This is a genomic window from Kitasatospora sp. NPDC057904 (assembly GCF_042887925.1).
Lineage (GTDB): Bacteria > Actinomycetota > Actinomycetes > Streptomycetales > Streptomycetaceae > Kitasatospora.
Map to the genome: position 1 here is coordinate 263,407 of NZ_JBHVOL010000011.1, position 56,179 is coordinate 319,585.

Annotated in this window: 48 protein-coding genes, 2 pseudogenes and 1 riboswitch (1 of these 51 cut by a window edge); of the genes and pseudogenes, 22 read left to right on the plus strand and 28 right to left on the minus strand. The window is 74.3% G+C overall.

Annotated features, from left to right (window positions below; genetic code table 11):
• Positions 1-37 precede the first annotated feature (37 nt).
• Complete coding sequence (locus tag ACFVSN_RS27300) at positions 38-604, minus strand: universal stress protein (protein WP_387956734.1); 567 nt, start codon at positions 602-604, stop codon at positions 38-40.
• A gap of 283 nt (positions 605-887) precedes the next feature.
• On the opposite strand from ACFVSN_RS27300, the gene ACFVSN_RS27305 reads away from it, so the two are divergent.
• A complete protein-coding gene (locus ACFVSN_RS27305; protein WP_387956735.1) occupies positions 888-1,706 on the plus strand; it encodes an MOSC domain-containing protein in 819 nt (272 codons plus the stop codon).
• Positions 1,707-1,839: 133 nt separating this feature from the next.
• Here ACFVSN_RS27305 and ACFVSN_RS27310 read toward each other — a convergent pair whose 3' ends face one another.
• Complete coding sequence (locus tag ACFVSN_RS27310; RefSeq protein WP_380445497.1) at positions 1,840-2,232, minus strand: ribonuclease; 393 nt, start codon at positions 2,230-2,232, stop codon at positions 1,840-1,842.
• Between the two features lie 334 nt (positions 2,233-2,566).
• Here ACFVSN_RS27310 and ACFVSN_RS27315 point away from each other — a divergent pair, with 334 nt between their 5' ends.
• The gene (locus tag ACFVSN_RS27315; protein WP_387956737.1) at positions 2,567-4,147 is read left to right on the plus strand and encodes a carboxyl transferase domain-containing protein; all 1,581 of its coding nucleotides are present in this window, start codon (positions 2,567-2,569) and stop codon (positions 4,145-4,147) included.
• A gap of 488 nt (positions 4,148-4,635) precedes the next feature.
• Positions 4,636-5,010 (plus strand): transglycosylase SLT domain-containing protein, encoded by a 375-nt coding sequence (locus ACFVSN_RS27320; protein ID WP_380505229.1) that lies wholly within the window; start codon positions 4,636-4,638, stop codon positions 5,008-5,010.
• A gap of 221 nt (positions 5,011-5,231) precedes the next feature.
• Here the strand turns inward: ACFVSN_RS27320 and ACFVSN_RS27325 are convergent, their stop codons facing one another.
• Positions 5,232-5,684, minus strand: a complete 453-nt coding sequence (locus tag ACFVSN_RS27325; protein WP_380444931.1) for an HD domain-containing protein — start codon at positions 5,682-5,684, stop codon at positions 5,232-5,234.
• Between the two features lie 287 nt (positions 5,685-5,971).
• On the opposite strand from ACFVSN_RS27325, the gene ACFVSN_RS27330 reads away from it, so the two are divergent.
• On the plus strand, positions 5,972-6,898 hold the full coding sequence (locus ACFVSN_RS27330) for an AEC family transporter (protein ID WP_380498633.1): 927 nt from the start codon (positions 5,972-5,974) through the stop codon (positions 6,896-6,898).
• Between the two features lie 166 nt (positions 6,899-7,064).
• Complete coding sequence (locus ACFVSN_RS27335) at positions 7,065-7,448, plus strand: hypothetical protein (RefSeq protein WP_387956738.1); 384 nt, start codon at positions 7,065-7,067, stop codon at positions 7,446-7,448.
• Positions 7,449-7,564: 116 nt separating this feature from the next.
• Here the strand turns inward: ACFVSN_RS27335 and ACFVSN_RS27340 are convergent, their stop codons facing one another.
• Positions 7,565-7,999: a MarR family winged helix-turn-helix transcriptional regulator gene (locus ACFVSN_RS27340; RefSeq protein ID WP_380444932.1), complete on the minus strand. Its 435-nt coding sequence runs from the start codon at positions 7,997-7,999 to the stop codon at positions 7,565-7,567.
• A 119-nt stretch (positions 8,000-8,118) separates the two neighbouring features.
• On the opposite strand from ACFVSN_RS27340, the gene ACFVSN_RS27345 reads away from it, so the two are divergent.
• Entirely contained in the window at positions 8,119-9,018 is a 900-nt protein-coding gene (locus ACFVSN_RS27345; RefSeq protein ID WP_387956739.1) for an alpha/beta fold hydrolase, read from the plus strand.
• A 76-nt stretch (positions 9,019-9,094) separates the two neighbouring features.
• Here ACFVSN_RS27345 and ACFVSN_RS27350 read toward each other — a convergent pair whose 3' ends face one another.
• Together ACFVSN_RS27350 and ACFVSN_RS27355 are read right to left on the minus strand one after the other, a co-directional pair.
• Positions 9,095-10,558 (minus strand): PE-PGRS family protein, encoded by a 1,464-nt coding sequence (locus ACFVSN_RS27350; RefSeq protein ID WP_387956741.1) that lies wholly within the window; start codon positions 10,556-10,558, stop codon positions 9,095-9,097.
• Positions 10,555-11,178: a TetR/AcrR family transcriptional regulator gene (locus tag ACFVSN_RS27355; protein ID WP_387956743.1), complete on the minus strand. Its 624-nt coding sequence runs from the start codon at positions 11,176-11,178 to the stop codon at positions 10,555-10,557. The genes ACFVSN_RS27350 and ACFVSN_RS27355 overlap by 4 nt, the downstream gene beginning before the upstream one ends.
• Before the next feature lie 290 nt (positions 11,179-11,468).
• On the opposite strand from ACFVSN_RS27355, the gene ACFVSN_RS27360 reads away from it, so the two are divergent.
• The gene (locus ACFVSN_RS27360; protein WP_387956744.1) at positions 11,469-12,938 is read left to right on the plus strand and encodes an MFS transporter; all 1,470 of its coding nucleotides are present in this window, start codon (positions 11,469-11,471) and stop codon (positions 12,936-12,938) included.
• Between the two features lie 93 nt (positions 12,939-13,031).
• On the opposite strand, the gene ACFVSN_RS27365 is transcribed toward ACFVSN_RS27360, so the two are convergent.
• Positions 13,032-13,295, minus strand: coding sequence for a dsRBD fold-containing protein (locus tag ACFVSN_RS27365; protein WP_380444924.1), 264 nt, complete (start codon positions 13,293-13,295; stop codon positions 13,032-13,034).
• Between the two features lie 392 nt (positions 13,296-13,687).
• Between ACFVSN_RS27365 and ACFVSN_RS27370 the strand changes: the two are divergent.
• Together ACFVSN_RS27370 and ACFVSN_RS27375 are read left to right on the plus strand one after the other, a co-directional pair.
• A pseudogene (locus ACFVSN_RS27370) lies at positions 13,688-14,530 on the plus strand (DMT family transporter); the annotation flags it as partial.
• A gap of 317 nt (positions 14,531-14,847) precedes the next feature.
• Positions 14,848-15,606 (plus strand): DUF6629 family protein, encoded by a 759-nt coding sequence (locus tag ACFVSN_RS27375; protein ID WP_387956745.1) that lies wholly within the window; start codon positions 14,848-14,850, stop codon positions 15,604-15,606.
• Between the two features lie 46 nt (positions 15,607-15,652).
• On the opposite strand, the pseudogene ACFVSN_RS27380 reads toward ACFVSN_RS27375, so the two are convergent.
• The 4 genes and pseudogenes from ACFVSN_RS27380 to ACFVSN_RS27395 form a co-directional block, all read right to left on the minus strand.
• Positions 15,653-16,030 (minus strand): annotated as a pseudogene (locus tag ACFVSN_RS27380) (hypothetical protein); the annotation flags it as partial.
• Between the two features lie 99 nt (positions 16,031-16,129).
• Complete coding sequence (locus ACFVSN_RS27385; RefSeq protein WP_387956746.1) at positions 16,130-17,479, minus strand: MFS transporter; 1,350 nt, start codon at positions 17,477-17,479, stop codon at positions 16,130-16,132.
• A complete protein-coding gene (locus tag ACFVSN_RS27390; protein ID WP_380505208.1) occupies positions 17,476-18,126 on the minus strand; it encodes an ArsR/SmtB family transcription factor in 651 nt (216 codons plus the stop codon). Before ACFVSN_RS27390 ends, ACFVSN_RS27385 begins: the two co-directional genes overlap by 4 nt.
• Before the next feature lie 124 nt (positions 18,127-18,250).
• Positions 18,251-19,051 carry a hypothetical protein gene (locus ACFVSN_RS27395; protein WP_387956747.1) on the minus strand — a complete coding sequence of 267 codons (801 nt, stop codon included), beginning with the start codon at positions 19,049-19,051 and terminating at the stop codon, positions 18,251-18,253.
• Positions 19,052-19,403: 352 nt separating this feature from the next.
• Between ACFVSN_RS27395 and polX the strand changes: the two genes are divergently transcribed.
• A complete protein-coding gene (polX, locus tag ACFVSN_RS27400) occupies positions 19,404-21,179 on the plus strand; it encodes a DNA polymerase/3'-5' exonuclease PolX (protein WP_387956748.1) in 1,776 nt (591 codons plus the stop codon).
• Positions 21,180-21,222: 43 nt separating this feature from the next.
• On the opposite strand, the gene ACFVSN_RS27405 is transcribed toward polX, so the two are convergent.
• On the minus strand, positions 21,223-22,095 hold the full coding sequence (locus ACFVSN_RS27405) for a carbohydrate kinase family protein (protein WP_380498644.1): 873 nt from the start codon (positions 22,093-22,095) through the stop codon (positions 21,223-21,225).
• 3 nt (positions 22,096-22,098) lie between these two features.
• The gene (locus ACFVSN_RS27410; protein WP_380444917.1) at positions 22,099-23,058 is read right to left on the minus strand and encodes a pseudouridine-5'-phosphate glycosidase; all 960 of its coding nucleotides are present in this window, start codon (positions 23,056-23,058) and stop codon (positions 22,099-22,101) included.
• Positions 23,059-23,196: 138 nt separating this feature from the next.
• On the opposite strand from ACFVSN_RS27410, the gene ACFVSN_RS27415 reads away from it, so the two are divergent.
• Together ACFVSN_RS27415 and ACFVSN_RS27420 are read left to right on the plus strand one after the other, a co-directional pair.
• Positions 23,197-24,102 carry a LysR family transcriptional regulator gene (locus ACFVSN_RS27415; RefSeq protein ID WP_387956749.1) on the plus strand — a complete coding sequence of 302 codons (906 nt, stop codon included), beginning with the start codon at positions 23,197-23,199 and terminating at the stop codon, positions 24,100-24,102.
• A 163-nt stretch (positions 24,103-24,265) separates the two neighbouring features.
• The gene (locus ACFVSN_RS27420) at positions 24,266-25,930 is read left to right on the plus strand and encodes a peptide-N4-asparagine amidase (protein ID WP_387956750.1); all 1,665 of its coding nucleotides are present in this window, start codon (positions 24,266-24,268) and stop codon (positions 25,928-25,930) included.
• Between the two features lie 389 nt (positions 25,931-26,319).
• On the opposite strand, the gene ACFVSN_RS27425 is transcribed toward ACFVSN_RS27420, so the two are convergent.
• Complete coding sequence (locus tag ACFVSN_RS27425; protein WP_387956751.1) at positions 26,320-26,997, minus strand: response regulator; 678 nt, start codon at positions 26,995-26,997, stop codon at positions 26,320-26,322.
• Positions 26,998-27,096: 99 nt separating this feature from the next.
• Between ACFVSN_RS27425 and ACFVSN_RS27430 the strand changes: the two genes are divergently transcribed.
• Entirely contained in the window at positions 27,097-28,680 is a 1,584-nt protein-coding gene (locus ACFVSN_RS27430; protein ID WP_387956752.1) for a purple acid phosphatase family protein, read from the plus strand.
• A gap of 155 nt (positions 28,681-28,835) precedes the next feature.
• Here ACFVSN_RS27430 and ACFVSN_RS27435 read toward each other — a convergent pair whose 3' ends face one another.
• Complete coding sequence (locus tag ACFVSN_RS27435) at positions 28,836-30,029, minus strand: sensor histidine kinase (RefSeq protein WP_387956753.1); 1,194 nt, start codon at positions 30,027-30,029, stop codon at positions 28,836-28,838.
• Between the two features lie 195 nt (positions 30,030-30,224).
• Between ACFVSN_RS27435 and ACFVSN_RS27440 the strand changes: the two genes are divergently transcribed.
• Both ACFVSN_RS27440 and ACFVSN_RS27445 read left to right on the plus strand, forming a co-directional pair.
• On the plus strand, positions 30,225-30,782 hold the full coding sequence (locus tag ACFVSN_RS27440; protein WP_387956754.1) for a hypothetical protein: 558 nt from the start codon (positions 30,225-30,227) through the stop codon (positions 30,780-30,782).
• A 209-nt stretch (positions 30,783-30,991) separates the two neighbouring features.
• Positions 30,992-31,723, plus strand: a complete 732-nt coding sequence (locus ACFVSN_RS27445; RefSeq protein ID WP_387956755.1) for a (2Fe-2S)-binding protein — start codon at positions 30,992-30,994, stop codon at positions 31,721-31,723.
• Between the two features lie 128 nt (positions 31,724-31,851).
• Here the strand turns inward: ACFVSN_RS27445 and ACFVSN_RS27450 are convergent, their stop codons facing one another.
• From ACFVSN_RS27450 to ACFVSN_RS27470, 5 genes are all read right to left on the minus strand, one after another.
• Positions 31,852-32,925 carry a hypothetical protein gene (locus ACFVSN_RS27450; protein ID WP_387956756.1) on the minus strand — a complete coding sequence of 358 codons (1,074 nt, stop codon included), beginning with the start codon at positions 32,923-32,925 and terminating at the stop codon, positions 31,852-31,854.
• A gap of 155 nt (positions 32,926-33,080) precedes the next feature.
• A complete protein-coding gene (locus tag ACFVSN_RS27455; protein ID WP_387956757.1) occupies positions 33,081-34,658 on the minus strand; it encodes an alpha-amylase family glycosyl hydrolase in 1,578 nt (525 codons plus the stop codon).
• Positions 34,659-34,794: 136 nt separating this feature from the next.
• Complete coding sequence (locus tag ACFVSN_RS27460) at positions 34,795-35,427, minus strand: bifunctional 4-hydroxy-2-oxoglutarate aldolase/2-dehydro-3-deoxy-phosphogluconate aldolase (protein WP_380505175.1); 633 nt, start codon at positions 35,425-35,427, stop codon at positions 34,795-34,797.
• A complete protein-coding gene (locus ACFVSN_RS27465; RefSeq protein ID WP_387601350.1) occupies positions 35,424-37,055 on the minus strand; it encodes an amidohydrolase family protein in 1,632 nt (543 codons plus the stop codon). Before ACFVSN_RS27465 ends, ACFVSN_RS27460 begins: the two co-directional genes overlap by 4 nt.
• Positions 37,055-38,371, minus strand: coding sequence for an alanine racemase (locus ACFVSN_RS27470; protein WP_387601347.1), 1,317 nt, complete (start codon positions 38,369-38,371; stop codon positions 37,055-37,057). Before ACFVSN_RS27470 ends, ACFVSN_RS27465 begins: the two co-directional genes overlap by 1 nt.
• Positions 38,372-38,604: 233 nt before the next feature.
• Here ACFVSN_RS27470 and ACFVSN_RS27475 point away from each other — a divergent pair, with 233 nt between their 5' ends.
• From ACFVSN_RS27475 to ACFVSN_RS27490, 4 genes are all read left to right on the plus strand, one after another.
• Positions 38,605-39,852, plus strand: a complete 1,248-nt coding sequence (locus tag ACFVSN_RS27475; RefSeq protein ID WP_387956758.1) for a sugar kinase — start codon at positions 38,605-38,607, stop codon at positions 39,850-39,852.
• A complete protein-coding gene (locus tag ACFVSN_RS27480; protein WP_380444903.1) occupies positions 39,849-40,598 on the plus strand; it encodes an IclR family transcriptional regulator in 750 nt (249 codons plus the stop codon). Before ACFVSN_RS27475 ends, ACFVSN_RS27480 begins: the two co-directional genes overlap by 4 nt.
• A gap of 32 nt (positions 40,599-40,630) precedes the next feature.
• On the plus strand, positions 40,631-41,038 hold the full coding sequence (locus ACFVSN_RS27485) for a RidA family protein (RefSeq protein ID WP_387956759.1): 408 nt from the start codon (positions 40,631-40,633) through the stop codon (positions 41,036-41,038).
• Positions 41,039-41,159: 121 nt separating this feature from the next.
• Positions 41,160-41,885, plus strand: a complete 726-nt coding sequence (locus ACFVSN_RS27490) for a DUF2470 domain-containing protein (protein ID WP_387956760.1) — start codon at positions 41,160-41,162, stop codon at positions 41,883-41,885.
• A gap of 32 nt (positions 41,886-41,917) precedes the next feature.
• Here ACFVSN_RS27490 and ACFVSN_RS27495 read toward each other — a convergent pair whose 3' ends face one another.
• Positions 41,918-43,444: an APC family permease gene (locus ACFVSN_RS27495; protein ID WP_387956761.1), complete on the minus strand. Its 1,527-nt coding sequence runs from the start codon at positions 43,442-43,444 to the stop codon at positions 41,918-41,920.
• 283 nt (positions 43,445-43,727) lie between these two features.
• Here ACFVSN_RS27495 and ACFVSN_RS27500 point away from each other — a divergent pair, with 283 nt between their 5' ends.
• Complete coding sequence (locus tag ACFVSN_RS27500) at positions 43,728-45,179, plus strand: sensor histidine kinase (protein WP_380498662.1); 1,452 nt, start codon at positions 43,728-43,730, stop codon at positions 45,177-45,179.
• Positions 45,180-45,384: 205 nt separating this feature from the next.
• Here ACFVSN_RS27500 and ACFVSN_RS27505 read toward each other — a convergent pair whose 3' ends face one another.
• Complete coding sequence (locus ACFVSN_RS27505) at positions 45,385-46,314, minus strand: peptidoglycan DD-metalloendopeptidase family protein (RefSeq protein ID WP_387956762.1); 930 nt, start codon at positions 46,312-46,314, stop codon at positions 45,385-45,387.
• A 2-nt stretch (positions 46,315-46,316) separates the two neighbouring features.
• Positions 46,317-46,497: riboswitch (cyclic di-AMP (ydaO/yuaA leader) on the minus strand.
• Positions 46,498-46,808: 311 nt separating this feature from the next.
• Here ACFVSN_RS27505 and ACFVSN_RS27510 point away from each other — a divergent pair.
• Positions 46,809-48,341: a DHA2 family efflux MFS transporter permease subunit gene (locus ACFVSN_RS27510; protein ID WP_387956763.1), complete on the plus strand. Its 1,533-nt coding sequence runs from the start codon at positions 46,809-46,811 to the stop codon at positions 48,339-48,341.
• A 7-nt stretch (positions 48,342-48,348) separates the two neighbouring features.
• On the opposite strand, the gene purB is transcribed toward ACFVSN_RS27510, so the two are convergent.
• The 4 genes from purB to ACFVSN_RS27530 all read right to left on the minus strand — a co-directional run bounded on the left by purB (position 48,349) and on the right by ACFVSN_RS27530 (position 51,517).
• Positions 48,349-49,779 (minus strand): adenylosuccinate lyase, encoded by a 1,431-nt coding sequence (gene purB / locus ACFVSN_RS27515; RefSeq protein ID WP_380444896.1) that lies wholly within the window; start codon positions 49,777-49,779, stop codon positions 48,349-48,351.
• Positions 49,780-49,851: 72 nt separating this feature from the next.
• Positions 49,852-50,307, minus strand: a complete 456-nt coding sequence (locus tag ACFVSN_RS27520) for a MarR family winged helix-turn-helix transcriptional regulator (protein ID WP_380444895.1) — start codon at positions 50,305-50,307, stop codon at positions 49,852-49,854.
• A gap of 71 nt (positions 50,308-50,378) precedes the next feature.
• Positions 50,379-50,765: a DUF3037 domain-containing protein gene (locus ACFVSN_RS27525; protein WP_380444894.1), complete on the minus strand. Its 387-nt coding sequence runs from the start codon at positions 50,763-50,765 to the stop codon at positions 50,379-50,381.
• Entirely contained in the window at positions 50,762-51,517 is a 756-nt protein-coding gene (locus ACFVSN_RS27530) for a HipA family kinase (protein ID WP_380444893.1), read from the minus strand. The genes ACFVSN_RS27525 and ACFVSN_RS27530 overlap by 4 nt, the downstream gene beginning before the upstream one ends.
• Before the next feature lie 470 nt (positions 51,518-51,987).
• Between ACFVSN_RS27530 and ACFVSN_RS27535 the strand changes: the two genes are divergently transcribed.
• Entirely contained in the window at positions 51,988-53,346 is a 1,359-nt protein-coding gene (locus ACFVSN_RS27535; protein WP_380445890.1) for an NAD(P)/FAD-dependent oxidoreductase, read from the plus strand.
• A gap of 100 nt (positions 53,347-53,446) precedes the next feature.
• On the opposite strand, the gene ACFVSN_RS27540 is transcribed toward ACFVSN_RS27535, so the two are convergent.
• A complete protein-coding gene (locus tag ACFVSN_RS27540; protein ID WP_387956764.1) occupies positions 53,447-54,643 on the minus strand; it encodes a GDSL-type esterase/lipase family protein in 1,197 nt (398 codons plus the stop codon).
• Between the two features lie 243 nt (positions 54,644-54,886).
• Positions 54,887-56,179: the 3' portion of an aminotransferase class I/II-fold pyridoxal phosphate-dependent enzyme gene (locus tag ACFVSN_RS27545; RefSeq protein WP_387956765.1), read on the minus strand. 45 nt of this gene lie beyond the right edge of the window; 1,293 of the gene's 1,338 nt are visible here — the last part of the coding sequence; its start codon lies beyond the right edge, outside the window; it ends in the stop codon at positions 54,887-54,889.

Consider the following 56,179-nt stretch of genomic DNA (forward strand, 5'->3'; position numbering starts at 1 on the left):
CGCCGCCCGGATCGCCGCGCCCTGACCCGGTGCCGGCCTATTGCCCGGCCGGCGCGAGGCTCACGCCGTGGCTGCGCTCCAGCGCCTCCAGCTCCCGCTGGAGCGGCGGCTTGGGCACGGCCAGCACCGGACACGTCGCGTGCCGCACGCAGTAGGCGGTGACGGACGGGTGCAGCAGGCGGCCGAGCCGGCCGCGGCTGCCGGCGCCGAGGACGAGGAGGTCGCCAGGGCGGTCGGCGCAGCGCACCAGGGTGTGGCCGGTTTCGCCGCGGACGGCCAGGCAGCGCAGCCGCACTCCGGCGTAGCCGCCGCCGAAGGCCTCGTCGAGGGCCTGGCGGAGACGGGCGACGGCGGTGTCGCGGCCGGCGGTGAGCATGGGCGGGCAGGGGGTGCGGCGGTAGGCGGACTCGCCGCCGGCCGGGGTCCAGCAGTGGACGGCGAGGACCTCGGCGTCGGTGCGGCGGGCTTCGGCGACGGCGTGGTGGAGGGCGGCGAGGCTGCCGAGGGATCCGCTGAGGCCGACGACGATCCGGTCGCCGCTGCGGTCGCCGAAGTGATCGCCGTCGCCGAAGCCCGCCGCCCCGGGTTTGCCGCTGTCCGCCATGGCCCGTCCGCCTTCCGCTCGGGGGTGGCCCGTGCGCTTCGTACGCGCGCCGCCCGTGTCGTCACATGCAAAACGGCCGGAGGAGCCGAAGGGATCCCCGTTGACGGAGCCCTGACGCGCCGGCGGACGTTCCGTACGCGCCCCTGATGCCTGGGCCGCCGCCGGGACCGCCCCTGGGAAGACCGCCGCCGGGGCCACTCCCAACCTGCGCCGGGCCGTCCCGGGACGGCCACTGATGATCAACTACGCTGGCCGGAAACGAACGGGATGACGGGGGGAAGTCATGGCCACTGTGGCGGAGTTGAGGTACTACCCGATCAAGGGGTGCGCGGGGATCACGGTCGAGCAGGCCGAGCTGACCACCGCCGGGCTGACGCACGACCGGGCGTTCATGGTCGTGGACGAGGACGGGGTGTTCCGCTCCCAGTGGCGGGACCGGGCCCTTGCCACCGTCCGCCCGTCCGTCTCCGCGGACGGCGGCCGGCTGACGCTGGAGGCGCCGGGAGTCGAGGCGCTCACCGTGCCCGTGGACACCGAAGGGCCGCGGCGCCCGGTCGAACTGTTCGGCGCGCCGTTCCGCGGCATCGACCAGGGCGACGCCGCGGCCGCCTGGCTGTCCGAGGTACTCGGCACACACGGCCGGCTGGTGCGCGTGCCGCCGGAGCACGACCGCGTCACCGACGGGCTCGTCCCCGGCACCTCCGGGTACGCCGACAGCTGCGCCGTCCACCTGCTCTCCCGCGAGTCACTGGACGACTACAACGCGCGCACCGGCGAACCCCCGCTCGCGGCGGACCGGTTCCGTCCGAACATCGTCGTGACCGGCTGGACCGAGCCGCACACCGAGGACCTCGCCCGCCGGCTCACGATCGGCGGGGCCGAACTGGCCTACGCCAAGCTCGCCGTGCGGTGCGCCGTGACGCTCGTCGACCAGTCGACCGGCGCCAAGGCCGGCCCGGAGCCGCTGCGCACCCTGGCCCGCTACCGGCGAGCCGCGGACGGCGGGGTCGTGTTCGGCGCCAAGTTCGCCGTGCTGCGCCCGGGCACGCTGCGCGTCGGCGACGAGCTCGCGGTGACGGACTGGGGACCGTCCGAGCGCTGACCGGCCCGACGTCGAACTCCGTTACCCGGCAAGGCCGGTGGCCCCGGCGGCAGGCAAGCCGCCGGGGCCCTTGGTCACGCGGAGACCGGTCTCAGTTGAACGGTCTCAGGAGAACCGTCTCAGGAGAACGGTCTCAGCAGGTCTGGTCGATCAGCGAGAACGTGGCGTAGTGGTCGCCCGTGTAGTAGTCCTCCTGGGTCGCCTGGCCGGTGATGATCCGGCGGGCGCCGCGGGTCGGGGCGCCCGGCGTGATGACGGTGTACTCGTGGTAGTAGCCGTAGGACTGGCTCGGGAGCACCTGCTCTCTGTTCTGGAACACCACGCCGTCCTGGGAGTACGGGAACGGACCGTCGGTGGCGATCAGGTTGAGGGTGTCGGTGGCCTCCGGCGGCAGCGCGGAGAGGCAGACCGAGCCGCTCACGTCGGCGTGCGCCTCGGTGGCGACGGCGACGGGCGCGAGGGTCATCAGGGCGACGGCGGTGACGGCGGCAGCGCGGGTCTTCCACGCGCGTAGAGTGCGGGTCATGACAAACAGTCTGGCGAGCCACCGGCCCATCCGGAAGGCCTGAGCCAACTTTTTACCCATCGGTAACTTGCCTGCCCAGCAGGCGACTTGACGAAGTCTCCGACCGTTTCGGTAACACTCCGAGCACCCTCCGAGAGACCGTTCACGAACCGCCCCCGCCCCACCGGAACCGTGCGTTCCCCATGCATTCCCGGCAGGGCCCCGGCGTGCATCTCCGACGTCCATCCCCTGCGCGCATCCCCGACTTGCTCACACCTTCGCGACGCTTCCGCCCCGGCCCGCTCGGGCCGCATAGAGTGCGCAGAGCGCAGGACGATCACCAGTGGGGGCGGGCATGGGCACGGGAACAGCACTGACGGCGCACCAGCTGATCGGGCTGCTCGTCGACCCCGGGAGCTTCCGCAGCTGGGACGAGCCCGCCGACCCCCACCCCGCCGACCCCGGCTACCGCGCCTCGCTCGCCCGCGCCCGCGAGCGCACCGGCCTGGACGAGGCGGTCCTCACCGGCACCGGCCTGATCGACGGGCGGCCGGTGGCGCTCGTCGCCTCCGAGTTCGGCTTCCTCGGCGGCTCGATCGGCGTGGGCACCGCCGAGCGGATCACCCGGGCCGTCGAGCGGGCCACCGCCGAGCGGCTGCCACTGCTCGCCCTGCCGGTCTCCGGCGGCACCCGCATGCAGGAGGGATCCGCCGCCTTCCTCTGCATGCTGCGCATCACCGCCGCCATCCAGGCGCACCGGGCCGCCGGCCTCCCCTACCTCACCTACCTGCGGAACCCGACCATGGGCGGCGTCTTCGCCTCCTGGGGCACGCTCGGCCAGCTGGTGTTCGCCGAGCCCGGCGCCCGCCTCGGCTTCCTCGGCCCGCGCGTGTACGAGGAGCTGCGCGGCGTCGAGCTGCCGGCCGACGTCCAGCGCGCCGAGACACTGGCGGAGCGCGGGCTCGTGGACGCCGTCGTACCGCCGGAGGAACTGCGCGAGGTGGTGCGCCGCTCCCTCGCCGTCCTGACAGCCGGCCCCTCTCCTCTCTCCACGGATCCCGCGGCTTCCACCACTCCCCTATATAGGGAGAACCCAGGGGACGACACAGGGGAGAACCCGGGCGAGCGCGTATATAGGGAGAACGCCCCCGAACCGCAGCCCCCCGCCGACGCCTGGGACTCCGTCCGCCGCACCCGCCGCCCCGACCGCCCCGGCACGCGCGAACTGCTGCGCCGCACCGCCGCGGAACTCGTCCTGCTGGACGCCCCCGGAGGCCGGTCCGGAGCGCTGGTCCGCGCCCTCGCGATCCTCGGCGGGCAGCCCGTGCTCGTCGTCGGCCAGGAGCGCGGGACGCCCGACCACGAACGCCCCTTCACCGCGGCCGACCTCCGGGCCGTCCGCCGCAGTGCCCGCCTGGCCGAGCAACTCGGCCTGCCGCTGCTCACGGTGGTGGACACGGCCGGCGCCGAACTGTCCGCGCAGGCCGAACTGGACGGCGTCGCCGTCGAGATCGCGCACTGCCTGACCACCCTGCTCGCGCTGCGCACCCCCGTCCTCGCGGTCCTGCTCGGCCAGGGCTCGGGCGGCGGGGCGCTGGCCCTGCTCCCGGCGGACCGCGTGATCGCCGCCGAGCACGCCTGGCTCGCACCACTGCCGCCCGAGGGCGCCTCCGCGATCGTCCACCGCGACGGCGCGCACGCGGCCGAGCTGGCCCGGGCGCAGGGCATCGGCGCGGCCGACCTGGCGCGGGTGGGCCTGGTGGACGAGGTGGTACCGGAACGGCCCGACGCCGCCGAGGAGCCGGACACGTTCTGTGAGCGGCTCGGGGCTGCCGTCGGAACGGCCCTCGGCGCGCTCGCGGTGGTTCCGGAGGCGGAACGGTTCGCCGCGCGGGCCGCTCGGCACCGTCGGCTGGGCGATCCTCGCTCTCGGTGACCGAGAACGTGTGGCCCCGGTCTCACCGGAGGCTAGATCGTCTGTACGCAAAGTGGCGGCCGCGGGCCGCCGGGTCACGTCACCCCGGTTCTAAACGGTGACTGCGCTCACAGGGAATCCCAGTCGACGACGGGCTGTAGTAGTGCCGCCGGGGCGCACTCACCGTTCCCGACAATTCGCCCACGGCCGGACATCCGGCCAGGTCAGAGCGCGTCCGAACGGCCCCGGCGATCACTCCTGCGAATCGATGGCGGTCGGCCGATGTACGACCGCGGATCGTACCGAGGGGGTCTTGGCGGTGGCCGATCCGGTCTGGCAACAATGGCTCTCGTCGTCAGCCGCACCGGCTCCTGTCCCGCCGGTGAACGGCTTACCGCCGAGTCGCGCCCCGCAACCGTCGGCCCCTGTCCGGCCGTGGTCCTGGGCGGGGCGCGACCCGGCCCAACCTGATTGAGGTCTTGTTCTTCATGCCCGCTTTCAAGCTCCGTATGCGTACCTCTGCCGCCGTTCTCGCCGGTGCCGCCGGTCTGACCGCCCTGGCCGCCGGCGTGATGCCCGCCGCCGCCAACGCCGCGACCGCCTCCCCGCAGGCCATCGCCGCCCAGATCGTCCCGGCGAACCAGCTGGCCTCGTTCAGCCAGATCATCTCCCACGAGTCCGGCTGGAACGTGACCGCGACCAACCCGAGCTCGGGCTCCTACGGCCTGGGCCAGGCCCTGCCGGCCTCGAAGATGGCCTCGGCGGGCGCGGACTGGAAGACCAACCCGGCCACGCAGATCAAGTGGGCGCTGGACTACATGAACACCCGCTACGGCAGCCCGAACGCCGCCTGGACCTTCTGGCAGGCCAACCACTGGTACTAAGCCGACCCCCTCGGCAGCACCGACGCATACCCGCCTCCTGCACCACTCCCCCCTCACCCCGGGGGCCGGACAGGGGCCACCTGGGTGACCCGGAAGGGCCCGTGCCCGCGCGATCCGCGTGGCACGGGCCCTTCCGTGGTTTCCGCCCGTGCTGTCCGCCCTTCCGTGGCTTCCGCGCCCCCGCCGGCCGGCGCCCCCTCGCCGGCCTCCGGGCGCCGCCGTCAGAGCTCGCCGGTGAGCCCCAGCAGCTCGCGCATCCGCGCGTACTTCGCGCGCAGCCGCTCGGCCGTCGCCGCGTCCAGCACCGCGAGCCGCGCCGGGTCGGAGTTGTGGGCCAGGTCGGCGCGCTTGACCAGCAGCGCCCCCGGCGTGGCCAGGATCCGGGCGGTGTACTCCTCGACCGGCTCGCCCGGCCGCTTGGTCAGGGCGTCCACGATCGCCTTGGTGGACTCCGCCAGCGCGGCACCCTCCAGCCACTCGCGGCTCAGCCGGTCGTCCTCGACGGTGTCGTGCAGCCAGCCCGCCGCGATCTGCGCCTCGCTGCCGCCGCGCTCCGCCGTCCCCCGCGCCACCGCGGCGATGTGCTCGCTGTAGGGGTGGCCGTTCTTGTCGACCTGCCCCTCGTGCGCGCGCCGTGCGATCGTCTCCACCTCGGCCAGGCTCAGATAGTCCATCGGCTCATCGTAGGACCCGCCCGCGACACCGACGGTGGCCGGGGCAGCGACACCACGGGGCCGGCCGTGACACCGCCGTGGCCGGGCCGCGACATCGCGGGGCCGGGGCCGCGCCTCCACGGAGCCGGGCCGCGAACGACCGGGTCCATGATCGGCCGCTTGACGCGGCTGGTTTACTGCCCCGGGCGGGCGCCCCCCGCCGGACCAGGCGACCCACGCCGAACCAGGCAGCCCGCGCCGCAGCAGGCGACCCCCGTCGGCCCGGGCGACGAGCGATCCGAGGAACCATGCACGCCCTGCACCCCCTGCTCTCCGGATTCGCGCCCATCTGGGCCCTGACCGGGGTCGGCTACCTCGTCGGCCGGTCCGGACTGCTCGGCCCGCAGGCGGAGGCGGTGCTCAGCCGCTTCGTCTTCCACGTGGCGATGCCCGCCGCACTGTTCCTGATGATCGCCCGCACCCCGCTGGAGCGGTTCGCCAACGCCTCGATGCTCGCCTTCGCCGCCGGCACCGCCTTCGCGACCGGCCTCGGACTGCTCGCCGGGCGGTTGCTGTTCCACCGCAAGCCCGGCGAGCTCGCGATCGGCGGCATGGCCGCCGGGTACGTCAACTCGGCCAACCTCGGCATACCCGTGGCGATGCAGGTCCTCGGCGACGCCTCGTTCGTCGCGGCGGTCGTCCTGTTCCAGATCCTGTTCGTCACCCCCGCCGTGCTCGCCGTCCTCGACGGCCGCGGCGCCGGGCTCCGCGCCCTGCTCACCCTCCCGCTGCGCAACCCCGTCCTGCTGGCGACCGCGCTCGGCGCCGTCGCCTCCGCGACCGGCCTGCACCTGCCCGCCGAGCTGAACCACTCCTGCGAGCTCCTCGGCGGCGCCGGCGTCCCGACCGCCCTCGTCGCCCTCGGCATCTCGCTGCACAACCGCCCGCCCGCGGACGCCGGTTCGCGTCGCGCCGAGGTCGGACTGACCGTCCTGGTCAAGACGCTCGTCCAGCCGCTGGCCGCGTACGCCGTCGCCGCCTTCGTACTCCACCTTCCGCCGCACCAGTTGCTGACCGTCGTGCTCTTCTCCGCGCTGCCGACCGCGCAGAACGTCTACGTCTACGCCCGCGAGTACGGGCAGGGCACGGCACTCGCCCGGGACGCGGTGCTGTGGTCGACGCTGGTGTCGATGGCGACGCTGTCGGTGATCAGCTGGTCGCTCGGGTCCGCGTGACTCCTGGCCTCGTGCGACGCCTCGGCACCACTGGCCCCACCCGTTCCACTACCCGACCCGCACAAGTGACCACTGCCCGTACACGACACGACAGTTGGCCCGCCTGATGCGTACAGAACGGTGGTTCCGCCGCCCCTCGCCGGCCGCCGGTGGAATGCTGGCGGCCATGAGCCAACCGGACTCCACCTCCGCCGGACCCGCAGCCCTCGCCGGCCCCCCGGACCTCGTCGAACACCGCCACTGCCCGGCCGTCGTCACGCTCCCGCAGTCCGACGTGGACCACTTCAACCACGTCCCGCGCGCCGCCTTCGTGATGGAGCCGCGACTGCGCTGCGAGCTCACCGCCGGCCACGGCGGCTCCCACTCCGCGCTCGTCCAGGGCGTCGGCTACGACCTGCACTGGGCGTCCTGGCCGGAGTACGCCGTCGAGGTCGCCGCCCGCTGCCCCGAGGAGGCGCCCTTCGAGGGCCCCGAACCACCGCGCGAGGCCGACATCTGCCTGCTGCGCGAGGGCCACCCGGGGCCGCACTACGGCGACACCTGGTTCTGAAACCGGCTCCGACTCTGGTGCCGGCTCTGGTTCCGAACCAGGTTCTGGCCGGGTGCCGACCCGGGCCGGCACCCGGTTCCGGCCGGGTTCCGGCCCTCCCGCCGGCGGCCCCGGGCTCACGCCCCGCGGGCCGCCGCCACCACCTCCGTCATCGCCAGCAGGAAGCGCCGGGCCGTCGCCAGCTCCGCCGCGTCGAACCGGCCCATGGCGCCCACCAGGTCGCCGATCAGCCCGCCGAAGAAGCCCTGTCCGAGCTCCATCGCACGCTCTTCGACCACCAGCCGCACCTTGCGCCGGTCCCCCGGGTCCCGTTCGCGCCGGATCAGGCCGAGCCGCTCCAGCCGGTCCACCAGCCCGGTGGTGCCCGCCGAGTTGAGGCGCAGCGCCTCGCCGAGCCGGCCCGGGGTGACCACCTCCCCGGCCCTGGCCGCGTCCAGCAGGTGGATCAGCGCCCGCAGATCGGTCGGGTGCAGCCCATTGCGCGCCGCGAACTCGGCCCCGAACAGGTCGAGTTCGACGGTCAGTCCGCGCAACAGGTGGACCAGCCGCATCGGCTCCTCGACATCGGACAACCCCGGCCTCCTTCCTCGGCACCCCCAGGTGCCGTATTCTCTCGCTGAGCGAGATACTTGTGCAGCGAGTGATTCCATCATCCCAGCGGAGGCCCGCCATGTCTGCGACCGCACCTGCCTCACCGTCCGCGTCGGCCGCGCGCACGGCGCCGTTCTTCGCCGCGTACGACGCGCTCCTCGCCCGCTGGCCCCTCCCGGTCGAGCCGGTCGACGTCCGCACCGCCCACGGCACCACCCGGGTCAACGCCTGCGGCCCGCGCGACGGCCACCCCCTCGTCCTGCTCCACGGCGGCGGCGCCACGTCCGCCATGTGGTTCGCCATCGCCCCCGCCCTGGCCGCCGCCGGGCACCGCGTCCTCGCCGTCGACCTCATCGGCGACCCGGGCCGCAGCGTCCACGACGGCGCCGCGCTCGGCGGCGTCCCCGGGCTCATGGCGTGGCTGGACGCCGTCCTCGACGGGCTCGGCGTCCAGGAGGCCGACCTCTGCGGCCACTCCTACGGCGCCTGGACCGCCGTCGAGTACGCGCTCCACGCGCCGGGACGGGTCGGACGCATCGCCCTGCTCGACCCCAACAACGTCTTCGCCGGCTTCCGCCCCGGCTACCTGCTGCGCGCCCTGCCGCTCTTCCTCCCCCGCCGCACCGCCGACCGCGCCCGCTCCTACCTCGCCTGGGAGAGCGGCGACACGCCCCGGCTCGACGCCGACTGCCGCGAGGTGTACGCGCTCGGGTACGCCGACTTCCCCGCCTCCCGCATCGTCACCGGCCCCCGCCCGACCGCCGACCGCCTGCGCACGCTCACCGCCCCGACGCTCGCCCTGTTCGCCGAACGCAGCCGCGCCCACGACGCCCACCGCGTCGCGGACGCCACCCGCCACGCCCTGCCCGACGCCACCGTCACCGTCCTCCCGGGCCTGGCCCACCACAACCTGCCGGCAGCCGGGGCGGAGCAAGTCAACCGGCGGCTGACGGACTTCCTTTCGCGGACCAAGGGCTGATACTCGATCACGCGGGCGAGTAGCGCACGAACTCGTGGACCACGCCGGACGCCGGCCCCGGCTGCCGCCGGGAGCCTCAGGCGGCGCGGGTCAGCCGGTCCACCATCTCGGCCATCGCGTCGGCGGGCAGGCTCGGATTGCGGGCGGCGGCCGTGGCCGTGCGCGGGTCGTGCAGCGAGCTCGCCAACTGCTCGGCGGGGACTCGGGGGTGAGCTGCGACGGCGGCGCGGACGTCCACGTCGGGGTCGTCCAGGAGGCGCCGGACGGCTTCCTCCGTCAGGCGCGGGTCCGTCGCCGCCCTGCGGCGGACTTCGGGGCTCGGGTCGCGGGTGAAGCGCTCGACGAGGGCGGGGGGCGATTCCTCGTCGTCGAGGGCCAGGCGGCGCATGTGGGGGTCGGGGTCGTCGGCGAAGCGCAGGAGGCCCGTACGGGGGAAGTTCGGGTGGCCGTGGGGGCGGTCGGGGTGGGAGAGGCTGCCGGTCCACCAGCGCCAGACGTCCAGGAGGAGTTCGGCGGGGGCGTCGTCGCAGGACTCGGCGAGGAAGAGGTGGATGACGCGGTCCTCGTCCGCGGCGAGCCGGGTCACGACGTCGGGCGGGAGCCGGCGGGCGCGGGCGACGCTACGGCGGATCGTGGGGTGGGCGGAGGCGGCCAGTTCGCGCATCGCGTCCGGGTCGGCCTGCCGGGCCAGCACCCAGGGGAGCGCATGATGGTATTCGTGCTCCTCAAGGTCGACGCGGACGGCGGCGCGACGCTCCTCGGTCAGATCGGGCCGGACGGACACCGTGAAGCGCACGTCCTCGTCCTCGTCCTCGGCCAGCAGGTCGACGACGTCCGCGGGCAGGTGCGGGTTGCGGGCGAGTGCCCCCCGCTCGCGGGCCGGAAAGGTCCGGGCCGACTCCCGTGCCAGGTCCGGTTCGAGGCGGCAGGTCGCGAGTACGACGTCGCGGCTCCCGAAGAGCGCGAGCACGTCGCGGGGCATCGGGTGATCGGCGTGGTGCAGAAGCAGTGCGACCTCACGGACCCGGCCGGCCGGGTCGGCGAGCAGTGAGTGCCGGGCCTCCTCGCCCAGGTGTGGCCAGGCCGCCGGGCAGGCCTCGGCGCGGACGGCCGGGTCCGCGTCGCCGGCGAGCCGGACGGCGAGCGCGACGGGCAGCCCGGGAAGGCGGGCCGCCTCGGCGCGGACCCGGGCGGAGGGGTCGGTCGCGAGCTGCCGCAGTACGTCGACGGGCAGTTCGGCGGCCCGGTCGGCCGCCATGACGGTGAGGGTCCAGCGGCGCCGGGCATCCGGCTCGTCCAGGATCAGCCGCACCCACTGGTCGGCGGTGATGCCCGGCTGGGACTCGGCCGCGCGGGCCCGGACCTTCCACTCGGGGTGGGCGAGCGCGGCCGCCACGGCCACGGGCGGGCGGGGGCTCCACAGGAGGGCGGGATACGCGCCGAGGAGGGCGGGCCACAAGGCGTCGGGCAGGGCCGGATTGGCGGCGAGGCCGTGCGCCCACGCGTCGCGCAGGTCGGGGGCGAGGGGCTCGTGGGTCACCGGGCACCCTTCGAGTCCGCGGTCAGGCCGGTGATCAGGCCGGTGATCAGGGCGGCGAGGGCGGCCTGGAGGTCGGCACAGCGAGTGCCCGGGCCCCGGTCGGGGACCTCGGCGTGGACGCGGGCGAGGGCGGGGAGCGCCTGCGGATCCGCGGCGGCGAAGGCGGCGGCGCGCTGATTGGGCCGGCGGGGCGGGCTGACGGGGTGTTCGGAGAGGAGTTCGCCGAGCACCAGCTGCCAGCAGGAGCGGAACGCGGAGGCCGCGCGGGCCGGCGGGAGCCCGGCGGCCAGCAGGTCGGCGAGGCAGGCGTCGTTGAACGGCAGGGCGTTCTCGGCGACGAGTTCACCGCGGATGAGGACGTGCAGCACCCAGGCGTGGCCGGCCATGTAGTCGTGCGCGCCGAGCAGGCGGCGGAGCAGGCGGGCGGTCGGTTCCGCGCCGGGGACGTCCACCGGGAGGCCGGCGGCGATCTCCTCCAGTACGGCGAGCAGCAAGGTGTCGCGGTCGGCCACGTGCCGGTACAACGAGGCGGCGGCGGTGCCGAGTTCGGCCGCGACCGCGCGCATGGTGAGGGCGTCGATGCCGTCCCGCTCGATCACGCGGCGCCCGGCGGCGACCACGGCGGCGGTGGTGAGGCCCGGCCGGGGCCGCCGTGGGCCGTACCGGCCTCGCTCGGCGGCCGGTGCTCCGTCCGGTGACGCCCTCCGCTCAGACGCCTCCCGGTCCGGCCTCCCCCGCTCGGGCATGTTCCGTTCAAGCGTCGCCCGCTCAGGCACTTCCCGCTCTGGCCTCTCCCGTCCTGGCATCCCGTCATCCTGCCACGCCGGACCGGGCTTCCCACCTGCGCGCTTGCCGACCCACGCAAGTAAGGCTTACCTTACGCGAACAACGTTCGCATTCGGAGGTCGCCGTGCCCGAATCAGTCCTCTCCACACCGTTGACCACGACCACCGCCGCGCCGCCCGGGCCCGGCGGCCCGCGCAAGTCCCTCGTCCTCGCCACCGCGTGCCTGTGCCAGCTGATGGTCACGCTCGACGCCAGCATCGTGAACATCGCACTGCCCGCCATGGGCGGCTCCCTCGACTTCGCCGACAGCGCGCTGCCGTGGGTGGTCAACGCCTACGCGCTCGCGTTCGGCGGGCTGCTCCTGCTCGGCGGCCGGGTCGCCGACCTGGCCGGGCACCGCCGGGCGCTGCTCGCGGGACTGGTCCTGTTCGGCGTGGCGTCCGTACTCGGCGGCTTCGCGCAGACGCCCGCGCAGTTGATCGCCGCGCGTGCCGGACAGGGCGTCGCGAGCGCCGTCCTCGCCCCGATCGGCCTGACCCTGATCATGGTCACCTTCACCGAGGGCGCCGCCCGGGCCCGGGCGCTCGGCGTCTGGTCGATGGTGACGGCGGGCGGCAGCGCGCTCGGCGTGCTGCTCGGCGGCGTGCTGACCGATCTGCTCGACTGGCGCTGGGTGTTCTTCGTGAACGCCCCGCTCGTCCTGGTGGCCGCCGCCCTCGCGTCGCGCTCCGTCGCCACCGCCCGGCCGCCGCGCGCGGGACGACTCGACGTGGTCGGCGCCGCCCTCGGCACCGGTGCGATGAGCGTGCTCGTGTACGGGCTGATGTCGACCGACCGACACCCGTGGGACTCGCCCCGGACCATCGCCACCCTCGGGACCGCCGTGCTGCTCGGCCTCGCGTTCCTCGGCTGGGAGGCCCGGTTCGCGTCCGCGCCGATCGTGCGGCTCGGCGTGCTGCGGGTGCGGACGGCGTGGGTCGCGAGCCTGATCGTCACCCTGATCGGTGCGGCGATGCTGGTCGGCTTCTACTTCTGCTCGCTGCACCTGCAGAACGTGCTGCACTACGGGCCACTCGCCGCGGGCGCCGCCTTCCTGCCGTTCTGCGCCGGGACGATGGCGGGCAGCATGACGGCCGGCCGCCTGGGCGCCCGCTTCGGCGGGCGGGCGACGCTCACCGGCGGGCTGGTGCTGGCCGGGCTCGGGATGCTGTGGTTCAGCGGGCTCGGGGTCTCGTCCGGCTATCTGACGGCGTTCGTCGGGCCGTCCGTGGTCGCCGGCGCCGGCGTCGGGATCTGCATGGTGGCCAACACGGCGATGGGCACGTCCGGCGTCGACCCGCGCGAGGCCGGGCTGGTCAGCGGGCTGCTGAACGCCGGGCGCCAGTGCGGCGGAACCATCGGCCTCGCCGTGCTCTCCACCCTCGCCGTCGCGGCGACGCGGCACGCCGCGGCGGCCGGTGACTCCACTCCGGCAGCGCTCGCGGCGGGCTACGACCGGGCGTTCGTCGTCACCGCCGTGCTGCTGGCCGTGGCGGCGCTGATCGCGGTCGTGTTCGTCCCGGCGCCGCCGCGGCGGAAGGCGGCGGGCGTCTGACTCCCCGGGCCGCCGCAGCACCAGCCCGGGCGCTGCGGCGGCCCAACCCGGCTGCGCCGGGGGCGAGTTCAGCCACCGATGCAGTGGATCGGCTTAGTAGATCAGGTAGCCGGGGCGGTGCCCCTCGTCCTCGATCTCCCCGGTGGCCTGGACCCGCAGCTTGCGGGACAGCTCCTCCAGGGCGCGCGAGGCCGCGACCTCCTCGCCGATCCTGGCGAGCGGACGATCGTCCGCGCTCTTCACCGACTCGCCGTGCGCGCTGAGGCCCGGGGCCCTCGCGCCGGTCAGCCTCGCCTCGCACGTCGTGTGCACGCCGTCTTCGTCGAAGCTCAGCTCCACGTCCCACTGGTTGTGCATGCCACACCTCCTGGCACCGGCCCCCGTCGCGCCTGTCCCGGCTGGCACGGACGGTGCACCGCGGGCGGCCGCTCACACCAGCGTGCGCCCGCCGCGCCCACCCCGGCAAGCGCGGGGGCCGGCTCCGGGTCCGACCGGCTCCGGCGCCCCCGCGCTGGGCGGGCCTGCGCTGGGCGGCCCTGCGCTGGACGGTCCCGCGTTGGACGGTTGCGCCTGGACCGTCCCGCCGTCGAACGGCCCCGTCGGCGCCCCGGCGGTAGGCTGACGGAAGGCGCCGCGACCGCTGCCCGACCCCAGGACCGCCGACGCGGCGCAGGCAGCGATCCGCCGAACGGCGACCGGCAACCGGCGATCGGCGACGTCGGGGCAGCGACACACCGGGTGGTCCCTCCGTGGCGGTCTTCCTCCTCGCTCTGAGCGCCGCCTGCTGCCTGGGCCTCGGGTTCGTCCTCCAGCAGCACGCCGCGCAGCGGGCCCCACGTGCCGACATGCTGCACTGGCGACTGCTGCTGGACCTGATGCGGATGCCCGAATGGCTGCTCGGCACCGGGTTCATGGTCAGCGGACTGATCCTCTCCGCGCTCGCGCTCAACAAGGGCGAGGTGTCGCTCGTCGAACCGCTGCTCGCGACCAACCTCCTGTTCGCCATGGCCCTCTCCCGCATGCTGACCCGTCAGACCCTCGGCCGCTCGGGCTGGGCCGGAGTCCTGTTGCTGGGACTCGGGGTGACGGCGTTCATCGTGGCCGGGCAGCCCTCCGGGGGCGGAGCGCCCGCCGGGGAACTGCGGCACTGGCTGGTGGTCGGCACCGTCGTCGGGCTCGTCCTGCTGCTGGTGTCGGCGGCCCGGAAACTGCCGCTCTTCGAGGAGGCGACGCTGCTGGCCCTCGCCGCCGGCCTCCTGTACGGACTGCAGGACGCACTGACCCGCACCACCACCCAACGGCTCGACCACGACGGGCTCTCCGCCGTGCTGCGCACCTGGCAGCCGTACGCCGTGATCGTGGCGGGCGTCATCGGGCTGCTGCTCGTGCAGAGCGCCTTCGAGGCCGCGCCGCTGCGGATGTCCCTGCCCGCGCTCACCGCCGCCCAGCCGATCGCCGGGATCGCCTGCGCGGTCGGCTTCCTCGGCGACCGGCTACGGGTGACCCCGGGCGCACTCGCCTGGGAGTCCCTGGGGCTGGTCGCGATCGTGGTCGGCGTCATCGTGATCGGCCGCCACCCGGCGATGCCCGGCACCGTCCGCGACACCCTGGAGAGCATCGGCGCGCCCCCGGACGACCGCCCCGACGACGGCACGCCGGAGAGCGGCGCCCCCGACGGCAGGATGGACGGCGACGCGAGCATCCGGACGGACGGCGGCGCGAGCAGCACCCCCGACAGCCGGACGGTCGGCCCGACCGGCCGCAACGTGAACGGCCCAGCGGACAACCGGACGGACGACGGCCCGGCGGACGGCCCTGTTGACGGCCCACCCGACAGCCCACTCGACGGCCCGCCCGACGGCCCACGTGACAGCCCACCCGACAGCCCGGCGAATGGTTAGGCAGCCGGATGTGCTGGAGCGCGCAGGCGGACGCGGTGGCCGGTGGGGTCGTCGTGGGCCTCGGCATCGCGTGCCTGGTCCGCGCCCGCCGTTCCGGCCGCCCGCAGCGACTGCCGCTCGCCGCGCTCCCGCTCGTGCTGGGCGCGCACCAGCTGATCGAGGCGGTCGTCTGGCTCGGCACGGACGGCGATCTGCCCGCCGCCCTCGCCGGCTGGGCGCGCACCGCCTGGGCGGCGATCGCCCTGCCGCTCCTGCCCGTGTACGTCCCGGCCGCCGTGTGGTGCGCGAGCACCGAACCGGGCCACCCGGCCGGACCGGACCGCCGTCGCGTGCTGTCGGGCCTCACCCTGCTCGGCACGGTCGTCACCGTCCCGCTCGCCATCGCCGTCGCCGCCCACCCGGTCGTGGCCACCGAGCACGGCCACACCCTGACGTACGGCATCGGCGTGCCGCACCCGGCCGTCCTCCTGGTCGGCTACCTCCTCACCACCGTCGGTTCCCTCCTCATCAGCGGCGACCGCGACCTGCGCCGCCTCGGATTCCTGACCGGCCTGGCCGCCGGCCTCTGCGCCCTGCTCTGGCGGATCGCCTTCCTCTCCACGTGGTGCGCCCTCGCGGCGCTGGTCAGCGTGCTACTCGTGCACTGGGCGGGCCGCCCTCCGTACGCGCCGACGCCGGGTGGTAGCGGGCGTCCTTCCGGGGCCAGTCGTGCGCGAGGAACGGCGGCCGGTCCACCCGGTCGAAGCACCGCACCAGGAACTCGGTGAACGTCCCCGCGGTCTCGAACCACTCGCCGCACTCACTCCACACGATGATCCGCCAGTCGTCCGGATCCGGTTCCTCGGCGAGGAACCAATACGTGTTGGCCTGTTCGTCGGCCCCCCACAGGACGAGCCCGCCCGCATCGGGATGGAACGGCCACGGAAAGCGCTCGTAGTCCTCCGGCCCTCGCGGCCACCCGTGCTTCCAGAGCCGCTCGGCCTCCTCTGTGCTCCCCTCCATCGGCCGCTCCAACTGCAGGTACTCGTCGACCGTGCCCGAGCCGTAGAGGTCCAGGAAGGCCTTGTAGTCCGTCGGTAGTCGGAACCCGAGCCAGGCTTCCGAGGCCGCCCAGAGCTCAGGCTGCGCCGACCCCCACGTCGCGGGCTCGCCCAGCAGTTGCCTCAGTTGGCCAAGCGCTCTGCCAGCCATGGCCGCACCCTCTTCCGATTCGTACGAGCCGCACACTGCGCCGCCCCACTGACAGCCCCCAGCCCCTCACCGACGCCTCCCCCTGCCGCACGGCTCCGCCTACCCCCGCGCGGGCTCCGGTGCCCGGTCGGGTTCGTCCGCCACCGCCGGGGCGCGGCCGCGCAGGCGGTCCATCTCGCGCCACTCCCGGCGGAGGCCGGCCGCGCCCGTGGTCACGAAGTACAGGACCCCGGACGCGACCAGCACGGGTATCAGCCCGACCAGCGCCACCGTCGCGCCGGCGAGGAGGCCGCCGAGGGGGATCCCGGCCCAGGCGAGGGAGTCGCCGAGGGCATGGACGCGGCCCAGGAGCGGGCGGGGCACCCGCTCGAAGAGCACCGCGCCGAGGATCGGGTTCAGGAAGCCCGAGCCGAAACCCGCCACCGCGAACACCGCCACCACCGTCCACAGCGGGGCGCCGGACGCGAGCACGAGGAAACGCGGTGCCCCGGCGAGCAGGAAGCCGGCGAAGAAGACCGCGCGGCGCGGCAGCCGGTGGGCGACGCCTGCGGCGATCAGGCTGCCGGCCACCGCCGCGATCCCCATGGCACTGCCGGTGAGGCCGATCGCCGCCGGGCCGTGGCCGGAGTCCTGCGCCCAGACCGGGACCAGCACGGTCGCGAAGCCGGCGTCCAGCAGGTTGGTGATGCCGATCGTCACGATCACGGTGAGCAGCAGCGGTTCGGCGCGCAGGAAGGCGAAGCCCTCGCGGAACATCCGCCAGTACCCGCCGCCGCCCGGTCCGGCCGTGCCCGGTTCGACCGCACCCGGTCCGGCCGCACCGGCCCCGGTGGCCGGGGCCGCCGTCCGCCCCATCCCGCGCGGCAGCGCGAGGGCGATGATCAGCGAACCCAGTGCGAACGCCGCCGCGTTGACCACCACGCCGGCCATCGGGCCCGCCATCGCGACGAGCCCTCCGCCGACCGCCGGGCCGAGCGTGGAGGCAAGCCGCTCGGTGACGCCGGAGAGCCCGGTGGCGCGCTCCAGCGGCACCCGCGCGCGGTCCGCCGCCTCCGGCACCATGACGGACTTGGCGAGGTCCCCGGGGCCGCGCATCGCGCCGATCACCGCGACCATCCCGAGCAGCAGCCCGAACGGCAGCAGCCCCAGCGCGTGCAGCAGCGGCACCAGTCCGGCCGCGACGGCACTCACGGCGTCCGTCGTCCAGGAGACGACGCGCGGGCCGAGACGGTCGACCAGGGGCCCGGTCAACGCCTTGACCAGCACGTACGGCGTCATCTCGGCGAAGGCGACCAGACCCGTCATGGTGGCGCTGCCGGTCGTCGCGAGGACGAACCAGGGCAGCGCGACGGCCGAGACCCGGGTGCCCGTCAGCGAGACGGCCGAGGAGGCCAGCACCCCGACCAGCGGCCGGAGGCTCCGTGCAGGGCCGACGGCGGCGGTGGTCATCCTTGCTCCCCCTCCTGGTCGTCCACCTGGTCGTCCACCTGGTCGGCGTCCGCCGTGGCCTTCGGCTCGGGCAGCACGTGGACGACGACGGCCACCGGCTCGGCGCCCCCGGGCACCGGGCCCTCGGCGTCCAGCCGCCGGTAGCGCGCGACCACGGCGGCCAGGTCGTCGGCCAGTTGCCCGGCCTCCTCCGGCGTCAGGCGGAGCACCAGATCGCTCAGGTCGACCGCCTTGCGCCACTCGCGCGGCATCGTCTCGAAGGCGTTGAGCGCGCGCTGCCCGGTCAACGTGTGCGCGGCGAGGACGGACCGCAGGTACCCGACGACCGTCTCCGGCTCTTCGTCGGCCTGGTCCTCCCCCGTCCAGACCGTGAGCGTGTGCACCGACCGCCACCACCGCTCGCGCGCGTTGCCGCGCCCGGGATCCTCCTCGACGAAGCCCGCGGCGGCGAGCTGGCGGAGGTGGTAGCTCGTGGCCCCCGAGTTCAGCCCCAGCTGCTCGGCGAGCCTCGTCGCCGTGGACGGGCCCTGCTTGCGCAGCAGCCCGACCAGTTGCATGCGCACGGGGTGGGCCATCGCGCGCATGCCCTTGGCGGTGAGTACGGCGTGCGGGTCGTCACTGTGCATCCAGCCACGGTCATCGGTCATGGCATGAGCGTAGGACCGCAAAGAGTTCTTTGCAAAGGGTTTTTTGCGAAGAACTCTTTGCGGTCCACGCGAGCCGCCGCGGACCGGACTCCACCGGGCGCGTCACCGAACTCCACCGGACGCGTCACTCGTGGGCGACCGCCAGGATCAGGACCACCGTCAGCCCGCCCCCGGGCGTCGCCTCCACCGCGACCCGCCCGCCGGACGACAGCACCAGGCCGTGCAGCGCGGGCCCGACCGGCCCGTCCGGCCGCACGCCCGCGAGCAGCCACTCCCGCGCCTCCGGGAGCTCGCACGCGCCGCGGTCCGCGACCCGGATCTCCACCCGCCCGCGCGTCCGCCCGAACCCGCCGGGACCGCCACCGGCGCCCGGCCCGAGGCCCGAGCCCAACGCCCCCAGCCCCGGCAGCGCCGGCGCGGCCACCGCCTCCGCCCGCACCAGCACCCGTTCGCCGACCGGGCTGCGCCGGACCGCGTGGTCGACCAGCCCGCCGAGCGCCGCCTCCAGCCGCCGGGCGTCCCCGGCCACCACCGGCAGCCCGGGCGCGACGCGGACCGTCACCGCCGCCGACCGCCCGCCGCCGCGGACCACCCGGCGCACCACCTCGGCGACCTGGACGTGCCGCGCCTGCGGCTCGCACCCGGTCTTCCGGTCCGTCCAGCCGAGGCGCACCAGCTCCGGCCGCGAGAGCGTCCGCGGCCCGGCCATCACCCCCGGGTGGAACGTTCCGGCGGCACCGTCCCGGCCGCCTGTGCCCACGCTCCGGGCGCCGCCCGACCGCCCGAATCCGCCCGGCCGCCCGAACGCGCCGAACGCGCCGGACCACCCGAACCCGCCCGGCCGTCCGTGGCCGTCGGAACCGCCGAAGGCACCGAGCACCCGCGCCCCCGACGCGACGTAGCCCCAGAGCTTCCCGCGTGTCATCGCCCTGCCCCTCGCACATCACCGGCGGCCGTCGTCAGCACCGCGACCGGCCGGAGCGGGCCGCTTCCCCGGCCCTCCCGCCCAGCCTGCGCCCCCTCCGCCCGGGTGACAATCGGGCCAGGGGGCGCGAAACGGACGCATTCCCCCGCCGAGCGGCCGGTCGCACACCCCCCCGACCGGCGGGGAACGGGCAAACCGGCCGAGAACGGGGCAGGTGCCGACAGGAGAGCCAGCCGAGAACGGGGCAGGTGCCGACCGGAGAACCAGAGCAGAACGCGGCAGCGAGCACACCGGGAACGAGACCGGAATCCAGCACAGGCGGGCCGTCGGCCCCCCGCCCTAAACTGGCCCCATGCCCCGGCTCAACGACCAGGTGCGGGAGCTGCTCCAGGAGTACGCCGACCTGATCAACATCACCGGCGGGGACGCGTTCCGGGCCCGCGCCTACGAGAAGGCCGCACGCGCGGTGGGCGGTCACCCGGAGGACGTCGCCGGACTGGACGCCAAGGGCCTCCAGCAGATCCCCGGCGTCGGCAAGTCCACCGCGGAGAAGGTCGCCGAGTACCTCTCCACCGGTCGGATCGGCGCGCTGGAACAGCTGCGCGCCGAAATCCCGTCCGGTGTGCGGGAGATGATGGCCGTCCCCAGCGTCGGCCCGAAGCGTGCCCTCGCCCTCTACCGCGACCTCGGGATCGCGTCCGTCGACGAGCTGGCCGAGGCGATCCGCGGCGACCGGCTCGGCGGCGTGGCCGGTTTCGGCGAGCGCAGCGGCGAGAAGATCCTGCACGGCATCGAGTTGATGCGGCAGTCCGGCGGGCGCACCCTGCTGGACGCCGCGACCGAGCTCGCCGAGCAGCTCGTGGCCGCGATCTCCGCCGTGCCCGGCTGCACCCGCTGCGCGTACGCGGGTTCGCTGCGCCGGATGCGCGAGACGGTCGGCGACATCGACGTCCTCGCGACCGCCGAGGACTCCGCCCCGCTGATGGCCGCGCTCACCGAACTCCCCTACGTGGCCGAGGTGATAGCGAGCGGGCCGACCAAGACCTCAGTGCTCACCACCGGCGGTGTCCAGGTGGACCTGCGGGTGGTGCCCGAGGAGGACTGGGGTGCGGCGCTCGTCTACTTCACCGGGTCGAAGGCGCACAACATCAAGCTGCGCACGATGGCCGTCCGGGCCGGCCTGAAGCTGTCCGAGTACGGCCTCTTCGAGGTGGGCGGCGGAGCGGAGGGCAAGACCGACGGCAGGACCAAGGGAAGAGCGGCCGAGGGCGCCAAGGTCGTGTCCGCGACGGAGGACGAGGTGTACGCGGCGCTCGGCCTGCCCTGGATCGCGCCGCCGCTGCGCGAGGACCGGGGCGAGGTCGAGGCGGCACTGCGCGGCGAACTCCCGGACCTGGTCCAGGAGTCGGACCTGCGCGGCGACCTCCACACGCACACCGACCTGACCGACGGGCTGGCCACGCTGGAGGAGATGATCGACACCGCCGCCGCCCGCGGCTACGCGTACTACGCCGTCACCGACCACGCGCCCGACCTCGTCATGCAGCGGATGACCGACGAGAAGATGCTCGCCCAGCGCGAGCAGCTGCGCCGACTGGCGGGCCGCCACAAGAAGTTGCGCCTCCTGCACGGCACCGAGCTGAACATCGGCCCGGACGGCGGCGTCGACTGGCCGCCCGAGTTCCTGGCCGGCTTCGACGTGTGCGTGGCCTCGGTGCACTCGCACTTCGGCCTCGACCGCGCCGCCCAGACCCGCCGCCTGGTCCGCGCCTGCGAGAACCCGTACGTGCACGTCATCGGCCACCTCACCACCCGCAGGATCGGGCGGCGCGGCCCGATCGACGTCGACCTGGACGCGGTGTTCGAGGCCGCCGCGCGCACCGGGACGGCGATCGAGATCAACAGCTCCCCGCAGCGCCTGGACCTGCGCGACGAGGACGTGCTGCGGGCGAAGAAGCACGGCGTGCGCTTCAGCATCGACAGCGACGCGCACGCGACGCCACACCTGGCCTACCCGCGGTTCGGCATCGGCACGGCGCAGCGCGCGTGGCTCACCGCCGAGGACGTCGTCAACACCTGGACGTGGCAACGGCTGAAGCGCTTCCTCCGCAAGGACGCGCTGCGCTGAGAACCGCCGGGCGGCCCCGCCGCACCAGGACCGCCTGGGGAGGTCAGCCGAACGACGCCCCGGGCGAGGCGAGCACGCGCGCCGCGCTGCGGTGTCCGAGCCCGGCGGCCAGGTGGAGGTCGCCGGTGTCCAGGAAGCCGGCGAGGAACCCCGCCGCGAACGCGTCCCCCGCGCCGGTCAGGTCGCGCACGTCGGCCACCGGCGGCACCGCCACCGTGAACGGCGGCTCGCCCGGCACGTCGACGGTGGTCGCGTCGGCGCCCGCCTTGGTGACGACCGTGGTGGCGGCGAGGCGGGCCCGTTCCGGCCCGGGCGTCCCGTCGGCCAGCAGTCCGAGGTAGGCGGACTCGGAGCGGTTGGCGAACACGAAGGTCGGCGCCAACTCGGCCAGCAGGCCGAGGAACCGCTCCCGTCCGAACTGTTCCAGCATGCCCGTCGACGAGGCGTCCACCGAGGTGGTGCCGCCCGCCTGCCGCACCCGGGCGAGCGCGTCGACGGCGCTGCGGCCGACGGGCTCGCCGTCGAAGGAGTAGGCGGGCACGTGCAGGTGGCTCAGGCCGGCCAGCCACGCGTCCGGCACGCGGTCCAGCAGCGTGGCGGCGCCCCGGTCGGGCAGCATGGTGCGCTCGCCGTCGCGGTCGATGAGCACCACGACGCTGCCGGTCCGGCCGCGCCGCTCGACGCGCACGTCCACGCCGTGGCCGGTCAGTTCGGCGACGACGCCGTCGCCGACCGGGTCGTCCCCGACGCAGCCGATGAAGCGGGCCGGGACCTGCCCGGCCGCGAAGCACGCGACGTTGGCGGCGCTGCCGCCGCGCCGGCGGAACACCCGCGCGGCGGAGTCGGTGCCGTGGCGCAGCGGGCCGTCGACCCACACGACGACGTCCTCGACGAGGTCGCCGAGCACCCCCAGCACGGCTCAGGCCTTTCGCGCGGCGGCGAGCGCGGTCGCGATCTCGCCGCCGAGGCGGACGTTGCCGCGGTAGACCTCGACGTTGACCTCCAGGCTGCGGCCCTGCGTGTCGCGCTGGATGAAGTCGAGCAGGAACGGCGTGGACGCGTTGCCGGTGACGCCCCGGCGGTCGGCCTCGGCCCAGGCGCGGGCGAGGATGCCGTCGAGCTCCTCCGGGGGGAGCTGCTCGGCGGGGTCGACCGGGTTGGCGATCAGGACGGCCTGCGGGAGGCCGAGGCCGTCGCGCGCGTCGATGACGCGGGCGGCTTCCTCGGGCGAGTCGACGCGGAAGGCGATCTCGTGGCCGGAGTCGGTGACGTAGAAGCCGGGGTACTTGGTGGTGCGGTAGCCGATGACCGGGATGTTGAAGGTCTCGAAGCGCTCCAGGGTGGCCCGGATGTCGAGGATCGACTTCACGCCGGCACTGATGACGGTGACCGGGGTGGCGGCCAGCGTGGTCATGTCGGCCGACTCGTCGAAGCTCTCGGAGGCGCCGAAGTGCACGCCGCCGAGGCCGCCGGTGGAGAACACCCGGACGCCCGCGCGGTGGGCGAGGAAGGCGGTGGCGGCGACGGTGGTGCCGCCGTGCCGGCCGAACGCCGCGACCACCGGGAGGTCGCGCAGGCTGACCTTGTCGATGCCGTCGGTGGCGGACAGTTCGGTGATCTGCTCGGTGCTCAGGCCCACCGTCGGCACGCCCGCGTGGACGCCGATGGTCGCCGGGACGACGCCCGCCTCGCGCAGCCGTTCCTCGGCCTCCAGCGCCACGGCGAGGTTGCGGGGGCGCGGCAGGCCGTGGGTGAAGATGGTCGATTCGAGGGCGACGACGGGCGTGCCCTCGGCGACCGCCCGGGCGACCTCGTCGGAGACCCGGATGGCCTCGGGGCTGGGGGTGGCCTCGGGGGTGGGCGCGGTGAGTCCGGTCATGGTGGACGCTCTCTGTGACATGCCACTGCGGCGGGGCAAGGTGATCATCAGCGTACGGACGGCTCGGATCGGGATCCAGAATGAGTACTGCCCCTTCCCATAGGCTTTGAACTATGGGTTTGACCTAGGCTTCGAAGCATGCGTTTCACCTTGCGTCAGCTGGAGGTCTTCCTCGTCGTCGCCGACACGCTGCACTTCGGCCGGGCCGCCGAGCGACTGCACGTCTCGCAGCCGACGGTCAGCCAGGAGGTCGCCCGGCTGGAGCGGACGGTCGGCGTCGAGCTGTTCGACCGCAGCCGCCGGTCGGTCCGTCTGACCGAGGCCGGCGAGGTGATGGCCGCCGAGAGCGCCCGGCTGCTCGAACAGGCCGGGGCGCTGCTGGCCCGGGTGCGGCTGCACGAGGAGTCCCGGCTGGGCACCGCCCGGATCGTCGCCTCGCCGAGCGTGGTCAACCGGCTCCTGCCGGCCGTGATCAGCCGGGCCGAACAGGAGCTGCCCGCGCTGGTGGCGGCCGAACTCGCCGTCGACACCGGGCAGGTGTCCGCCACCCTGGCCGCCGAACTCGCCGACATCGGCCTCGGCCGCTTCCTCGCCGAGGTGCCCGGCTACCGGCTGGAACGGATCGCCGACGAGCCGGTCCGGGTGGCGCTCGGCCGCGACCACCCGCTCGCCGGGCGGGACGCCGTCCGGCTCGCCGAACTGCGCGACCTGCCCCTGCTGCTGTGGCCGCGCGAACAGCACCCGCGCTACTACGACCACGTCCTCGGCCTGTGCGCCGACCGCGGCGTGGACCCGCCGGTGCTGGTCAGCCCGCCGCGGATCGTCGGCTCCCGGCTCTACCTGCTCGCCCGCAACCGCGCGTTCTCGCTCGTCCCCGGCTCGATGACCGGCCACCTCACCGGCGACGTCGCCACCGTCCGCCTGGAGGGCCGGGCCACCCTGCCGCTGGAGATGCAGTGGCGCCTCGACGACCGCCGGCCCCGGCTCGCGGCGCTGCGCGACCTGATCCGGCAGGAGGCGGCGGCGCTGGAGGCGGACCGCTGAAGGCGACCCCGCCGAAATGTGCCTTGACGGCCCCGGGAGCACCTTGACGGCCCCGAGGACACCTTGACGGTCACATGCCACCGCCGGAAGGATGCGCGGACCGTCCACCCGGCCCGCGGGCACCACGCCGTGGGCCGCCCGACCCGAGCCCCGAGGACACCCGTTGGCCGTCCGCCCCCTGCTTCGCCGCGCCGCCCGCTTACTCGGCGCCGCCGTCCTGACCCTCACCGCGGCCGTCACCGCCGCCGGCCCCGCGCACGCCGACTTCGGCTCCGGCTACCACGACCCGTACACCGCCGAGAAGCCGCTCACCCGGCCCGACACCCGCTCGTGCACCGTCGAGGTCATGCACGAGCGCGAGTTCCGCAACGGCTACGGCAACCCGCCGGACACCCCGTACGACGCCGCCCTCACCCCGCCCGCCGACTGCGCCGGGCCGTGGTCCGCCGTCGTGCTGGACCTCCACGGCCAGGTCGCCGGGCGGCAGTTCGACCGGATCTTCAGCGTGCGGATCGGCGGCGTCCAGGTGCTGCTGTCCTCCACCCCGGAACCGTCGAAGGACGGCATCCGCTGGAACGTCGAGCACGATGTGACCCGCTACGCGCCGCTGTTCGCCGGCGGCCCGCAGCCGTTCAGCTTCGACCTCGCCAACGTCACGGACGTCACCTACACCGGCGTCTACACGATCTCGGCGAGCCTCACCTTCTACACCACCTCCGACCGCCGGCCCGCCCCGCACACCGCGGACCGGCTCCTCACCACCGGCCCGTTCTCGCTCACGCAGGCCACCCCCACCGCCACCCGGGACGTCACCTTCCCGCAGAACCTCGAACGCCTCACCGCCGAGGTCTACACCCGCGGCGGCGGCGCCTGCGAGGAGTTCGCGTACGCCTCCGCGCCCGACGCCTTCGTCAGCGCCAACCCGGGTCTCGGCGCGTGCGGCAAGGGCCCGTTCCGCGAACTGCGGCTCACCGTGGACGGCCGGGTCGCCGGCGCGGTCTGGCCCTACCCGGTGATCTACACCGGCGGCTGGGACCCGCTGCTGTGGCGGCCCGTCCCGGGGATCTTCGCCTTCGACCTGCCCGCCTACCGGCTCGACCTCACCCCGTACGTCGGCCTGCTCCTCGACGGCCGCCCGCACAGCGTCGGGATCACCGTCAACGCCGCCGAGGCGCAGAGCAACGACGCCTGGACCGGCCAGGTCAACCTCTTCGCCGACACCGACCACGGCACCGACCGCACCACCGGACAGCTCACCGACTACCGCGTCGCCCCCGAGGCCGCCGTCACCACCGCCCTCGCCGACCACGGCGGAGGCAGCGGCGACTGGACGGTCGGCGCCGGGCGCCACGACCTCGCGCGCGGCTGGGTGCAAACCTCGCACGGGCGCGTCACCACCGAGGTCCGCGACGACCTCTCCTTCGGCTCGGCCCAGCAACTGCGCGACGGCGGCAACGACGTGACCCTGCACAACGGCACCGACCTCACCCGCTCCACCTCCACCTGGGGCGGCGGCCCGCACCGAACCACCACCGTCCACGAGTCCGAACCGCTCGACGTCACCTACCGCCTCACCCGCGACGCGGCCGGCAACACCGACCAGGTGACCTCGATGGACCTCGGCTACCACCGCGTCGCCACCGCGGCCACCGGCGGCCACGTCACCTCGGTCGCCACCGTCGACCACGCGCTGCGCCCGACCGCCCACCGCCACGACGGCGACCGCACCGTCCGCACCGGAGGCAGCACCGAGGACTACCGCAGCACCGGGCCCGACGGGCCGTACCGGCGGACGATCACCACGGTGGACGGCTGGCCCGTGTCGTAGCGGTCACCCGCCGCGAAAATCGTCCCAATTCGGGCGGAAAAACCCTGGTGCACGGCGCCGGGGAAGCGCATGATGAGAGATGGACCTGCGAGGTAGACGAGGAAGTTCGACCGCAGGAGGCAGTGGCGACAGATCGAGACGGATCAGGGTCTGCCGCTGTGAACTACCTCGGTCGACGATCGAACAACCCACGGCCGGAGGACGCGATGTCCGGAGGCCCCTCCGCCTCGCAGGTTCCGCGCGTCCACGGAGCAGCCCCTCGGCTCCGTGGACCGCTCTTTCACGCCCTCTGCCGACTTCACCCCTGACGACTCACACCTGCCGAGTTCAGCCCTGCCGGCTCACCCCTGCCGGCTCACTCCTGCTGACTCACCCCTGCCGGCTCACTCCTACCGGCCGGGCACAGCGAACCCCATCTCCCAGGCGTGCACCGCGATGCCCACCCGGTTCCGCACCCCCAGCTTCCGCTGGATGCTGGCCACGTGCGTCTTCACCGTCCCGGCCGAGATGAACAGCTCCGCGGCGATGTCCGCGTTCGTCCGCCCCGCCGCGACCTGCCCGGCGATCTCCACCTCGCGCTCCGTCAGCGCCACCACCGGCGCCGGACGGCCGGCATCCCGGCGCGGCGCCGTCACGTGCCTGAGCAGCCGCACCGTGACCGACGGACTGATCAGGCTCTCGCCCCCGGCCGCCGCCCGCACCGCCTCCGCGAGCAGCGCCGGCCCCGAGCGCTTCAGCAGGAACCCCGACGCGCCGAACTGCAGCGCCGGGTACACGTATTCGTCCAGGTCGAAGGTGGTCAGCACCACGACGTGCACGGACCCCGCGAGCCGCCGGGTCACCTCCAGCCCGTCCATGCGCGGCATCCGGACGTCCACCAGCGCCACGTCCGGCCGCAGCCGCGCGGCCAGCTCGACGGCCGCGACCCCGTCCGCCGCCTCCCCCACGACCTCGATGTCCGGCTGCGCCTCCAGGATCCGCCGCACCCCGCGCCGGACCGCCTCCTGATCGTCCGCGATCAGCGTCCGGATGAGCCGCTCCCCCGGAGCCCCGTTCGTACTCGTCACGCCCGGCAGTCTCCCACGCGGGTGCCGTTGCCGGACGGGCCGGAGTGTTCACGTCGGAAACCCGGCGCGGTTCACCTGCGGACCATCAGGCTGGCGGGCATGAACGCATCCAGTGGACGTCCCCCCGTCAGCAGGCGCGGTCTCCTGGCCGGCGCCACCGGCCTCGGGCTCGGCGGCGCCGTGTCCCTCTCCGGCGTCGCGGCGACGCCGGCCGCCGCCTCCCCACTGCTGTGGGAACGGCCGGACCGCTCCGGTGCGCCGCGCGTCGCGGGCCTGCACCTCCAGTTCGGCGCGGACGCCTCGCGGGAGGTCGTGGTGTCCTGGCACACCACCGCGTCCGTCGCCAACCCCCGGGTGATGTACGGCACTTCGCACGGCGGCTTCGGCCGCAGCGAGGACGCGTCGACCACCACCTACCGCGACGCCCAGTCCGGCACCGAGGTCCAGGTGCACCACGCCCGGCTGAGCGGCCTGCGCCCCGACACGGACTACGTGTACGCGGCCGTCCACGACGGCGCCACCCCGGAGCTCGGCACCGTGCGCACCGCGCCGCGCGGCCGGGCCGCCTTCACCTTCACCAGCTTCGGCGACCAGGGCACCCCCACCCTCGGCAAGCAGACCGCGAACGGCTGGGCCAACGACAACCTCGGCAGCCTCGCCGCCGGCGACACCACCGCCGGGGTCGAGCGCGTCGCGCCGCTGTTCCACCTGGTCAACGGCGACCTCTGCTACGCCAACCTGGCCACCGACCGCGTCCGCACGTGGTCCGACTGGTTCGAGAACAACTCCCGCTCCGCGCGCCACCGCCCCTGGATGCCGGCGGCCGGCAACCACGAGAACGAGAAGGGCAACGGCCCGATCGGCTACGGCGCCTACCAGGCCTACTTCGACCTGCCGTCCTCCGGCTCCGACGACGAACTACGCGGCCTCTGGTACGCGTTCACGGCGGGCGCGGTGCGCGTCATCAGCCTCAACAACGACGACGTCGCCTACCAGGACGCCGGCAACTCCTACGTCCACGGCTACTCCGGCGGCGCCCAGCAGCGCTGGCTGGAACGGGAGTTGGCCGCCGCCGATGCCGACCCGGAGATCGACTGGATCGTCGTCTGCATGCACCAGGTGGTGATCTCCACCGCCGACAAGTTCAACGGCGCCGACCTCGGCATCCGCGAATCCTGGGTACCGCTGTTCGACCGGTACGGCGTCGACCTCGTCGTCTGCGGCCACGAGCACCACTACGAGCGCTCCCACCCGATCCGCGGCCAGCAGCCCACCGACACCCGCACGCCGATCCCGGTCGCGACCGACACCGGGACGATCGACACCACCCGGGGCACCGTCCACATGGTCATCGGCGGCGGCGGCACCTCCGCCCCCTCGAACCACCTGTTCTTCAGCCCGGCCAAGGCCCGCGTCATCACCGGCATCGGCGCGGTCGACCCCGCCACCGGCAAGCGCCCGCCGGTGTACGTGATCGAGGACGCGCCGTGGTCCGCCTTCCGCGACGCCGACAACCCGTACGGCTTCGCCGCGTTCGAGGTCGACCCGGGCGAGCGCGGCGGCGACACCAGCATCAACGTCACCTACTACTCCGTCAGCGGCCCGTACGGCGACCTCGTCCCCGTGGACCGCTTCACACTCACCCGCCCGCGCGGCTCCCGCGGCGGCGGGCGCGAGCTCTGACGGAGCGGGGGCGGGGGCGGGGCCGGACGGATGACGGCGAACAGATAACAGATGACAACTTTCAACATCTGTTATCTGTCATCTGTTTTCTGTTTTCTGTTCGCCGTCATCCGTCAGCCGTCCGCCGCCCCCTCCCGCGCCCAGCACACGCCCCACTACCGCCCCGGCAGCGTGCACACGACGCGCCAGCCACCCACTCCGTGCGGCGCGGCCGTGAGCGCCCCGCCGTGGGCAGCGACCCGCGCCGTGAGACCGACCAGGCCCGTGCCGCCCGCGCCGGGGCGGCGGCGCAGCAGCCTGCGGCCCCGCCGCGCAGGAGAGCCGCCGTCGTTCGTCACGGAAACCTCGACCTCCGTCCCCACCGCGGCACTCACCCGAACGACCACCGCACCCGCCCCCGGAGCATGCCGGCGGACGTTCGTCAGCGCCTCCAGCACGACGGCGTACACGGTGGCCCCGGCCTCGGCTGCCAACAGGGCATCCGGGTCCGGCGGCAGGTGGACAGTGGCGCGCGTGCCCCCGGCCGAGTCGAAGCGCGCGACCAGTTCGGGCAGGTCGGCCGGCCCGAACCGGCGCGCTTCCCGGACGGCCTCGCCGGACTGCGGGTCACGCAGCGCACCGACCATCTCGTCCATCGAGTCGAGCGCCCGCAGGCCCGCCTCCTCCAGGCGCCGCAACAGGGCCGCCGTCTCCTCCCCGTCCTGCGGCCCGAGTTGGCCCGCCTGCGCCTCCAGCACGATCCCGGTGATCTCGTGGGCGACGAAGTCGTGGAGCCCGCGGGCGACTTCGAGCCGCTGCTCGCGGCGCGCCCGGTCGACGGCGCGTTCCCGCCGGGCGTCCAGCACGCGCAGGTAGAGGGAGGCCCCGGCCACCCCGAGGGCAGGCAGCAGCGCCAGCAGGAGCGCGATCAGCGACCCCGCCCAACTGCCGTGCGGCATCCGCAGGGTGAAACGCAGTGGCAGGAGCGCAGCTGCGCACCCGACCGCCACGCCGACCACGCCGACCCACCGCCCGGGCACCCGTCGCACGACCCGGAACAGCACCGCGAGCAGCGCGAGCCACTCGAACGGCAGCCAGAACGCGGGCAGCCGGTACGGCCCGGAGTACCCGACGTCGAGCAGCAGTGACAGGCCTGCCACGGCCCCCGCACCGGCCGCGAGCGCGATCCGCCCAGCAGGCCACGGAAGCAGCGTGACCACCGTCACCACCGCCGCCATCACGGCGACGAGCAACGCCGCCCCGTGCTCGCCCGGGTGCGCCAGCACGACGGGCAGCAGCAAAGCCACCCCGGCCATCAGCGCCGGCACACGACGGAACCGGCCGACGCCGGACGGGAGATCGGTACGCACACACGCGAGCCTACGGGCAGCTCTCCCGGGGGATGCCGGGAGATTCGGGCTCCTCCTCCCGGTGGAGGCAACTCCACTCCACAGCGGGAGGTTTGGCAGACCCGCACCGAGCAGAGTGGTTCCCGACGCACCTGCCACCGCGTCCCACCCACACACGACCCGCCCACACGCAACCCGCCCACAGGAGGACGGACCATGAACCGCCGCCTCGCCACCGCCGCAGCCGCCTTCTGCCTCCTGGCCGCGACGATCACCGCCGCCGCGCCCGCGAGCGCCACCGCCGGCACGCCCTCCGACACCCACTCCGACGACTTCGGGCCGGTCAGCGTCCACGGGGCCGCCGGGACCGTCCTGACCACCACGTTCACCGGCTTCGAGGGCGACGCCGTGCGGATCGAGGTGGACGCCCGCGCCGACGTCAACACCGACCCCCGCACCACCCGCGGGCACTTCCACGTCACCCACGTCCACACCGACGGCCGGCTGGTCGCCGACTTCTCGGGCGACATCACCTGCCTGGGCGTCGGCGGCCGGGAGGCGATCGCGACCGGCGTGGTGACCAGCGGCGAGGCGCCGTGGTTCCCGGGCCGGACGCCGGTGGGCGCGAAGGTGGCGCTCACCGTGCAGGGGAACGGGCGGCACGCGGGCCGGGTCGGCTGGGTGTGGGGCATGTTCGGCGCGCCGGTGTCCGACTGCCAGGGCACGGTAGCGTTCCTCCCCACCACCAGCGGCGGCTTCACCGTGCGGGGCTGAGCCCGCCGGGCCGCCCGACCCAGCTCGGAGGCCCGCCCGATGACCGCCCGCACCACCCCGTCCGGCGACCGGCACGGCGAACGTGCCACACACCCCGTACGTGCCGATCACGCCGCACGCGCCGAACACCCCGAACCCTCCGAACCCTCCGAACCCTCCGAACCCTCCGACCAGGGCGCGGGGTTCACCGGCCACGCAGGGGATGGCCGGTGAACCCCGCGCCCGCCGCCGACCTCCGCCGGCTCGCCGCCGTCGGCCCGTACTTCGCCCTCGGCACGGCCACCTCCGCCGACGACACCCCGCCGCCGGGCTACCGGCCGCTGCGGGAGCTGTACGACGGCGGGCCGCACGGACCGCTGGCGGCGCGGGTGCACGTCGTGGCGCGGCGGCTCGGCACCACCGAGCTCCGGGTCGCCGCGTCGATCCTGCACCTGGGCCTGGCCGCGCGGTTCTGGTCGGTCGGCGTGGGCGCGGCCGTCCTGCTCGGGGCGGTGCCGTCACTGGAGGAAGCGTGGATGCGGATCCCCGACCAGGGCCCGATGGACCTGTGGACGCCACAGCGGACACCACAGGGCCCGTCTGCCACCGGGACGCTCCCGCAGCAACTCCACGACGCCATCGTCGACGGCCAGTTGGAGCCCCTCGCCGCCGCCGTCCGCGCCGTCGTCCCGCTCTCCGCCCGACTGCTGCTCGGCAATTCCGCGTCCGCCCTCGCCGGCACCCTGCGCGTCCTGGACGGTCACGCTCCGGACGCCGCCCGCACGTTGGTCGCCGAGCTGCTGGACCAGCCGCCACTCGCCGGGTCGGGCACACTCCGCACGGGCCCGCACGGCACGGTGTTCCGGCGCCGCAGCTGCTGCCTGTACTACCGCGTGGGCCCGGGCGCCGGCGTGTGCGGGGACTGCTGCTTCACCCGCCCGCCGTCCGCCAAGAGACCCTGAGTCGATAGCGGCCACGGCGACGAGAACGCAGCAGCCCACGCCCGGCTTGTCCAGGGCCGGGCGCGGGCCGTCGATCCCCCGCCCGGTGCCGATCCCTGACACCGGGCGAAGTCCTCATCCGTCCGCGGTCAGACCGCGACCGCCTCCTCCATCTCCTCCTCGGCCTCGACGTCCGCCTCCTCACCCCGCGCGGCCTCCAGGGGACGGCGCCCGCGCCGCTCGTACAGGGCCGCGGCCACTATGGCCGCCCCGCCGAGCAGGAGCCACACCACCAGCGTCAGAACGTGCCCGCCCAGGCCGGCCCCGCCGTCGAAGTAGAGGATGCTGCGCGCCCCCTCCAGGAAGCCGGCGCCGGTCCAGAAGCCGTGCAGGGTGCCGAAGAAGCCGTTCTGCAGCTCGGGGCGGTAGATGCCGCCGGAGGTCGTGAAGTTGAGCATCACGAACAGGACCATCATCGTGAGCGTGGTCCACTTCTTCAGGAAGGTGTGCAGACCGATGCCGATGAAGACCACACCCGCCGAGTAGAGCCAGCCGAGCGCCCACACCGCCGCCGCGTCGTGGTCGACGACGTGGAACACCGGGCCTGCGGTGACGATCCCGATCACGCTCACGACGAGCGAGACCACGAGGCCGACGAGCGCCCGGATCCGCGTGCCCAGCGCCGCGCCCGCCGCGCCGATCACGGCGACGCTCGCGTACGAGCCGATGCTCAGCGCGACCAGGAGGAAGAACAGTCCCTGGCCGGTAGGGTCGCCCTTGGCGGGTGTCGTGAGGTCAATGACGTGCAGCGGGACGCCCTGCCGGTCGGTGACGCCGGTGAAGACCGCCGTGGCGGCGACGACCGAGGTGTCCGAGTTGCCCTTGGCGACGATCAGTTCGGGGCTGCGGGCGTCCGGCACGAACGCGCCGACCAGGTCGCGGTCCTTGAGCTGCCGCTCGGCGGCGGCGCGGTCGGGCAGCGTGCGGACGTCGAGGGCGTCCCCGGCCTTCGCGCGGATCGCCTGCGCGAGGCCCTGCGCCTGCGGGGTGGTGCCGACGACGGCGACCTTGAGGTGGTGCGGTTCGGGCTGGTGGAAGGCGCCCTGGTAGGCGAGCGCCATGCCGAGGCACATCAGCAGCGGGGTGATCAGGTGGACGGCGAGGTGCTTGAGCGAGTGCCCCAGGGCGGGCGCTGCAGCGGGGTTCCGGGGTGTGCTGCTCATGGCGTTCGTACCGTCCTCCGATGACGCGGTGACACTGTGCTACATGAAGAGATAAGTGGTAAATACAACCAATGAAGGTGGTAAATGCAACCATCTATGGATGTAGCTTACAACTATCCGAGGTCGATCGGAAGCGGGCCCCGGAGCACCCGGACTCACACCAGCTCGAACACCCCGTACCCGAACCCGTCCGCCCGCAGCTCCCCGTCCACGACCCGCACGCCCTGGGCGTCCAGCGCCCGGACGGCCTCCCCCAGCGGCACCGCACCGGGCTCCCGCCGCGGATTGACGGCCACCAGGTACCGCCCCGACCGCGTGTACACCAGCGGGTACCCGGCACACCGCACGTCCACCCCGCCCGACGCACCCAGCCCCGGGTGCGCCCGCCGCAGCGCGATCAGCCGCCGGACGGTGTGCAGCAGCGAGGTCGGGTCGGCGCGCTGGGTGAGCACGTCCGGCCGGTGCGGGTCCGGGTCGACGGGCAGGTAGAGCCGCTCGGGTGCGGCGGCGGAGAAGCCGGCCGTCGGGCCGGGCGTCCACTGCATCGGGGTGCGCGAGCCGGCCCGGTTGTAGCGCGGGCCGAGCACGCTGCCCTCGGTGTCGGGCAGGCCCGGCACGTACCGCATGCCGATCTCGTCGCCGTAGTAGACGGCGGGCAGGGTCGGCCAGGTGAGCAGGAACGTGAAGGCGGCGGGCAGTTCCTCGGCGGTGCGCGGACCGGTCGCGAGGCGGGAGAAGTCGTGGTTGGCGGTGGGCAGCACGATGTGGCCGCTGTCCTCGGTGAGTTCGGCGGCCGAGCGCCACGCGTCGAGGAAGACCTGCGGCGTGCCGCGGCCGTCGGCCTCGAAGTAGCACGCGTCCTGGTGCCAGAAGTCCTCGACCGTGCCGCCGTTGTTGTTCCAGAGGGATCGCAGCGGGAGGCCGCGGTCGGCGCCGCCGAAGTGGAGGAAGAAGTCGGCGTGGAAGCCGGCCGAGAGGGCGGCGGCCGGGTCGCCCCACTCGGCGAACAGGGCGGCCTGCGGGTGGGTGCGGTCGAGCCAGTCGCGCAGGCCGGTCCAGAGCTTCCCGGTCTCGGTCCGGTCCGGGTCGTCCTTGACGAGCGAGTACGCCATGTCGACGCGGAAGCCCGCCACGCCGAGGCCGAGCCAGTGGGACATGATGTCGCGCAGCGCCGCCCGGTTGGCGCGCGGCCCGTCCGCGTCCACCGGCTGGCGCCAGGGTTCGTCGGAACTCGGGCGCGCGTAGCCGAAGTTGAGGGCGGGCTGGCAGTCGAAGAAGTTCGGCCGGTAGCAGCCGGGACGGCTGCCGGGCGAGGCGACGAAGCCGTCCGTCTGCCGGTCGGACCAGATGTAGCGGTGGTCGGCCGGGTCGTCGACGGCGGCCAGGAACCAGGGGTGGCGGTCGGAGGTGTGGCCGGCGACCAGGTCGAACAGGATCCGGATGCCCTTGCGGCGGGCGGCCTCGACCAGGGCGACCAGGCCGTCGGTGCTGCCGTAGCGCGGGGCGGGGGTGAAGTAGTCGGTGATGTCGTAGCCGGCGTCGCGGAACGGCGAGGCGAAGCAGGGGTTGAGCCAGACCGTGTCGACGCCGAGCCAGGAGAGGTGGTCGAGGTGCTCGGCGATGCCGCCGAAGTCGCCGATGCCGTCGCCGTCGGAGTCGGCGAAGCTCTGGGGGTAGATCTGGTAGAGGACGGCGTCGGCCAGCCAGTCGGGGCCGGGGCGGGTCGAGGTCATGGGCTGGGTCCTCCTGCCGGGTCCGGGGCCGGGTCCCCCGATTCTCGCGCAATCCCGCCCGCCCCGACAGTGCGCCGCACCAGCGCGCCGACCTCGCGACCGGGACCCCGGCGGCGAGCCCACCGCGCGCCCCGCCCTACCGTCCGCAGGCCTGCGTGAACGCCCGGGCCCGGCGCGTGATCTCCGCCCAGTCCCCCGCCGCGACGGCGTCCGGCGGCACCACGTCCGTGCCCGCGCAGACCGCGAACGCACCGTGGGCGAGGAACGCGGCGGCGTTGCCCGCGTTCACCCCGCCCGAGGCGACCAGCGGGACGTCCGGGTACGGGCCGAGCAGGTCCTTGAAGTAGCCGGGCCCGAACGCCTTCGCCGGGAAGATCTTGACGGCCGCCGCGCCCAGGTCGACCGCGTGGGCCACCTCGGTCGGGGTGAGCGCGCCGAGCACCACCGGCACCCCGGCGGCGTGCGCGGCGGCGGCCACCTCGGGCCGGCAGCCGGGGGTGACGAGGAACGACGCCCCGGCCGCGACCCCGCGTTCGGCCTGCTCCGCGGTCAGGACGGTCCCCACTCCGACCCGCCACCCGGCCTTGGAAGCGGCGGACAGGCACTCCGTCACATTCGGTGTGGTGTACGTGAATTCGGTCCAGGTGATGCCACCGTCGGCGAGCGCGGCGCACAGCGCGGCGGCATCCGGGATCCGCGGCGCGCGGACCACGGCGAGGACCCGGTCGTCGCTCAGAGCGGAGAGGGGGGAAGGCGCGGGGGAGGTCACAGGGCTCGGGCTCCTCGATCGGTGCGGCGCAGGGCCCGCCCGGGCCTGGCGCCCGTGGTGCGGCCCTGCCGGACGACGGCGGTGCCGTTGACGTAGACGTGCTCGATGCCTTCGGCGGGCAGCCGGGGCTGCTCGAAGGTGGCGGCGTCGCGGACCCGCTCGGGGTCGAAGAGCACCAGGTCCGCGTGGTAGCCGGGCGCGATCCGGCCGCGCCGGTGCAGCCCGAGCCTGGCGGCGGGCCGCCCGGTCATCCGGGCCACCGCCTCCTCCAGTGTGAGCACGCCCAACTCCCGGCCGTAGTGGCCGAGGTAGCGCGGGAACGTGCCCCAGGCTCGCGGGTGCGGACGGGCGCCGACCAGCAACCCGTCGCTGCCCGCGGTGTGCGCGGGGTGGCGCATGATCGCCCGGACGTTCTCCTCGTGGCCGACGTGCTGGAGGATCGTCGTGGCCAGTTCGTCCCGCCGCAACAGGTCGAGGAAGACGTCCGTGCCGCCGCTCCCCCGTTCGGCGGCGAGATCGGCGACCGTCCGGCCGACCGCGTCCGCCAGTTCGGCCGAGCGGACGCCCGAGACCTGGATCGTCGCCCAGTCCGTGACCACGCCGTGGCAGCCGTCGCTGCCCGTCTCCTCCACCGCGTGCCGGATCCGCTCGCACGCCGCCGGGTCGGCGAGCCGGGCGAGGGTCGCGGCCGGGCCGCCCTCGGTGGCCCAACTCGGCAGCAGGGCCGCCAGGGTGGTGGATCCCGGCAGGTACGGATAGCTGTCCAGGGTGAGGTCCACGCCGTCGGCGAGCGCCGCGTCGACGAGGTCCAGCAGTTCCCCGGCCCGGCCCGCGTTGACGCCGAAGTTCATCGTCGCGTGGGTCAGGTGCAGTCCGCACCCGCTCCGCCGGGAGATCTCCACCATCTCCGCGTACCCCTCCAACGCACCCGCACCGTAGGAACGTTGGTGCGGCGCGTGGAAACCTCCGTAGGCCGCGACCACCGTGCACAGGTCGACCAGCTCGGCGGTGTCCGCGTACGTCCCGGGCGTGTAGCTCAGCCCGCTGGACATGCCGACCGCCCCGGCCAGCAGCCCGCGCGCCAACTCCTGGCGCATCCGGTCGAGTTCGAGCGGGGTCGGCGCGCGGTCGGCCCAGCCCATGGCGAGCATGCGCAGCGAGCCGTGCGGGACGAGGTAGCACGCGTTGACGGCGGCCCGGGTGCGGTCGAGGCGGTCCAGGTAGCCGCCGACGTCGCGCCAGTCCCAGTCGAGGTCCGCCGGATCGCCGTTCCAGCCCGCGAGTTGGCGGCGTAGCGCGGGCAGGGTGGTGTCGTCCACCGGGGCGTACGACAGTCCGTCCTGCCCGAGGACCTCGCAGGTGACGCCCTGGGTGACCTTGGCCGGGTGCTCGGGTTCGAGCAGCAGGGCGAGGTCGGAGTGGGCGTGCATGTCGATGAACCCGGGGGCGAGGACGAGCCCGTCGGCGTCCACGACGCGCCCGCCGTCCGGCCCGGCCCCGATCCCGGTGATCAGCCCGTCGGCGATCCGGACGTCGGACCGGTAGCGCTCCGCGCCGGTGCCGTCGACGACGGTCGCGCCACGGAAGACGACCGCCCCGCCTGGCTCCCCGCCCTCGCCCTGGTTCATCAGAAGAACGTCCTGACCAGCCCGGTGACCTTGGGCTCGGCCGCGTCCGCGGAGTCCAGCACGGGGATCGCGGTCCACTTGTCGAAGGCGGTGCACGGGTGGGATACGCCGAGGCGCAGCACCGCACCGACGGGTGCGAGGTCGCCGGCGTCCCGCAGGAACGCGTGCTGGTCGTTGAGCGCGGTGATCCGGGCCACTGTGTCGGTCAATCCGGTGCCCCCGCGTACGAGTTGCGGCTCCGGCATGCCCTCGTCGAAGGGCAGGTCGCGCTTTCCGGCGTCCAGCAGGGCGAGTTGCGCTTCGGGCCGGGAGACCACGCGCGCCCAGCCGTGCAGGGCACCCCGGAAGGGAGCGTCCCCGGCGCCCCGGACGAGCGGCGAGATGCCGCGGTAGAAGCCGTCGTCGTGCGCGACGTAGGCGCCCGAGCGCAGCACGGTCAACGCGTCCGGCAGCGCGGCCAACTCCTCGACCACCAGGTCGAAGTAGGCGCTGCCGCCGGCCGAGACGATCGGCGGCGCGTCGTCGGGGTAGGCGCGGGCGAGCCGCCCGTGCAGGTCGGCGAGCGCCTTGAGGTAGCCGCGGACGGTGGCGAGCTTCTCGGCCGTCGCATCGTGGGCGAGCGCTCCCTCGTACCCGCCGACGCCGGCCAGCCGCAGGGTCGGGGCACGCAGGACGGCGGCGGCGACCTCGAAGGCCGCGTCGACGCCGCGGGCGCCGGTCCGCCCACCGGGGCCGCCGAGTTCGACGAGCACCTCGACGGGCCGCTCGGCCCCGGCGGCACGCAGCGCCTCGTCCATCAGCTGGACGCTCTCGACGCCGTCCACCCAGGAGACGAAGCCGAACTCCGGGTCGGCGTCGAGTTCACCGGCGAGCCAGCGCAGTCCGACCGGGTCGAGCAGGGTGTTGGCGAGCAGGATCCGCTGGACGCCGAAGGCGCGGGCGACGCGGACCTGGGGCAGGTTGGCGAGGGTGATGCCGTGGCTGCCGGTGTCCAGCTGCGCCTTCCAGAGGGCGGGCGCCATCGTGGTCTTGCCGTGCGGGGCGAGGGCGACACCCGCCTTGGCGCACCAGTCGGCCATGGTGCGCAGGTTGTGGTCGAGGGCGGCGGCGTCGAGGGTGAGCAGCGGGGTGCCGAGCCCACTCAGGGTGGGCCCGGTGGCCAGCCAGTCCCGGACGGTACGGCCGTGCCCGTCGGCCGGGACCGCCTTGAACCGCCAGTCCAGCACCTCGTCGGCGAGCGCCGCGACCGCGGCGGCGTCGATGCCGGGACCGGTGCCGGCGCAGGCGAATGCGCCGCGTGCGAAGGTCTGCCCCACTGTCTTCCTCCATCAGCCAGGTTGCAACATGCGCAACAAGGGTTGCACATGCTGGCATCACGGTTCTAGCATCGGCGCCGGACCACGGTCAACGGAACCGCCCCCGGACCACGGTGAGCGGAACCGACCTCAGCCGTCGAAAGCCGTCGAAAGCCGTCGAAGGCCGTCGAAAGCCGTCGGAGCCGGTCCGATGCCGCCGCCCCGGGCACAGTCGCAGACGAGGAGCCCAGCAGATGCCGCCACAGGACACCCCGGGCCCGGCGCGCCCCGGCCCGCCGGCCGCCGTCTGCGTGGGCGAGTCGATGGCCGTCCTGCTGCCGGACCGCCCGGGCCCGCTGGAGGCGGTGGACACCTTCCGGCTGTCGGTCGGCGGCGCGGAGTCCAACGTCGCCGGGGCCCTCGCCGCGCTCGGCGTGCCCACCGCGTGGATCAGCCGGGTCGGCGACGACGGCTTCGGCCGCCGCCTGGTCGCCGAGGTGGCCGCCCGCGGGGTCGACGTCTCGGCCGTCGCGGTGGACCCGCACCGGCCGACGGGCCTCTACCTCAAGGAGGTCGGCGGATCCACCGGCCACCACCACGACCTCGGCCCGGGCCGCAGCCGCCTGCACTACCACCGCCGCGGCTCGGCCGCCGCCGCACTCTCCCCCGCCCTGCTGGACGATCCGACGGCCGCCCGCCTGCTGGCCGGCGCCCGGCTGCTGCACCTGTCCGGCATCACGGCCGCACTCTCCGACGACTGCCTCGCCCTCCTGCGCGCCCTGCTCACCGACCCGCGCGCGAGCCACCCGGACACCCCGAAGAGCCCACACAACCCGACGCGCCCGACCAACCCGACGAGCCCGGACACCCCGAAGACCCCGAACGCCCGCACGAGCCCCCGCCGTCTGGTGAGCTTCGACCTCAACTGGCGCCCCGCACTCTGGCGCGACCGCGACCCGGCCGTCCTGCCACCGCTTCTGGACGCCGCCGACGTCCTGCTGCTCGGCGCCGACGAGGCCGAGGCCGCGTTCGGCACCGGCAACCCGGCCGTCCTGCGCCGCCGATTCCCGTCGCCCGCCACCATCGTCGTCAAGGACGCCGCCCGGGCCGTCACCGCGCTCGGCCGGGACGGCTCCGCCGTCACCGAACCGGCCCTCGCCGTCGAGGTCGTCGAGGCCACCGGCGCGGGCGACGCCTTCGCGGCCGGCTACCTCGCCGGCACGCTCCGCGGCCTGGACCAGCGCCGCCGGCTGCGCCTCGGCCACCTGAGCGCGGCCTGCGCGCTCACCGCCCACGGCGACCAGGCCGAGCTGCCGCCCGCGCCCGTCGTCGCCGCCCTGCTCGACGCCGCCCCCGCCGCCTGGGCCGCCACCCGCGTCACGGCGAGCGCCATCAGCAGCCCCGCGCTCGACTCCCGGGCGAGCCGGACCGCACCGGACCGGACCACCCCGGACCCGACCACTCCGGACCGGAGCCGGACCACCCCGAGCGGAGCCCGATGAGCCAGACCGTCAGCCGCGCCCTGCGCATCCTCGCCGAGCTCGGCGAGGGCGAGCGCTCCCTCGACCAGCTGGCCGAGGTGCTCGGCGTGCACAAGACGACCGTGCTGCGCCTGCTCCAGAGCCTCGAAGCGGAACGGTTCGTCTACCGCGACGCCGGCTACCGCTACCACCTGGGCGCCGGCCTGTTCGCCCTGTCCGGCCTCGCCCTGGAGCAGCGCGGCATCCGCCGCATCGCCGCCCCGCACCTGGCCGAGCTGAACGCCGCCACCGGCCAGACCGTCCACCTGGCCGCGTACGAGGGCGGCGAGGTCGTCTACATCGACAAGTTCGACTCCCGCCACCCGGTCAGGATGTACTCCCGGATCGGCCTGCGCGCCGCGCTGCACAGCGCCGCCGTCTCCAAGGTGCTGCTCGCGGACCTGCCGCTGCCCGAGCGGCGCCGGGTCGTGGCGGGCGTCGACTTCACCCCGCACACGGCCAACACCCTCACGTCGCCCGAGGCGCTGCTCGCCGAGCTGGAGCGGGTGGCCGCACAGGGCTGGGCGCAGGACCACGCGGAGCACGAGGCCTTCATCAACTGCGTGGCCGCGCCGGTCCGGGACGCGAGCGGCCGGGTCGTCGCCGCCGCGTCGATCTCGGTGCCGGACGTCCTCCTCTCGTACGAGCAAGTGCTGGACCTGCTACCGCAGTTGCTCGCCACCACCCGCGCCATCTCGGCCGACTGCGGTCGACCGGAACAGATCTGACACTCCGTCAAAAGGATGAGCAAAGGATGAGCATGAGCGACAAGACCGAGATCCGCACCGACGGCGCCCCCGCCCCGGCCTGGCTGTTCTCCCAGGGCGTGCGCAAGGGCCCGATCCTCCAGGTCTCCGGCCAGGGCCCGCAGGACCCGGCCACCGGCGAGTACCTGTACCACGGGGACGTGAAGGCGCAGACCCGGCGGACGCTGGAGAACGTCAAGGCGATCATGGAGGCCGGCGGGGCGAGCATCGAGGACGTCGTGATGTTCCGCGTCTACCTCACCAAGCGCGCCGACTTCGCGCCGATGAACGAGGTCTACGGCGAGTTCATCGCGGAGAACATCAAGCCCGGCGGCGTGAAGCCCTGCCGCACCACGATCTTCGTCGAGCTGCCGCAGGAGCCGATGCTGGTCGAGATCGACGCACAGGCCGTCGTCTCCTGACGCGCCGCGGAAGAAGTGGCCGCCAGCCGGGGCCCGGACGCTTCACGCGGTCCGGGCCCGCCGCTTGCCACCGGCGCCCGCCACCCTTAGGTTAGGCTCACCTAACTAACAGGAGGTCCGCATGGCCACCGCGCGCCAGCACCCCGCCGACGAGGCCGCCGAGCCCACCACCGCCGAGCGGGTCCACAGCCTACTCACGGCCACCGCGTCGCTCACCGTCCGCGCCCTCGGCGAGCACCACGACCTCGCCAGCCCGGTGGCGGTCCACGGCTCCCGGCTCCGGCTGCGCGCGCCCATCGACGCCCCGCTGACCCTCGCCGCCGTCGACGCGCCCGACGGCCTCGCCGTCGTCCTCGACGTCACCGATGTCTCCCCCGTCGCCGTCCGCGACCGGGTCCGCGGCCGCCTCTCCCTCGCCGGCCGGCTGCGCCTGGCGCACCTCGCCGACGACGGCCTCAGCGTCCACCTGCGCGTCGACACCGCCCACGCCGTCCTGTCCACCCCGTACGGCACCGGCGCCGTCACCGCCGCCGAACTCGCCCTCGTCACCCCGGACCAGCTCGCCCGCACCGAGGCCGGCCTGCTCACCCACCTCGCCGACGACCACGCCGACGCGCTCGCCGTCCTCACCCGGCTGCTCGACCCCGCGCTCCTCGCCGGCCGCCCCGCCGTGCGCCCGCTCGCCCTCGACCGCTACGGCCTGGTGCTGCGCCTGGACCACCCGCACGGCCACCGCGACGTCCGCCTGGTCTTCCCCGAACCGGCCACCGACACCGAGGACTTCGGCCACCGCATGCACGACCTGCTGGCCGCCGCCCAGCACGCGCTGCCCGCCCACCGCATCTGACAACCGTCAACCCCAAAAAACCTGACGGACCGTCAATCACGTTCCGCCGCATCCTCCAACACGATCCGCCCCATCCGCGCGTAGAGCTCCGGCCGCCGCCACCGCATGACGAGCGCCAGCACGATCCCGCCCGCGAAGGCACCGATCACCAGGTACGGGATCAGCCGGAACAGCAGCGTCCCGGCGGCCGCGCCCGCCGCGGCGCCCCGGTTCACCACCAACAGCGCGACCACCCCCGCCATCGCCACCCCGCCCGCCACCGGCGCCGTCAGCGTCCGGAACCAGTGCCTGGTCTCCGGGTGCCTCCCCAGCACGTGGAAGTACCCGACCACGGCGAACGAGCAGAGCGTCTGCACGATCAGGATCGCCATCGTCCCCAGCAGCGCCAGCAGCGTGTACAGGTGCAGGTACGGATCCATACCGGCCACCAGGAAGGCGAGCACCAGCCCCGCCGCGATCCCCGACTGCACCACCGAGGCGACGTGCGGCGAACCGTGCCGCGGGTGCGTGCGCCCGAGCGCCGGGTGCAGGAAGCGCTCCCGCCCGATCGCGTAGAGGTACCGCGCCGCGCACTGGTGGAAGGCCATCGCGCACGCGAACGACCCGGTGACGACCAGCCATTGGAACACCCGCACCGCCCACGCCCCGAGGTGCGCGCCCAGAGGGTCGAAGAACAGGCTGTTCCCGTCCTTGCCCGGCACCGCACCGCTCGCCACCGCGACCGCGTGCTCCACCCCGTTGCCGGACACGATCATCCAGGACACGAACACGTAGAACAGCCCGACCCCGACCACCGACGCCAGCGTCGCCCGCGGCACCACCCGCTTCGGATCGCGCGACTCCTCCCCGTACATCGCCGTCGACTCGAACCCCACCCACGACGTGAACGCGAAGAACAGCCCGAGCCCGGCCGCCGCGGCGCCCGAACCCCCCACCCCCTTCAGCGCGTTCAGCGGATTCACCGCCTCGCCGACGATCCCGTCCGGCCCGCCGCCGGCCGCCAGCACCGCGAGCGACACCGCCCCCAGCACCCCGACCTCCAGCACCAGCGCCACCCCGAGCACCCGCGCGGTCAGGTGCAGGTCGAACCAGGCCATCACCCCGATCACCAGCAGCCCGGCCGCCGCGTACCACCCCCACCCGAGGTCCACGCCCAACTGCGCCCGCACCAGCCCGCGCAGCGCGTACGCGAAGAAGCCGACGACGGAGGCCTCGAAGGCGACGTACGCGAGCAGCGCGAGCAGCCCGGCCGCCATCCCCACCACGCGTCCGAGCCCGTGCGAGACGTACCCGTAGAACGCACCGGCCGCGGTGATGTGCCGGGCCATCGCCACGTACCCGACCGAGAACACGGTGAGCACGAGCGTCGCCACCACGTACGCGGCGGGCGCGCCGGCCCCGTTGCCCTGCCCGACGACGATGGGCAGGTTCCCGGTCATCGCGGTGATCGGAGCGGCGGTGGCGACCGCCATGAACACCACCCCAACGAGCCCCACCGACCCCGGCTTCAGCCGGTCGACCCCACGCTCCGCCGCCCGCCCGCCGCTCTGGACCGCCATCCGCCCGCCTCCGCCCACCGCACCCGACCACCGCACCGACCGGCGCCATCGCAGCACGCCGAAGGCCCGCACGCCGAACAAATCGTCAACGAACGACCAGTCCGGCCACTCCACCGGACGCAGTCTTGATCTCCACGTCAGCCGGCTCTCATCGCCGTCTCACGGTCGCGGTGGATCGTGGCCCGACGAAGGACGAACAGCCGGGGGAACTGGAGCCATGACGGCAGAGGACAAGGAAAGACCGGGCAGGGAAAGACCGGGCACGGCCCACTGGTTCGGCCGGATGACGCTCCGCGGCCGGCTCGCGCTGTTCACCGCGGCCGCGGTCTCGCTGGCGGTCGTAGCCTGCGCGGTGGCCGGCTGGTTCGTCGCGCGCGACGAGATGGTCAACCAGGTCGACCAGACGCTGTCGCACGCGTGGATGCCGGGCGACCGGCCGCCGAGCGGCGCGCAGATCAAGGCGCTGAACGACTGGTGCAACGGCGCGGCCGGGCAGCCCTGGATGCCCAGGGGGGACACCGTCCCGACGGTGATCGTCGCCGACGGCACCTCCTGTCCGCAGAAGGACCCCCGCGCCGTGGTCGTCACCCCGGACGACCTGCCCGTCGCGCAGAGCGGGAGCAGCGGCCCGCACGCCGCCTCGCTGTTCCGCGACGGCCACACCGTCGACGGCACCCCGGTGCGGGTCTACGTGGTCAGCTTCGGCCCGGTGATGTTCGACAACGCCGCCTCCACCGCCGCCGTGGCGCTCGCCCAGCCGCTCGAACCGGTGCAGGACGCGCTCACCGAGCTCGCCCTGATCACCGCCGGCGCCGCGGCCGTCGTCATCGCGCTCGCCGCCGCGGGCGCCCTGTGGATCGCCCGCACCGCCCTGCGCCCGGTCGACCGCCTCACCCGCGCGGCCCAGCACATCGCCCGCACCCAGGAGCCGGGCGTGACGATCGAGGTCTCCGGACACGACGAGATCGCCCGCTTCGGCGAGGCCTTCAACGCGATGAGCACCGCCCTCGCCGGTTCGCTGGACAGCCAGGCCCGGCTGATCGCCGACGCCGGCCACGAACTGCGCACCCCGCTGGCCTCCATGCGCACCAACGTCGACCTGCTCATCCGCAGCCAGGAGTCCGGTCGCCCACTGCCCGAGGCGACGCTCACCCGGATCCTCGGCAACATGAAGGCGCAGATGACGGAACTCTCCACCCTCATCGGCGACCTGCTCGAACTGTCCCGCCCCGCCGACGCCCGCGGCGCGAAGCCGCTGCCCGTCGTCGCCCTGCACGACATCGCCGCCCGGGCCGTCGAGCGGGCCGAACTGCGCGGCCCCGGCCTGGTGTTCGGCGCCGACCTGACGCCCTGGTACGTGCGCGCCGATCCGCACGCGCTGGAGCGCGCCGTGATCAACCTGCTGGACAACGCGGTGAAGTTCAGCCCGCCCGGCGGCCGGATCGGCGTCTCGCTGGCGGACGGCGAACTCGCCGTCCGCGACGAGGGCCCCGGCATCGCCGCCGAGGACCTCCCGCACGTCTTCGACCGCTTCTGGCGCTCCCCGTCCGCCCGCCAACTGCCGGGATCCGGCCTGGGGCTGGCGATCGTCGCCCGCACGGTCCGCGCGGCCGGCGGCGAGGTCGCGCTCGCACCGGCCGGCCCGGACGGCGGCACCGTCGCGACCGTCCGGCTGCCGGGCGCGGCCACACCGCCGCCGGAGACGCCCCCGCCGGCCGGCGCCGACCGGAGCTGAGGCCGGCGACGAGAACGGCAGGCCGGAAGACAGCGACCGGCCCGGCCCACGAGGAATCCTCGTGGGCCGGGCCGGTCTGGGCGTGTCCCGCGCCCATGTCCGCCGGTGCGGCGATCACCCGGTCGAGCGGTCACCCGACATGACCATCCCGGACGATCGTTTCGCCCCGCACCTACGGTGGTCCGTCATCCCCGAAGGGGGGAGCTCAGAGCGCGACGCCGTGCGCCCGGAGGTAGGCGACCGGGTCGATGTCCGAGCCGTACTCCGGCCCGGTGCGGATCTCGAAGTGCAGGTGCGGGCCGGTCACGTTGCCGGTGGCACCGGACAGGCCGAGCTGCTGGCCGACGGTCACGGACTGGCCGACCGTCACGCCGATCGAGGACAGGTGCGCGTACTGCGCGTACTTGCCGTCGGCGAGCTGGATCTCGACCTCGTTGCCGTAGGCACCACCGTTGTCGGCCTTCACCACGACGCCGTTGGCGACGGCGCGCACCGGGGTGCCGGTGGAGGCGACGAAGTCCTGGCCGGTGTGGTGGCCGGAGGCCCACATCGCGCCGGCGACGCCGTACGCCTCGCCGAGCACCGGGTTGGCGAGCGGGGCGACATAGCCGGAGGCGGCGGCGACCGGAGCGGCGGCCGGAGCCTGCGCGGGCTGGGCCACGGTGGCCTGGACCTGCACCTGGGCACCCGGGGTGGTGGCCTCGGTCTGGACCTGCACCTGCGGCTTGGCGGCCGGGGCGGCGGGCTTCTGAGCGGGAGCGGCCGGGGCGGCCGGGGCGGCCTGGGCCGCGATCGCGAGCGACTGACCCGGGAAGATCAGGTTCGGGTTGGCGCCGACCACGGAACGGTTGTGCGCGTACAGCGCCTGCCAACCGCCCTCGACGTGCTTGGCGTCGGCGATCTTCGAGAGGGTGTCACCGCTGACGACCCGGTAGGAGGCGTCGCCCTGGGCGGCGGCCGGAGCGGCCGGGGCCGAGGCGGCGGCGACCGGAGCGGCGGGGGTGCCGGGGGCGGTGTGGGCCTGGGCGCTCATCGCGGTGACGAGCGGGAGGGCGAAGGAGACACCGGTGACGGCGGTCGCGATGCCGATGCGGGCGGCGCGGGGCAGGGTGATACGACGAGCCTGAGCAGGCATGGAAGTTTCCTCTCCGACGCCTGCGAGGTGAGCTGTCGGGTTCGGGCTGGAGTTGCCCGGCCGCATGCGCGGCTTCACCCCGAGCCGGCCCTGGAACTTCCGCGCAAACAGCGCGAATTCCGGTCCGGCGACTTACCTGTGGGTCCCCCGCTCCTGCCGTACAGAGTTCAGTGCGAGCCACCGGGCAGCGGCAGGACTCGGCGTTCCACCCGGTGGATCCGTCCGGACTGGCCGGTCGGTCGCTGAACTAAAACTCATCCGTCCGGGTGAAGCAATGTCGATCTCTTGAACCCACAACAACCCCACCCGCCACGATGACGCTCCGAATGATCCGGAATACGGTGCGTGCACAATCCATTCACTGCCCGCAGCGGATCAACGACCCTCCGCCGACGAGCCGACCCCTCCGTGACCACACGATCACCCACCGCACCCCCCGGACGCACCACCGGTGACCCTTGTCACGTGCACCCCGCCGGGCGGAGGATCGGGCCGTGGCCACAACCAACGCCGGCTCCTTGCGCCTGGGCACCGCGCAGGGACGCTGGGTCCTCCTGGCAACAGTGCTCGGCTCCAGCATGGCGATGCTCGACGGCACCGTGGTGAACGTCGCCCTGCCCCGCATCGGCACCGACCTCGGCGCCACCCTCGCGTCCCTGCAGTGGACGCTGAACGCCTACCTGCTGACGCTCGCCGGGCTCATCCTGCTCGGCGGCGCGCTCGGCGACCGCTACGGCCGGCGCCGGGTCTTCCTGCTCGGCGTGGTCTGGTTCGCCATCGCCTCCGCGGCCTGCGCCGCCGCGCCGAACATCCAGGTGCTGATCGCCGCACGCGCCGTCCAGGGCATCGGCGGGGCGCTGCTGACGCCCGGTTCGCTCGCCATGCTCCAGGCGGTCTTCCACCCGGACGACCGCTCGGCCGCGGTCGGCCTGTGGTCCGGCCTCGGCGGCGTGTCGGCGGCCGTCGGCCCGTTCGTCGGCGGCTGGCTCGTGGACGGCCCCGGCTGGCGCTGGATCTTCCTGCTCAACCTGCCGCTCGCCGCCGCCGTGATCGCGGTCGCCACCCGCTACGTCCCCGAGAGCCGGGACGAGAGCGCCACCGGCCGCTTCGACGTGCTCGGCTCGGTGCTCGCCGCCCTCGCGCTCGGCACCTTCACCTACGCGCTGACGGCGGGCGGCGAGGGCCTGTCCCCCGTCGTCTGGGTCACCGGCGTGCTCGGGCTCGTGCTCGGCGCGGCCTTCATCGTCGTCGAACGCCGCGCCCCCGAACCGATGCTGCCGCTCGGGCTGTTCTCCTCGCGGCTGTTCACCGCCGTGAACCTCGTCACCCTCTGCGTGTACGCGGCGTTCAGCGGCGTCTTCTTCCTCCTGGTCGTCCAGTTGCAGATCGTCGCCCGCTTCTCGCCGCTGGTGTCCGGCCTGGCCCTGGTGCCGATCACCGTGCTGATGCTCGCGCTGTCCTCGCGCGCCGCGCGGCTCGGCAAGCGGATCGGCCCGAGGATCCCGCTGACCGTCGGGCCGCTGCTGTGCGCCGCCGGGGTGCTGCTGATGCTGCGCGCCGGCGCCGGCTCCTCCTACTGGGCGGACGTCCTGCCCGCCGTCACGGTGATGGGCTGCGGCATGACGCTGCTGGTCGCTCCACTGACGGCGACCGTCCTCGCGGCCGTCGAGGTGCGGCACGCGGGCATCGCGAGCGGGGTCAACAACGCCGCCGCCCGCGCGGCCGGCCTGCTCGCGGTCGCGGCCCTCCCGGCCCTGGCCGGCCTGAGCGGCGACGCGTACCGGGTGCCGGCCGCGGTCGACAACGCCTTCCACACCGCGATGCTGATCTGCGCCGGGCTCCTGACGGCCGGCGCGATCACCGCCTTCGTGACCATCCGCGGCAACGTGCTGGCCCCCGAGGACCACCCGGTCGCGGAGCCGGACACCGAGTGGTGCTGCGGCACGACCCCGCCCCTCGACCCCGGCCACGTCCACACGCACGAGGGCCCCGCCACCGGTCCGGCAGCAGGGCCCTCAAAAACCTGACGCTGCGTCAGAGAATGTCACCGGGGGCATACTTGGCCGCCTCCGGGTAGGCCGCGGCGACGGCCTCGACCAGCCGGACGACCTCGGCGACCTGCGCACCGGCCGCGCCGGTGAACGAGAGCCGGTCGGCCAGCAGCGCGTCCAGCGCGGCGCGGTCCAGCGGGATCCGCTCGTCGGCGGCCAGGCGGTCCAGCAGCTCGTTCTCGCGGGCGCCGGCGCGCATCGCGAGCGCGGAGGCGACGGCGTGCTCCTTGATGACCTCGTGCCCGGTCTCCCGGCCGACGCCCGCGCGCACCGCGCCCATCAGCACCTTGGTGGTGGCGAGGAACGGCAGGTAGCGGTCCAGCTCGGCCTCGACGACGGCCGGGAAGGCGCCGAACTCGTCGAGGACGGTCAGGAAGGTCTCCAGCAGGCCGTCGAAGGCGAAGAACGCGTCCGGCAGCGCGACCCGGCGCACCACCGAGCAGGAGACGTCGCCCTCGTTCCACTGGTCGCCGGCCAGCTCGCCGGTCATCGACGCGTAGCCGCGCAGGATGACGGCCAGGCCGTTGACGCGCTCGCACGAGCGGGTGTTCATCTTGTGCGGCATCGCGGAGGAGCCGACCTGGCCCTCCTTGAAGCCCTCGGTGACGAGCTCGTGGCCGGCCATCAGGCGGATGGTCTTGGCCAGGCTGGACGGCGCGGCGGCGAGCTGGACGAGGGCGGTGAGCACCTCGAAGTCCAGCGAGCGCGGGTAGACCTGGCCGACGCTGGTGAGCACGTTCTCGAAGCCGAGGTGCCCGGCGACCCGGCGCTCCAGCTCGGCCAGCTTCTCGGTGTCGCCACCCAGCAGGTCCAGCATGTCCTGCGCGGTGCCGACCGGGCCCTTGATCCCGCGCAGCGGGTAGCGGGCGATCAGCTCCTCCAGGCGGCGGAAGGCCACCAGGAGCTCGTCGGTGATCGACGCGAAGCGCTTGCCCAGCGTGGTGGCCTGCGCGGCGACGTTGTGGGAGCGGCCGGCCATGACCAGCTCGGAGTGCTGCGCGGCCAGGCTCGCCAGGCGCACCAGCACGGCCACCGTGCGGTCGCGCACGTGCTCCAGCGACTGGCGGACCTGCAGCTGCTCGACGTTCTCCGTCAGGTCCCGCGAGGTCATGCCCTTGTGGATCTGCTCGTGCCCGGCGAGCTCGCTGAACTCCTCGATGCGGGCCTTCACGTCGTGGCGGGTGATCCGCTCACGGGCGGCGATCGAGCCGAGGTCGACCTGGTCGATCACCCGCTCGTAGTCGGCGACGGCGTTCGCCGGCACCTCGACGCCGAGGTCCTGCTGGGCCTTCAGGACGGCGAGCCACAGGTGGCGCTCGAGGACCACCTTGTGCTCGGGGGACCAGAGCTGGGCCAGGGTCGCCGAGGCGTACCGGGAGGCCAGGACATTGGGGATCTGGGGCTTCGCGCTCACGCTTCGCAAGCCTAACAGCCGAGGTCACGCCCACTGCAGCCGACGGCGCGCTACGCCCGTAGAGCCCTGGCGCTACTGCGCGCCGCCCGTCCGGCCTGCCAGCACCGGCAGCACCTGCGAGCAGATCGAGTGCAGCGCGACGCGCTGCTCGTCCGTCATCGCCTCGAAGGCCTGGTGGGTGCGCGCCATCTCGCCGCGGATGCGGGTCAGGATGTCCCGGCCCTGCTCGGTGATCACGACGATCTTCACCCGCCGGTCGCCCGCCGCCGCCTCGCGGTGGGCGAGCCCGAGCGACTCCAGCCGGTCGACGATCCCGGTGACGTTCGAGGCGTCACAGCCCAGCCGCCCGGCCAGCGCGCGCATCGGCACCGGCTCCTGCACCGCGCCGAGCGCCTTGGCCTGCGAGGAGGAGAGCCCGTGCCGGGCCGCGGCCGCCGCGAAGTCCTGGAAGTAGGCGGCACCGACGGCGGCCAACACCTCCATCAGCTCGGCGTTGGTCGGTACGGTCGTCGTCGCTGTCGAACCCATGGGACCAGCGTACGGCCGAGTGCTTCAGCAACTCAAGCTTTGACCACGGCAACCGTCACGGAATCAACCGCTCAGAGCACCAACTGGTCGAACAACCGCCGAAGCTCGGCCTCCGGGTCCGCGGTCAGCCCCGTGTGCACCGGCCCCGGCTGGACGACCGCGCTGCGCGGCGCCGTCAGCCACCGGAAGCGCTGCCCGGGACTGTCCGACGCCGCCGGCCCGGCCTGCGAACCGCCCGCGCACACCGCCTCGATCCCGTACAGCGCCTTCCGGACGCCGTGCACGTCCGCGACCGGGTCCAGCGCCAGCAGCCGGGCCTGGTCCAGGTGGGTGCGCGCGGCCAGGTGCGCGTTCTGCCGGCAGTACAGCAGCACGCCGACGTTGACGCACTCGCCGCGCTCGACCCGCGGCACCGCGCGGATCACGGCGTACTCGTAGTCGTGGAGTTCGACGGTCATGCGGGCACCTCCGGCAGCCAGTCGCGCGGACCGGCCAGTCGAGCGGTCAGCTGGGCGCGGTACGCGGCACGCACCGCGTCCGGCGAGTCGAAGCCCGGCTCGTCCACCAGCCAGACGTCCGGGATCCGCGCCACGGCCTGCTCGACCGCCGCCTCGGCGAGCGGCGCGAGGTCCTTGTCCGCGGCCGCGAGGTCCGGCCCGGAACGCAGCAGCGCGTGGTCGGAGGCGTCGTACGGACGGCGGATCCACGCGGCGGCGCCCGCCCAGTTGTGGTGGAAGATCAGGCTCGCGCCGTGGTCGATCAGCCGCAGCCCGCCGGTGGCGACCAGCAGATTCGGATTCCGCCACGACCGGTCGACGTTGCCGATGAGCGCGTCGAACCAGAGCACCCGCCCGGCCAGGCCCGCGTCGACCTCGAAGCACAGCGGGTCGAAGTTGAGCGCCCCGCTGACGAACGCCATGCCGAGGTTGGTCCCGCCACTGGCCCGCATCTGGTCCTGGACCTGCGGATCCGGCTCGCTGCGCGCGAGCACCGGATCCAGGTCGACGGTCACCAGCTCCGGCACCGGCAGCCCCAGCCGCCGCCCCAGCTCACCGGCCAGCACCTCCGCGACCAGCGCCTTGCGCCCCTGCGCGGCACCGACCCACTTCAACGCGTACAGCCGCCGGTCGTCGGCCTCGACCAGGCCCGGCATCGAACCGCCTTCTCGCAGTGGCGTCACATACCGGACCGCCGTCACCTCAGGAAGCACACCCCCAACCCTATCGGTGCCCCACCCCCCAGTCCCACCCCATGCCCCGCTTAGCCTCCCCCTCCTCCCCACCCCATCCCGTGCCCCTGCCCCCTCCCCGCCGCACCAACGCACCCCCTCCGCCACCCCCTCCCCTCATCCCTCCCCAGAGAGAGGGTGCGCTGCGGGAGGGGGTGGCGGAGGGGGTGGCCGCGGAGAGGGGCGTGACGGGTGATTTTCAGACTGCCAACGGCGAGAACACCCCACCCATAGAGTCGGCAGTCGGAAAATCATCCAGCCCCCGGAGCGGCCACCCCCGCAGCCACCCCCGGCATCCCCCACCCACCCGAAAGCCCACGCCCCGCCCCCAAGCCCCGCGCAGCGGCCCCCATCCGCCCCACCCCAGTGGCACCCACCCCTCCCCCATGCGAGTGTGGCGGACAGCACCAAGGACCCCTCCCGGTAAGACCCGCACGGTAAAGGGATGAGCGATGGAACGACCCCGGATCCTGATCGTGGGCGGTGGCTTCGCCGGCCTGGAGTGCGCCCGCCGCCTCGAACACAAGCTGGCGCCCTCCGAGGCCGAGATCTCGCTGGTCACGCCGTTCAGCTACCAGCTCTACCTGCCGCTGCTGCCGCACGTCGCCGCCGGCGTCCTGACGCCGCAGTCGGTGGCGGTGTCGCTGCGCCGCAGCCTGCGCCGGACCCACATCGTGCCCGGCGGGGCCATCGGGGTGGACCCGGTGTCCAAGGTCTGCGTCGTCCGGAAGATCACCGACGAGGTGATCGCGCAGAAGTACGACATCCTCGTGCTCGCCCCGGGCAGCGTCACCCGCACGTTCGACATCCCGGGCCTCACCGACTACGCCCGCGGCATGAAGACGCTCGCCGAGGCCGCCTACGTCCGCGACCACGTGATCGCCCAACTCGACCTGGCCTCCACGACGCTGGACCAGAACGAGCGCGAGTCCCGGCTGCAGTTCGTCGTGGTGGGCGGCGGCTACGCGGGCACCGAGACGGCGGCCTGCCTGCAGCGCCTGACGACCGCCGCGGCCCGCCGCTACCCGCGGCTGGACGCGCGGCAGATCAAGTGGCACCTGATCGACATCGCCCCGAAGCTGATGCCCGAACTCGGCGACGCCCTCGGCACGGCGGCGCTGGAGGTGCTGCGGGCGCGCGGCATCGAGGTGTCGCTGGGCGTGTCGGTGGCCGAAGTCGGCGCCGAGTCGGTCAAGTTCACCGACGGCCGGGTGCTCCCCTGCCGGACGTTGATCTGGACGGCGGGCGTCGCCGCGAGCCCGCTGATCGGCACGCTGGACGCGGAGACGGTGCGGGGCCGGATCGCGGTGACGGCGGAGATGCGGGTGCCGCAGTTCGACGGGGTGTTCGCGCTGGGCGACGCCGCGGCCGTCCCGGACCTCGCGAAGGGCGACGGCGCGGTGTGTCCGCCGACCGCCCAGCACTCGGCCCGGCAGGGCCGCGCGGTGGCGAACAACGTGATCGCCTCGCTCCGCCACCAGCCGCTGGAGCCGTATTACCACAAGGACTTGGGCCTGGTGGTCGACCTGGGCGGCAAGGACGCGGTGTCGAAGCCGGTCGGCGTCGAGCTGCGCGGGGTGCCGGCGCAGCTGGTGGCCCGCGGCTACCACCTGATGGCGATGCGCACCAACGTGGCGAAGTTCCGGGTGGGCGCGAACTGGCTGCTGAACGCGACGGCCGGCGACGACTTCGTCCGCACGGGCTTCCTGGCCCGCCAGCCCGCCCGACTGCAGGATTTCGAGTACACGGACGCGTACTTGACGAAGGATCAGGTCCGCGCACACGCCCAGGCGCTGCTCGCGAAGGGCTGAGGACCCCGAGGGGCCCTGGCCTCCCCCGTTCCACACGGGGAAGGCCAGGGCCACGTCGCGCCACGTCACATCGGGTCACATCACGTCACATCGCAAAACGTCACTCGGCGGCCAGGTACATCCCGCTCGCGTCCTGCCCGGCCGTGTTGCGGCACGCGTAGTTCCCGCTGCTCCGCGCGAACAGCTGGGTGAGGCAACTGCCCAGCGCCTGCTGCCCGTAGTAGTTCGGGTGCATCGACTCCTGCAGCGCGCCCTGGGTGGTGTTGAGCCCGCCGTCGAGGAAGCGTGCCCACTCGCTGGTGGCCGCGGACGGCGCGGCGTCCGTGGTCGGCTGCTGGGTGGCCGTGGAGCAGACCTCGCGCCCCTGCAGCATGTCGGAGAGGTCGAGGAACTGGACGCCCTTGGCCGCGGCGACCTGCGCCAGCGCCTTGGAGACCTGCGGCACCATCGAGTCGCGCGCCCAGTCGGCGTCGCCGTCCCAGAACGGGCAGCCGCCGGTGTTGGAGCGGGTCCAGCCGCTCTCGGGGTAGCGCATCTCGGAGCTGCGCGGGATCGGGGACGGGTAGGACTGCAGCACGAGACGGTAAGTCCCCTGCCCGTAGCCCGCGTTGGACATCACCGCACGGATCTCGTCGATCGCCTTGCCGACGCCGGCCATCGCCGCCGGCATCTTCGAGTCGATCGCGGACTGCTGCGAGCCGTGGCAGTAGCTGTACCAGACGAGGTAGTCCTGGACGCAGCTGGAGATGACGCCGGAGAACCCGAGGTCGTTGCCGCCGATCGACAGCGTGATCAGCTTGACGTTGTTCTGCGCGGCCACGGCGGCGAGCTGGTCGGCCTGCGGCGCCTCGCCCTTGAGCGACTGGCCGCCGCTGGAGGCGCGGAAGACGTTGTTGGTGACGGCGCCCGAGCAGGCCAGGTTGATCTGCTTGGCCGCCACAGAGGACGCACCGGTCACCTCGGCGACGTCGGAGCGGTCGCAGCCGTTGGCGGCGGTGGCACCGTAGACGGCGCTCGGGTCGTAGGAACTTCCGTTCCAGGCACGGTCGGTGCCGCTCCGGTCGCCGCTGCCGTCGGCGGAGTTGCCCATCCACCGGCCGGCTTCGCCGGAGATGTAGCTGTCACCGAGCGTGACGCTGGCGGTGGGCCCGCTCGGCGCCGCGGCGGAGGCGGCGGATGCGGGCGCGGCGACGGCGACACCGCCGCCGATCGCGAGCGGGAGGGCGAAGGCCGCGGTGAGCAGCCTGCGGGCGAGTCGCGGGGTCGTGCGGGTGTTTCTCGAACCGTTTTCGGGCACGGCGGAACTCCTGCGGCTCGGTCTCCCCGTGGTGTGGGGACGGGAAGACGCGTGTGAGGGTAGGCCGCCGGCGCCGGTGGCGCGATGAAGATGGCATGACAGAGCTGGTTACCGCTAGGTACGTGCAGCAGGTTTCCCGCTTTGTTACCCACGGGTTCAGACCAGCCCCCACCCGCTCGGCCACCGAACCCCCTCCCCGGCCACCTGCACCCGCCGCACCCGCACCCGCCGCACCCGCCGCACTCACACCAGCCGCGACCCGCCCCCGCCCGCCCCGAGCACCGCCGCGAGGTCGTCCGCCAGCCGCGGCGCCTCGTCCGGCCGGAGGTCGGCCGTGGTGATCCGGATCCCGGGCGGCGACTGGATCCGGTACCGCGCGCCGGGCGCCGCGACCCATCCGCGCTGCACGAGCGCGGTGAGCGCGGAGGTCTCGTCCGGCACGGGCACCCAGACGTTCAGCCCGCTCTCGCCGTGCGCCGCGATGCCGCGCGCCGCGAGCTCGCCGAGCAGCGCGTCCCGGCGGGCCCGGTAGACGGCGGCCACGGTGGCGACGGGCGCCGCGTCGGTGCGCCAGAGCTCGGCGACCGTCCGCTGGAGCAGCTGGCTGACCCAGCCCGCGCCGAGCCGCAGCCGCCCGGAGACACGCCCGATGGTGTCCGCGTCACCGACCGCGACGGACAGCCGCAGGTCGGGCCCGTACGCCTTGGCCGCCGAGCGCACGACCGCCCAGTGCCGCGAACCGGCGCCGGCCAGCGGGTGGTAGGCCTGGTCGACCATGCCGTGCCCGTGGTCGTCCTCGATCAGCAGCACGTCGGGGTGCCCGGCCAGCACCTCGCGCAGGGCCGCGGCCCGGGCGGCGGTGAGTGCAGCGCCGGTCGGGTTCTGGGCCCGGCTGGTGACGATCACGGCGCGGGCGCCCTCGTCGAGCGCCGCGGCGAGCGAGTAGGGCAGCGGGCCCTCGTCGTCGAGCCGGACGGGCGCGGGCCGCAGGCCCATCGCGGGCAGCAGGTCGAGCAGGCTGCCCCAGCCCGGGTCCTCGACGGCCACCGCGTCGCCGGGGCGCAGCCGGGTGCCGAGGATGCGCTCGACGGTGTCGAGGGAGCCGGAGGCGACGGCGATCGGGCCGCCGGGCAGGCCGTCGGCCTCGAAGGAGGCGCGGGCGAGGGCGAGCAGGCCCGGGTCGACGGAGGGGTGGCCGTAGAGGACGGGTTCGGCGCGGGCCGCCTCCGCCGCGGCGGCGAGGGCCGGGGCGAGGTCGGGCAGGAGGGCCGGGTCGGGGTTGCCGGCGGACAGGTCGCGGGCGTGCGGGGGCACGGGCACGCGGATCTGGTCGCGGGTGGTGAGGGCGGGCCGGGGCAGGATGCGGCTGCCCTTGCGGCCGGCGGTCTCGATCACGCCGCGGTCGCGCAGCAGGCGGTAGGCGGCGGCGACGGTGTTGGCGTTGACGCCGAGCTCGGCGGCGAGGTCGCGCAGCGGGGGCAGCGCGGTTCCGGGCGCGAGCTGCCCGCCACTGACGCCCTGTTCGATGTGGGCCGC

Excerpts from the sequence above, each read along its gene's own strand:
- ACFVSN_RS27335 (WP_387956738.1), top strand. The coding sequence starts at position 7,065 with ATGAGCCAACCGGACTCCACCTCCGCCGGACCCGCAGCCCTCGCCGGC.
- ACFVSN_RS27385 (WP_387956746.1), bottom strand. The coding sequence starts at position 17,479 with ATGACCACCGCCGCCGTCGGCCCTGCACGGAGCCTCCGGCCGCTGGTC.
- ACFVSN_RS27410 (WP_380444917.1), bottom strand. The coding sequence starts at position 23,058 with ATGACCGGACTCACCGCGCCCACCCCCGAGGCCACCCCCAGCCCCGAG.
- ACFVSN_RS27465 (WP_387601350.1), bottom strand. The coding sequence starts at position 37,055 with ATGAACCAGGGCGAGGGCGGGGAGCCAGGCGGGGCGGTCGTCTTCCGT.
- ACFVSN_RS27520 (WP_380444895.1), bottom strand. The coding sequence starts at position 50,307 with ATGGGTTCGACAGCGACGACGACCGTACCGACCAACGCCGAGCTGATG.
- ACFVSN_RS27505 (WP_387956762.1), bottom strand. The coding sequence starts at position 46,314 with ATGCCTGCTCAGGCTCGTCGTATCACCCTGCCCCGCGCCGCCCGCATC.
- ACFVSN_RS27415 (WP_387956749.1), top strand. The coding sequence starts at position 23,197 with ATGCGTTTCACCTTGCGTCAGCTGGAGGTCTTCCTCGTCGTCGCCGAC.
- ACFVSN_RS27300 (WP_387956734.1), bottom strand. The coding sequence starts at position 604 with ATGGCGGACAGCGGCAAACCCGGGGCGGCGGGCTTCGGCGACGGCGAT.
- ACFVSN_RS27440 (WP_387956754.1), top strand. The coding sequence starts at position 30,225 with ATGAACCGCCGCCTCGCCACCGCCGCAGCCGCCTTCTGCCTCCTGGCC.
- ACFVSN_RS27390 (WP_380505208.1), bottom strand. The coding sequence starts at position 18,126 with ATGACCGATGACCGTGGCTGGATGCACAGTGACGACCCGCACGCCGTA.
- ACFVSN_RS27310 (WP_380445497.1), bottom strand. The coding sequence starts at position 2,232 with ATGACCCGCACTCTACGCGCGTGGAAGACCCGCGCTGCCGCCGTCACC.
- ACFVSN_RS27495 (WP_387956761.1), bottom strand. The coding sequence starts at position 43,444 with ATGGCGGTCCAGAGCGGCGGGCGGGCGGCGGAGCGTGGGGTCGACCGG.
- ACFVSN_RS27320 (WP_380505229.1), top strand. The coding sequence starts at position 4,636 with ATGCGTACCTCTGCCGCCGTTCTCGCCGGTGCCGCCGGTCTGACCGCC.
- ACFVSN_RS27490 (WP_387956760.1), top strand. The coding sequence starts at position 41,160 with ATGGCCACCGCGCGCCAGCACCCCGCCGACGAGGCCGCCGAGCCCACC.
- ACFVSN_RS27365 (WP_380444924.1), bottom strand. The coding sequence starts at position 13,295 with ATGCACAACCAGTGGGACGTGGAGCTGAGCTTCGACGAAGACGGCGTG.
- ACFVSN_RS27500 (WP_380498662.1), top strand. The coding sequence starts at position 43,728 with ATGACGCTCCGCGGCCGGCTCGCGCTGTTCACCGCGGCCGCGGTCTCG.
- ACFVSN_RS27480 (WP_380444903.1), top strand. The coding sequence starts at position 39,849 with ATGAGCCAGACCGTCAGCCGCGCCCTGCGCATCCTCGCCGAGCTCGGC.
- ACFVSN_RS27340 (WP_380444932.1), bottom strand. The coding sequence starts at position 7,999 with ATGCGGCTGGTCCACCTGTTGCGCGGACTGACCGTCGAACTCGACCTG.
- ACFVSN_RS27485 (WP_387956759.1), top strand. The coding sequence starts at position 40,631 with ATGAGCGACAAGACCGAGATCCGCACCGACGGCGCCCCCGCCCCGGCC.
- ACFVSN_RS27430 (WP_387956752.1), top strand. The coding sequence starts at position 27,097 with ATGAACGCATCCAGTGGACGTCCCCCCGTCAGCAGGCGCGGTCTCCTG.
- ACFVSN_RS27305 (WP_387956735.1), top strand. The coding sequence starts at position 888 with ATGGCCACTGTGGCGGAGTTGAGGTACTACCCGATCAAGGGGTGCGCG.
- ACFVSN_RS27315 (WP_387956737.1), top strand. The coding sequence starts at position 2,567 with ATGGGCACGGGAACAGCACTGACGGCGCACCAGCTGATCGGGCTGCTC.
- ACFVSN_RS27330 (WP_380498633.1), top strand. The coding sequence starts at position 5,972 with ATGCACGCCCTGCACCCCCTGCTCTCCGGATTCGCGCCCATCTGGGCC.
- ACFVSN_RS27395 (WP_387956747.1), bottom strand. The coding sequence starts at position 19,051 with ATGACACGCGGGAAGCTCTGGGGCTACGTCGCGTCGGGGGCGCGGGTG.
- ACFVSN_RS27455 (WP_387956757.1), bottom strand. The coding sequence starts at position 34,658 with ATGACCTCGACCCGCCCCGGCCCCGACTGGCTGGCCGACGCCGTCCTC.
- ACFVSN_RS27325 (WP_380444931.1), bottom strand. The coding sequence starts at position 5,684 with ATGGACTATCTGAGCCTGGCCGAGGTGGAGACGATCGCACGGCGCGCG.
- ACFVSN_RS27375 (WP_387956745.1), top strand. The coding sequence starts at position 14,848 with ATGTGCTGGAGCGCGCAGGCGGACGCGGTGGCCGGTGGGGTCGTCGTG.
- ACFVSN_RS27475 (WP_387956758.1), top strand. The coding sequence starts at position 38,605 with ATGCCGCCACAGGACACCCCGGGCCCGGCGCGCCCCGGCCCGCCGGCC.
- ACFVSN_RS27345 (WP_387956739.1), top strand. The coding sequence starts at position 8,119 with ATGTCTGCGACCGCACCTGCCTCACCGTCCGCGTCGGCCGCGCGCACG.
- polX (WP_387956748.1), top strand. The coding sequence starts at position 19,404 with ATGCCCCGGCTCAACGACCAGGTGCGGGAGCTGCTCCAGGAGTACGCC.
- ACFVSN_RS27450 (WP_387956756.1), bottom strand. The coding sequence starts at position 32,925 with ATGAGCAGCACACCCCGGAACCCCGCTGCAGCGCCCGCCCTGGGGCAC.
- ACFVSN_RS27535 (WP_380445890.1), top strand. The coding sequence starts at position 51,988 with ATGGAACGACCCCGGATCCTGATCGTGGGCGGTGGCTTCGCCGGCCTG.
- ACFVSN_RS27525 (WP_380444894.1), bottom strand. The coding sequence starts at position 50,765 with ATGACCGTCGAACTCCACGACTACGAGTACGCCGTGATCCGCGCGGTG.